The 57,671-nt window shown below is 39.2% G+C and carries 51 protein-coding genes and 1 other annotated feature (1 of these 52 running past the window's edge); of the genes, 37 read left to right on the top strand and 14 right to left on the bottom strand.

Annotation, left to right across the window (positions count from 1 at the left end; all coding sequences use genetic code 11):
• The first annotated feature begins 250 nt into the window (after window positions 1-250).
• Window positions 251-2,362, top strand: a complete 2,112-nt coding sequence (locus DDE80_RS03885; RefSeq protein ID WP_108306374.1) for an MMPL family transporter — start codon at window positions 251-253, stop codon at window positions 2,360-2,362.
• A 571-nt stretch (window positions 2,363-2,933) separates the two neighbouring features.
• The gene (locus DDE80_RS03890) at window positions 2,934-4,214 is read left to right on the top strand and encodes an L-lactate MFS transporter (RefSeq protein WP_108306375.1); all 1,281 of its coding nucleotides are present in this window, start codon (window positions 2,934-2,936) and stop codon (window positions 4,212-4,214) included.
• 154 nt (window positions 4,215-4,368) lie between these two features.
• On the opposite strand, the gene DDE80_RS03895 is transcribed toward DDE80_RS03890, so the two are convergent.
• Complete coding sequence (locus tag DDE80_RS03895) at window positions 4,369-5,616, bottom strand: BaiN/RdsA family NAD(P)/FAD-dependent oxidoreductase (RefSeq protein WP_108306376.1); 1,248 nt, start codon at window positions 5,614-5,616, stop codon at window positions 4,369-4,371.
• 149 nt (window positions 5,617-5,765) lie between these two features.
• Between DDE80_RS03895 and DDE80_RS03900 the strand changes: the two genes are divergently transcribed.
• Together DDE80_RS03900 and DDE80_RS03905 are read left to right on the top strand one after the other, a co-directional pair.
• Window positions 5,766-7,385, top strand: a complete 1,620-nt coding sequence (locus DDE80_RS03900; protein ID WP_108306377.1) for a putative polysaccharide biosynthesis protein — start codon at window positions 5,766-5,768, stop codon at window positions 7,383-7,385.
• Between the two features lie 11 nt (window positions 7,386-7,396).
• Window positions 7,397-8,113 (top strand): pseudouridine synthase, encoded by a 717-nt coding sequence (locus DDE80_RS03905; protein ID WP_108306378.1) that lies wholly within the window; start codon window positions 7,397-7,399, stop codon window positions 8,111-8,113.
• Window positions 8,114-8,165: 52 nt separating this feature from the next.
• Here DDE80_RS03905 and DDE80_RS03910 read toward each other — a convergent pair whose 3' ends face one another.
• Window positions 8,166-8,387, bottom strand: coding sequence for a DeoR family transcriptional regulator (locus tag DDE80_RS03910; protein WP_036142527.1), 222 nt, complete (start codon window positions 8,385-8,387; stop codon window positions 8,166-8,168).
• A 350-nt stretch (window positions 8,388-8,737) separates the two neighbouring features.
• Between DDE80_RS03910 and pepV the strand changes: the two genes are divergently transcribed.
• From pepV to DDE80_RS03940, 6 genes are all read left to right on the top strand, one after another.
• Window positions 8,738-10,168, top strand: a complete 1,431-nt coding sequence (gene pepV, locus DDE80_RS03915; RefSeq protein ID WP_108306379.1) for a dipeptidase PepV — start codon at window positions 8,738-8,740, stop codon at window positions 10,166-10,168.
• Window positions 10,165-11,007: a D-amino-acid transaminase gene (gene dat, locus DDE80_RS03920; protein ID WP_108306380.1), complete on the top strand. Its 843-nt coding sequence runs from the start codon at window positions 10,165-10,167 to the stop codon at window positions 11,005-11,007. The genes pepV and dat overlap by 4 nt, the downstream gene beginning before the upstream one ends.
• A gap of 90 nt (window positions 11,008-11,097) precedes the next feature.
• Window positions 11,098-12,084, top strand: coding sequence for an NERD domain-containing protein (locus tag DDE80_RS03925; protein WP_108306381.1), 987 nt, complete (start codon window positions 11,098-11,100; stop codon window positions 12,082-12,084).
• A gap of 189 nt (window positions 12,085-12,273) precedes the next feature.
• On the top strand, window positions 12,274-12,921 hold the full coding sequence (trmB, locus tag DDE80_RS03930; RefSeq protein ID WP_108306382.1) for a tRNA (guanosine(46)-N7)-methyltransferase TrmB: 648 nt from the start codon (window positions 12,274-12,276) through the stop codon (window positions 12,919-12,921).
• Window positions 12,922-12,942: 21 nt separating this feature from the next.
• Complete coding sequence (locus tag DDE80_RS03935) at window positions 12,943-13,812, top strand: YtnP family quorum-quenching lactonase (protein ID WP_108306383.1); 870 nt, start codon at window positions 12,943-12,945, stop codon at window positions 13,810-13,812.
• Window positions 13,813-14,041: 229 nt separating this feature from the next.
• Complete coding sequence (locus tag DDE80_RS03940; RefSeq protein ID WP_108306384.1) at window positions 14,042-14,629, top strand: 3D domain-containing protein; 588 nt, start codon at window positions 14,042-14,044, stop codon at window positions 14,627-14,629.
• Window positions 14,630-14,724: 95 nt separating this feature from the next.
• Here the strand turns inward: DDE80_RS03940 and DDE80_RS03945 are convergent, their stop codons facing one another.
• Window positions 14,725-15,039: a hypothetical protein gene (locus DDE80_RS03945; RefSeq protein ID WP_108306385.1), complete on the bottom strand. Its 315-nt coding sequence runs from the start codon at window positions 15,037-15,039 to the stop codon at window positions 14,725-14,727.
• Window positions 15,040-15,172: 133 nt separating this feature from the next.
• On the opposite strand from DDE80_RS03945, the gene DDE80_RS03950 reads away from it, so the two are divergent.
• The 8 genes from DDE80_RS03950 to DDE80_RS03985 all read left to right on the top strand — a co-directional run bounded on the left by DDE80_RS03950 (window position 15,173) and on the right by DDE80_RS03985 (window position 23,684).
• Window positions 15,173-16,249 (top strand): M42 family metallopeptidase, encoded by a 1,077-nt coding sequence (locus DDE80_RS03950; protein ID WP_108306386.1) that lies wholly within the window; start codon window positions 15,173-15,175, stop codon window positions 16,247-16,249.
• A 49-nt stretch (window positions 16,250-16,298) separates the two neighbouring features.
• Window positions 16,299-16,799, top strand: a complete 501-nt coding sequence (locus DDE80_RS03955) for a DUF84 family protein (RefSeq protein ID WP_108306387.1) — start codon at window positions 16,299-16,301, stop codon at window positions 16,797-16,799.
• 62 nt (window positions 16,800-16,861) lie between these two features.
• Entirely contained in the window at window positions 16,862-17,674 is an 813-nt protein-coding gene (locus DDE80_RS03960; protein WP_108306388.1) for a DUF1444 family protein, read from the top strand.
• Window positions 17,671-18,276, top strand: coding sequence for a YtpR family tRNA-binding protein (ytpR, locus tag DDE80_RS03965; protein ID WP_108306389.1), 606 nt, complete (start codon window positions 17,671-17,673; stop codon window positions 18,274-18,276). Before DDE80_RS03960 ends, ytpR begins: the two co-directional genes overlap by 4 nt.
• A 161-nt stretch (window positions 18,277-18,437) precedes the next feature.
• Window positions 18,438-21,197 carry a DNA translocase FtsK gene (locus DDE80_RS03970; RefSeq protein WP_108306390.1) on the top strand — a complete coding sequence of 920 codons (2,760 nt, stop codon included), beginning with the start codon at window positions 18,438-18,440 and terminating at the stop codon, window positions 21,195-21,197.
• 192 nt (window positions 21,198-21,389) lie between these two features.
• Entirely contained in the window at window positions 21,390-22,694 is a 1,305-nt protein-coding gene (murC, locus tag DDE80_RS03975) for a UDP-N-acetylmuramate--L-alanine ligase (RefSeq protein ID WP_108306391.1), read from the top strand.
• Between the two features lie 77 nt (window positions 22,695-22,771).
• On the top strand, window positions 22,772-23,254 hold the full coding sequence (locus DDE80_RS03980) for a DUF948 domain-containing protein (protein ID WP_108306392.1): 483 nt from the start codon (window positions 22,772-22,774) through the stop codon (window positions 23,252-23,254).
• A gap of 25 nt (window positions 23,255-23,279) precedes the next feature.
• Window positions 23,280-23,684, top strand: coding sequence for a YtxH domain-containing protein (locus DDE80_RS03985; RefSeq protein WP_108306393.1), 405 nt, complete (start codon window positions 23,280-23,282; stop codon window positions 23,682-23,684).
• A 42-nt stretch (window positions 23,685-23,726) separates the two neighbouring features.
• Here DDE80_RS03985 and DDE80_RS03990 read toward each other — a convergent pair whose 3' ends face one another.
• Complete coding sequence (locus DDE80_RS03990) at window positions 23,727-25,862, bottom strand: cell division FtsA domain-containing protein (protein WP_108306394.1); 2,136 nt, start codon at window positions 25,860-25,862, stop codon at window positions 23,727-23,729.
• Between the two features lie 172 nt (window positions 25,863-26,034).
• Between DDE80_RS03990 and DDE80_RS03995 the strand changes: the two genes are divergently transcribed.
• Both DDE80_RS03995 and ccpA read left to right on the top strand, forming a co-directional pair.
• Window positions 26,035-27,120, top strand: coding sequence for a bifunctional 3-deoxy-7-phosphoheptulonate synthase/chorismate mutase (locus DDE80_RS03995; RefSeq protein WP_108306395.1), 1,086 nt, complete (start codon window positions 26,035-26,037; stop codon window positions 27,118-27,120).
• Between the two features lie 154 nt (window positions 27,121-27,274).
• On the top strand, window positions 27,275-28,273 hold the full coding sequence (gene ccpA, locus DDE80_RS04000; RefSeq protein ID WP_108306396.1) for a catabolite control protein A: 999 nt from the start codon (window positions 27,275-27,277) through the stop codon (window positions 28,271-28,273).
• An 83-nt stretch (window positions 28,274-28,356) separates the two neighbouring features.
• Here the strand turns inward: ccpA and DDE80_RS04005 are convergent, their stop codons facing one another.
• The 3 genes from DDE80_RS04005 to DDE80_RS04015 are packed head-to-tail and all read right to left on the bottom strand — an operon-like array spanning window position 28,357 to window position 30,822.
• Complete coding sequence (locus tag DDE80_RS04005; protein ID WP_108306397.1) at window positions 28,357-29,511, bottom strand: acetoin utilization protein AcuC; 1,155 nt, start codon at window positions 29,509-29,511, stop codon at window positions 28,357-28,359.
• The gene (locus tag DDE80_RS04010) at window positions 29,512-30,159 is read right to left on the bottom strand and encodes a CBS and ACT domain-containing protein (protein WP_108306398.1); all 648 of its coding nucleotides are present in this window, start codon (window positions 30,157-30,159) and stop codon (window positions 29,512-29,514) included.
• Window positions 30,160-30,189: 30 nt separating this feature from the next.
• Window positions 30,190-30,822 carry a GNAT family N-acetyltransferase gene (locus tag DDE80_RS04015; protein ID WP_108306399.1) on the bottom strand — a complete coding sequence of 211 codons (633 nt, stop codon included), beginning with the start codon at window positions 30,820-30,822 and terminating at the stop codon, window positions 30,190-30,192.
• A gap of 173 nt (window positions 30,823-30,995) precedes the next feature.
• Between DDE80_RS04015 and acsA the strand changes: the two genes are divergently transcribed.
• The 7 genes from acsA to DDE80_RS04050 all read left to right on the top strand — a co-directional run bounded on the left by acsA (window position 30,996) and on the right by DDE80_RS04050 (window position 38,483).
• Window positions 30,996-32,723: an acetate--CoA ligase gene (gene acsA, locus DDE80_RS04020; protein WP_108306400.1), complete on the top strand. Its 1,728-nt coding sequence runs from the start codon at window positions 30,996-30,998 to the stop codon at window positions 32,721-32,723.
• Between the two features lie 142 nt (window positions 32,724-32,865).
• A complete protein-coding gene (gene argC / locus DDE80_RS04025; RefSeq protein ID WP_201261490.1) occupies window positions 32,866-33,900 on the top strand; it encodes an N-acetyl-gamma-glutamyl-phosphate reductase in 1,035 nt (344 codons plus the stop codon).
• 51 nt (window positions 33,901-33,951) lie between these two features.
• Window positions 33,952-35,163 carry a bifunctional glutamate N-acetyltransferase/amino-acid acetyltransferase ArgJ gene (gene argJ, locus DDE80_RS04030; RefSeq protein ID WP_108306402.1) on the top strand — a complete coding sequence of 404 codons (1,212 nt, stop codon included), beginning with the start codon at window positions 33,952-33,954 and terminating at the stop codon, window positions 35,161-35,163.
• Entirely contained in the window at window positions 35,126-35,896 is a 771-nt protein-coding gene (argB, locus tag DDE80_RS04035) for an acetylglutamate kinase (RefSeq protein ID WP_108306403.1), read from the top strand. Before argJ ends, argB begins: the two co-directional genes overlap by 38 nt.
• On the top strand, window positions 35,897-37,018 hold the full coding sequence (argD, locus tag DDE80_RS04040) for an acetylornithine transaminase (RefSeq protein ID WP_108306404.1): 1,122 nt from the start codon (window positions 35,897-35,899) through the stop codon (window positions 37,016-37,018).
• Window positions 37,019-37,092: 74 nt separating this feature from the next.
• On the top strand, window positions 37,093-37,620 hold the full coding sequence (locus tag DDE80_RS04045) for a helix-turn-helix domain-containing protein (RefSeq protein ID WP_108306405.1): 528 nt from the start codon (window positions 37,093-37,095) through the stop codon (window positions 37,618-37,620).
• Window positions 37,617-38,483 (top strand): IS3 family transposase, encoded by an 867-nt coding sequence (locus DDE80_RS04050; protein WP_235612271.1) that lies wholly within the window; start codon window positions 37,617-37,619, stop codon window positions 38,481-38,483. Before DDE80_RS04045 ends, DDE80_RS04050 begins: the two co-directional genes overlap by 4 nt.
• Window positions 38,484-38,604: 121 nt before the next feature.
• Here the strand turns inward: DDE80_RS04050 and DDE80_RS04055 are convergent, their stop codons facing one another.
• The gene (locus DDE80_RS04055; protein ID WP_108306407.1) at window positions 38,605-41,487 is read right to left on the bottom strand and encodes a transglycosylase domain-containing protein; all 2,883 of its coding nucleotides are present in this window, start codon (window positions 41,485-41,487) and stop codon (window positions 38,605-38,607) included.
• A gap of 110 nt (window positions 41,488-41,597) precedes the next feature.
• Window positions 41,598-41,793: a binding site (T-box leader), on the top strand.
• A 62-nt stretch (window positions 41,794-41,855) separates the two neighbouring features.
• On the opposite strand from DDE80_RS04055, the gene tyrS reads away from it, so the two are divergent.
• On the top strand, window positions 41,856-43,127 hold the full coding sequence (gene tyrS, locus DDE80_RS04060) for a tyrosine--tRNA ligase (RefSeq protein ID WP_108306408.1): 1,272 nt from the start codon (window positions 41,856-41,858) through the stop codon (window positions 43,125-43,127).
• Window positions 43,128-43,255: 128 nt separating this feature from the next.
• On the opposite strand, the gene rpsD is transcribed toward tyrS, so the two are convergent.
• A complete protein-coding gene (gene rpsD, locus DDE80_RS04065) occupies window positions 43,256-43,858 on the bottom strand; it encodes a 30S ribosomal protein S4 (protein WP_108306409.1) in 603 nt (200 codons plus the stop codon).
• A gap of 421 nt (window positions 43,859-44,279) precedes the next feature.
• On the opposite strand from rpsD, the gene DDE80_RS04070 reads away from it, so the two are divergent.
• Complete coding sequence (locus DDE80_RS04070) at window positions 44,280-46,139, top strand: sensor domain-containing diguanylate cyclase (RefSeq protein ID WP_108306410.1); 1,860 nt, start codon at window positions 44,280-44,282, stop codon at window positions 46,137-46,139.
• A gap of 50 nt (window positions 46,140-46,189) precedes the next feature.
• Here DDE80_RS04070 and DDE80_RS04075 read toward each other — a convergent pair whose 3' ends face one another.
• A complete protein-coding gene (locus DDE80_RS04075; protein ID WP_108306411.1) occupies window positions 46,190-46,669 on the bottom strand; it encodes a GAF domain-containing protein in 480 nt (159 codons plus the stop codon).
• Window positions 46,669-47,469 carry a histidinol-phosphatase HisJ gene (gene hisJ / locus DDE80_RS04080; protein WP_108306412.1) on the bottom strand — a complete coding sequence of 267 codons (801 nt, stop codon included), beginning with the start codon at window positions 47,467-47,469 and terminating at the stop codon, window positions 46,669-46,671. The genes DDE80_RS04075 and hisJ overlap by 1 nt, the downstream gene beginning before the upstream one ends.
• 155 nt (window positions 47,470-47,624) lie before the next feature.
• Here hisJ and DDE80_RS04085 point away from each other — a divergent pair, with 155 nt between their 5' ends.
• The 7 genes from DDE80_RS04085 to DDE80_RS04115 all read left to right on the top strand — a co-directional run bounded on the left by DDE80_RS04085 (window position 47,625) and on the right by DDE80_RS04115 (window position 54,842).
• Complete coding sequence (locus DDE80_RS04085) at window positions 47,625-49,325, top strand: septation ring formation regulator EzrA (protein ID WP_108306413.1); 1,701 nt, start codon at window positions 47,625-47,627, stop codon at window positions 49,323-49,325.
• Window positions 49,326-49,419: 94 nt separating this feature from the next.
• A complete protein-coding gene (locus tag DDE80_RS04090; RefSeq protein WP_108306414.1) occupies window positions 49,420-50,562 on the top strand; it encodes a cysteine desulfurase family protein in 1,143 nt (380 codons plus the stop codon).
• The gene (thiI, locus tag DDE80_RS04095; protein ID WP_108306415.1) at window positions 50,559-51,767 is read left to right on the top strand and encodes a tRNA uracil 4-sulfurtransferase ThiI; all 1,209 of its coding nucleotides are present in this window, start codon (window positions 50,559-50,561) and stop codon (window positions 51,765-51,767) included. Before DDE80_RS04090 ends, thiI begins: the two co-directional genes overlap by 4 nt.
• 12 nt (window positions 51,768-51,779) lie before the next feature.
• On the top strand, window positions 51,780-52,787 hold the full coding sequence (gene sppA, locus DDE80_RS04100) for a signal peptide peptidase SppA (protein WP_108306416.1): 1,008 nt from the start codon (window positions 51,780-51,782) through the stop codon (window positions 52,785-52,787).
• Window positions 52,788-52,800: 13 nt separating this feature from the next.
• On the top strand, window positions 52,801-53,289 hold the full coding sequence (locus tag DDE80_RS04105) for an RDD family protein (protein WP_108306417.1): 489 nt from the start codon (window positions 52,801-52,803) through the stop codon (window positions 53,287-53,289).
• Window positions 53,290-53,362: 73 nt separating this feature from the next.
• Complete coding sequence (gene tpx, locus DDE80_RS04110) at window positions 53,363-53,866, top strand: thiol peroxidase (RefSeq protein ID WP_108306418.1); 504 nt, start codon at window positions 53,363-53,365, stop codon at window positions 53,864-53,866.
• Window positions 53,867-53,927: 61 nt separating this feature from the next.
• Entirely contained in the window at window positions 53,928-54,842 is a 915-nt protein-coding gene (locus tag DDE80_RS04115; RefSeq protein WP_108306419.1) for a class I SAM-dependent methyltransferase, read from the top strand.
• 33 nt (window positions 54,843-54,875) lie between these two features.
• Here the strand turns inward: DDE80_RS04115 and DDE80_RS04120 are convergent, their stop codons facing one another.
• The gene (locus DDE80_RS04120; RefSeq protein WP_108306420.1) at window positions 54,876-55,325 is read right to left on the bottom strand and encodes a universal stress protein; all 450 of its coding nucleotides are present in this window, start codon (window positions 55,323-55,325) and stop codon (window positions 54,876-54,878) included.
• Window positions 55,326-55,448: 123 nt separating this feature from the next.
• Window positions 55,449-55,871, bottom strand: a complete 423-nt coding sequence (locus DDE80_RS04125; protein ID WP_108306421.1) for a universal stress protein — start codon at window positions 55,869-55,871, stop codon at window positions 55,449-55,451.
• 157 nt (window positions 55,872-56,028) lie between these two features.
• Between DDE80_RS04125 and ald the strand changes: the two genes are divergently transcribed.
• On the top strand, window positions 56,029-57,147 hold the full coding sequence (ald, locus tag DDE80_RS04130) for an alanine dehydrogenase (protein WP_108306422.1): 1,119 nt from the start codon (window positions 56,029-56,031) through the stop codon (window positions 57,145-57,147).
• A gap of 124 nt (window positions 57,148-57,271) precedes the next feature.
• Here ald and DDE80_RS04135 read toward each other — a convergent pair whose 3' ends face one another.
• A protein-coding gene (locus DDE80_RS04135; protein ID WP_108306423.1) for a M24 family metallopeptidase crosses the window boundary here: on the bottom strand, window positions 57,272-57,671 show its 3' portion. It continues 677 nt past the right edge of the window; 400 of the gene's 1,077 nt are visible here — the last part of the coding sequence; its start codon lies beyond the right edge, outside the window; it ends in the stop codon at window positions 57,272-57,274.

Consider the following 57,671-nt stretch of genomic DNA (forward strand, 5'->3'; position numbering starts at 1 on the left):
TTTACACGCCTGTTTCTTTGGCATGCGCTCGATCAACAATGGCAAACGTATGTGGAAGAAACTCTGACCTCAGCTCGATTCATTTATCAAGAAAATGATACGTGAATTTCGCTAATCAACACGTGTGTGAAAGAACAGAAGTTGCGTCTATGCGACTTCTGTTTTTTTTTGTTGTTAAGTAATGTTCATTTAAAGTTCATGTAGCTCTTTTACACTTAATATAACATCACATAAGTAAGGAGTAGACAACATGAAAATACTACGAGAAAAGAAAAAGTGGCTAGCTATTGTTGCAGCATGGTTACTTGTTATGGTGACCTTAACGATGGTTGCCCCTACAGCAAAAGAAGTCACAACACCAGCTAAAAATGCTGGCTTACCAGATGAGGCACTTTCAATAGAAGCTAAGCAGATGATTAAAACATACTTTCCTTCTTCAGACGGTACCCCTTTATTTATAGTTATGCATCATGACGCAGGGTTTGATACGGCTACGTATGAACAAGCCATTCATACTGTAGAAGGTTTAGTAGAAGATACGACGTTAGAGGCATCTGTTTTACCACTTTCAAAGATGCCGGAGCAAGCATGGGAAGGTTTTACATCAGAAGACGGTAAAACATTTTTTATACCTGTAACATTTACAGGTGAACTTGAAGGTAAAGAAGTTAAAGCAGAATTAGATACAATGAAAGAGCAAGTAGCTAGCGCATTACCACAGACAGACGTTTTCTTCACAGGGCCTGTAGGTATTGTGGCAGATGCATACGAAATGTTTACAAAAGCTGACGTTGTCTTAATGTTAAGTACAATCGTTGTCATTTTAGTTTTACTTATTGTTATTTACCGCTCACCACTGCTCGCATTTATTCCGTTAATTGGAGCGGGAATTGTATACATGGTAGTAGATCGAGTAATTGGTCTTGTGGGTGGTGCAGGTATTATTGCGATTGATGGACAAGCATTATCAATTATGTTGATTTTATTATTCGCAGTAATTACAGACTATTCATTGTTAATTTTCTCTCGTTTCCGTGAAGAATTAGAGAAAGGCTTACCGACTAATGAAGCGATGAAAAATGCTGTTAAGCATGTACGTGAGCCAATCGTATTTAGCGGTAGCACAGTAATGCTAGGCATGCTCACATTATTCTTTGCAGTATTTGAAATTTACCGTGTATTTGCACCGGTGTTTGCTATCGCTGTCGCTTTTATTTTCTTAGCAGGATTGACATTATTGCCAGCTTTATTTGCTATCGCTGGCGCAAAAGCCTTCTGGCCATTTAATCCTCGTAAAGTGGCAAATAAGCCGAAAAAAGAAGGTATGTGGCATCGTATTGCACGATTTGTAACAGATAAACCGCTAGTATCTATGATTCCTGTAATTGTAGTACTTCTTGTCTTTACATTAGCGGGCAACTCAATGAAATACACATTTAACTTGCTGGATTCTTTCCCAGAAGAAATGTCATCGATTCAAGGATATCATCAATTAGAAACAGCATTTTCAAAAGGTGATATTGCTCCTACAACGATGGTTATCCAAGCAAATGAAACATTGACCGAAGAGAAATTGCAAGATGTAGCTACTGTAATGGAAAAGCAAGAGGGAATTCATGCAGTCACTATACAAGGTGGAGGCAATGCGATTTCAAAAGAGGATGACAAGGTAGCTAAATTAAACGTTATTTTAGAAGAAAATCCGTATGATGAAAAAGCTTTCGATCAAATCGAAGCCATTCGCAGTAAAGCGGATGACTTGTTACAACAAGCACAACTTAAAGATGCTCATTTATATATTGCTGGTGAAACTGCAGAGCAAGCTGATATTCGTGCAACGAGTAAAAGTGATATGATTCGCGTAGGTGTAATCATGTCGATATTAATTGCGATTATGTTAGGCATTCAAACACGCTCACTTATTGCGCCAATCTATATGATGGCAACGATTATTTTATCATTTGGCGCTGCATTAGGGATTACCGTATTTGTCTTCCAAAATGTTTTAGATTACGAGGGTGTGAGTTATCGTACGCCTGTCTATGCTTTCGTCTTTTTAGTAGCGCTAGGCGTAGACTATAGTATTATGCTTATGGCACGTATTCGTGAAGAAGTAAAACATCTCCCGTTAAAAGAAGCTGTCGTTGAAGGTGTTGGTAAAACAGGTGGGGTAATTTCATCAGCAGGTGTAATCTTAGCTGCAACATTTGCTGTATTGATGACACAACCTGTCCTTGATTTACGTGTGTTTGGCTTCTCTGTTTTCATCGGTGTATTAATCGATACATTTTTAGTACGAACAATCGTAATTCCAGCAATTATTGTATTGTTAGGTAAGTGGAGCTTTTGGCCAAAAAAATAAAAAATAAAAACACGTTAGCGTAAAAAGTTAACGTGTTTTTTTGCCGTTGTATAACAGATTATAAATTCATAATGTAGAAATAATCCTACATAAACGAAAAAGATTGTGATGTTTTGCACAAATAAAGAAAATTTTTTATTAATAATGAAAAAAAACGAAGTAGCTTCTATGATAAAAAAGCTGACACTCGAATTAATTAAATATATCTATAAAATGATTCGATTTTCTGCTTTAAGTATATAAAAATAGTTTATGCCAGTATGTGAATAATTACACAACTACATATATAAAAATAACAATATATTATTAAGATTTCAAAATAAAGATATTTTGAAAGCGCTTTTACAATGAGACGAAGTCAGTATGGTAGAGTCTTTACACTTTTAAATAACTATATTTTTTTCTGCTTAATGTGATGTATTTCTTTTGTTATATAATAATCTCTTTTTGAGTGAAATAATAAAAAAAGAAAAAAATAACTTGCCAAGATATAAATATCAATGGTATCTTGTTTAACATAGCCGTTCATAAAGTATTCACAAATAGCAAGAAGGGGGATTAGTGAGAAGATATGAATAAAAACAGATGGTTAATTGCATTATCTGCAATAGCAATCCACTTATCAATTGGTGCGGCATACGCATACAGCGTGTATAAAATGCCAATCGCCGAACAGATGGGATGGAGCGACTCAAAAATAACAATTGCTTTTACGATTATGATGGGGTTAGCTGGTTTTGCAGCTGCACTCTTTGGTAACTTTGTAGAGAAACAAGGGCCAAGACGCTCAGCAATGTTAGCAGCAGTATTATTTGGTTTAGGACAAGCGGGGGCAGGTGTCGCGATTTTAGTAGACTCTGTCGTTTTATATTGGTTAACATACGGTTTATTAAGTGGTTTAGGGATGGGGATCGGCTATATCGCACCTGTTTCTACACTTGTTAAATGGTTCCCAGATCGCCGAGGGTTAGCAACAGGTATGGCAGTATTAGGATTCGGTGCAGGTTCATTAATTACAGCACCAGTAGCTGTAAGTTTAATGAGTGCTGTAGGTATTTCAAATACGTACTTTATTTTAGGCGCAAGTTACTTTACATTCATGATGCTAGGCGCGCTTTACATTGCACCACCGCCACGTGATTATACAGTAGCTGGTATGGAAGCTGTCGTAGCAAAAGGCAGCAAAAAAACAACTGCGGATTTAGCACAGTTGTCTGCAAGAGAGGCTGTTAAAACGAAACGTTTTTGGATGCTTTGGACAATGCATTTAGTTAGCGTTACAGCCGGTATTATGATGATCTCTGTTGCTTCACCGATGGCACAAGAAATTGCTGGTCTTTCGGTAGCTGGTGCAGCGACAATGGTTGGTATCATGGGTCTATTTAACGGTGGTGGCCGTTTAATATGGGCAGCAGCATCAGATTATTTAGGACGCGCCAACGTCTTTATTTTATTCTTTGCTGCAGAAGTTGTGATCTTCTTCTTATTACCAATGACAACAAACACAATTATCTTCCAGTTATTTATCTTCCTCGTAGTTAGTTTCTACGGTGGCGGATTCTCGAATTTACCAGCATTTGCAGGTGATATGTTTGGCACAAAGCAACTAGGAGCCATTCACGGATATTTATTAACGACATGGTCACTTGGCGGTATTTTTGGCCCAATGATTGTGACGTTTGTTAAGGGAGCTACAGGTAGCTATATTCCTGTATTTTATATCTTTACAGTATTAGCAGCACTCGCTTTACTTGTAGCAGTAGCATTGCGTATTGATGTAACACGAGAACGTCGTGGCATTGCGCAAAAAGAAGCTCAGCAACAAGAAACAGATGCTGTGTCACATGCCTAATAATGTATAGCGTGCGTTTAAGCACGCTATTTTTTTAGTATCGTTGTTGTATAACACAATCTTATTATTACTCATACAATATAACAGCTGTGAAGCAGTGTCAATATAAATGAATAAACTAATCAGAATAGTTCTTAATCTACAAAAATAGTGATTAATATAGAGCGGCACACATGCCTGCGATACGACCTGTTACTAAGGCAGCTGTAATGTTATAACCTCCTGTATAACCGTGAACATCTAAAATTTCTCCACAGAAATACAAGCCTTGTTTTTTTCGCGAAGCCATTGTTTTAGGTTCGATTTCTTTAGTAGAAACGCCACCACCTGTAACGAATGCTTTTTCCATCGGTTGTGTGCCTGAAACTTGCATTGTAAATTGGGCAAGTTGCTCGGCTAATGCGCGTAACTCTGCTTGAGAGACATCGGCACCTGTTTTATTAGGATCTAACTTAGCTTGTTCAAATAAAAATAATAACCAACGCTCTACGGCAAGTGCTTTAAATGTATTTTTTAAGGCCTTTTTAGGTTCAGCTTTTGCGAGTTTTTGTAAGTGCAACGTAAGGTTATGTGCATTTTCTTCTATCGTTTGGATTTGCAAGGTGACGGGTTGATTGCCATTTTTCATTTGTTCTTTAACGACAAATTGGCTACAACGCAAAATTGCAGGGCCACTTAAACCAAAGTGTGTAAAGAGCATGTCCATTTTATGTGTCACTACTACTTTACCTTTAGCATTTAACACGCTAACCGCCGTATCGCGTAGTGCCAAGCCTTGTAACGTCTTATCTTTAATAAAATTTTCTTGTGAAAGTAAAGGTACTTCGGTAGGAAAGAGTGGAGTAATCGTATGACCAGCGCGTTCAGCCCAAGCGTAGCCATCACCCGTAGAGCCGGTATGTGGCACTGCCTTACCACCAACAGCTACAATGACAGCGCGTGCTGTGAATTCTTCTGTTGCAGTACGAATGCCGAATACGCGGGTGTCATCCATTAAGAGTTTTTCTACCGCTGTAGCGCGTAAAATCGTAACGTTTAGACGCTCGAGCTCATGTAATAATACGTCAACAATATCGCGTGCACGATTTGATACAGGAAACATTCTCCCGTGGTCTTCTTCTTTTAGCGCGACACCTCGCGTTTCAAAGAAATGAATAATATCTTCATTATTATAAATGCTAAAAGGGCCATATAAAAAACGTCCATTGCCTGGAATGTTTTTAATAATCTCCTCAATCGGAAGACGATTGGTAACGTTGCAACGGCCGCCACCTGAAATAGCGAGTTTTGTGCCAAGCTTCGTGCCCTTTTCTACAAGTAATACTTTTTTATGTTGTTCTGCCGCGGCTACTGCAGCCATCAAGCCTGCTGTGCCACCGCCGATTACAATTACATCATACATCGTGTAACGTCCTTTCATTTTGACGGGCAACTCGCCCTAATAATTTTGCGTTTCTATAATAAAAGCATTTGAGTAAATGCTGTTTCAAGGTTAAACTATACTTTAGGTTTAATGCAATGTTTGATTTTTAATAGAATGGTGGCTGTTTAATGTCCTCGAATAGTTTAATGAAAGGCGCTGCGATTTTAACAATCGGGTTATTTTTATCAAAGGCGCTTGGTTTAATTTATATCTTTCCTTTTTACGCCATTATTGGCGAGAGTAATGTAGCCCTGTATTCCTATGCATACATACCTTATTCTATTATGTTAACTTTTGCGATTTCAGGGGCTCCTAATGCTGTAGCAAAATTTGTTTCAAAATATAATACCTTAGGCGATTATGATACAGGTCGTAGGCTTATGCGCTCCGGGCTATTCGTAATGCTTGGCACAGGGGTACTATCTTTTATTTTACTATTTAGCTTAGCAACACCGATTGCTGAGATGGTAATTAAAAGTGATGAGCAAGTGTTTTCTGTTGAACAAATTGCAAGTGTTATTCGCTGGTTAAGTTTAGCGCTACTTGTTGTACCATTTATGAGTTTATGGCGTGGTTTTTTCCAAGGGTATGGCATTATGACACCAACAGCTGTTTCGCAACTAGTAGAGCAAATTGTGCGTGTCGCATTTTTATTAACCGCATCATTTTTAGTGATGATCGTATTTAGCGGAAAAGTGGAGACAGCGATTTCGATGGCTGTATTTGCAGCATTTGTTGGTGCGGTAGCATCGATGTTTGTTTTACTGTATTACTGGCGTAAATATGTACCAGAATTTGACCGTCTACGTGCGACAAGTGTTGCAAGTGGTGAAGATGTATCAATGGTAACGATGTACAAAGAAATTTTAACATACTCGATACCATTTGCATTTGTCGGTATGGCCGACCCTTTGTTTCAACTTGTAGATATGCTTACCTTTAATGATGCAATGACATCAATTGGCTTAGCTAAAGTAACTGATGATTATTTCGGTATGATTAACTTTTTAACGAATAAGATTGTTATGATTCCTGTCATGTTAGCATCAGGTCTTTCGATGGCATTAATTCCGGTAATTACACGTTATTATACACAAGGTGCGCAAACCTCACTTCGTTATACGGTCGATAAAACGTTTCAAATTATTTTATTCGTTATGCTACCTGCTACAGTAGGTATTATGACGTTATCATATGAAATTTATTATACGTTTTATTCTAAAAGTGAGGCGGGTGCTACAATCCTTATGCATTACGCACCAATTGCCATATTATTTGCCTTATTTGCAGTAACTGCAGCGTTAATGCAAGGTATTAACTATCAAAAGTGGGTAGTATTTAGCTTATTAACAGGGATTTTTATGAAGCTGGCGCTCAATATTCCGCTCATTCGTATTTTTGAAGCAGATGGTTCCATTATTGCTACAGGTATCGGTTATACCACAGCGATTACGATAAACATTGCTGTTATTGTAATTGTGTTAAATTACCGATCTACCATTGTGTTACGCAGAGCGTTGTTAATTGCGATTGTGACAGCATTAATGGCAGCTGTTGTATTTATTGCTAAATGGTTACTCGGTTTAGTAGTAGGTCCACCAGAAACAAAATGGATAGCTATCCTATATGTAATAGTATGTGCACCGCTAGGAGCAATTGCTTACGCCGCAATTACATTAAAAATCGGCTTAGCACAAAAAGTTTTAGGGGAACGAATTACACGCCTTACAAATAAATTAGGTTTATAAGGAGTTTGATTATGCGTTTAGATAAATTACTTGCGAATATGGGTTACGGCTCGCGCAAGGAAGTAAAGCAATTAGTGAAAGATAAAGTAGTGATGATTGATGGCGTGCTAGCAAAAAGTACATCACAACACGTTGATCCTATCGCACAGCAAATTACAGTATATGGTGAAGTTGTAGCGTATCGTGAATTTATTTACGTTATGTTACACAAGCCACCAGGTGTGATTTCAGCTACGGAGGATTTACGCGATACTACAGTGATTGATTTATTAGATCCTACGTTACAACATTTCGCACCGTTTCCTGTAGGGCGTTTGGACAAAGATACGGAAGGGCTATTATTGATTACTAATGATGGTCAGCTGACGCATAATTTATTGTCACCTAAAAAGCATGTGCCTAAAGTATATTATGCGCGCATTGAAGGTGAGGTAACGGAAGCGGACGGTGAGGCGTTTGCGAAAGGCGTTATTTTAGACGACGGCTACGAAACGAAGCCAGCAAGTTTGAAAATTATAGCGTCAGGCGAGCAATCTGAGATAGAGCTAACCATTCAAGAAGGTAAGTTCCATCAAGTTAAGCGCATGTTTGAGGCAGTTGGTAAGAAGGTTGTTTACTTAAAGCGCTTCTCAATGGGGTCGCTTCAATTAGATGACAATCTAGCGCTCGGTGAATATCGTGAGCTAACAATTCAAGAGTTAACACAATTAAAAAGAGCAGGCGAGTAGCCTGCTAAACAGTAAAGAAATGACCCCGACGAAAGGTCATTTCTTTTTTGGGTTAAGATGGAATTTTTACTTTTTTGCTCGTCGTTGTCCATTTGCCACGACTTGGACTTTGTACCAAATCGTTAAATGCTAGTACGTTCAAATCTCTCTGAACAGTACGTGGAGTCATGCTAAACTCGTCGACTAAATCTTGTGTAGTAACTGTACCTCTATCTAAGATAAATAAATACACACTTTTAATACGATTAAGCATTCGGTCAGTAGTAGGTTTCATAAGTGAACCACTCCTTCATCTCAATTCTCTTGGCAAAGACTAGCGGACGACATGAATGTTTGTGCGGAGTGCACTAAGGCTTAAATTTAATTGCCTGAGACATCCCCTTTAAGTTGTAATTGTCAGTCGAATCTGACAACTTCATTATACAAAAAAAGTATAAAAAATACTAGGGTATGCACAGATTTTTAACATGCAATGTACGTATGATTTACAATAGCCGCTAACACTCAGTGTACTTGATACCCGCGTTCAAACTTAAAAAAACATCACTACACAATAATAATTTATTGAATTTTCACCGATTAAGAGTAGAATAGCTGTAACAACGATAGAAGGGGGCAAATGAATTGGATTGGTTACAATTAGCCACAGCTAGAAAAGAAGAATTACTAACAGAATTACAGCAGTTAATTGCTATTAAAAGCGTTTTAAATGAACAAGAGGCATCTGAGGCAACACCCTTCGGTAGAGGACCACTGAAAGCGTTAGAATGGTTACTAACAAAAGGCGAAGAACAGGGCATGTTAACGAAAAATGTTGATCATATGGCAGGGCATATTGAGATGGGGCAAGGCGATGAATTACTCGGTATATTATGTCATGTTGACGTAGTACCTGCAGGTAATGAAGCGAATTGGATGTACCCACCTTTTGAAGGCACGATAGCAGACGGTAAGTTATATGGTCGCGGTGCGATTGATGATAAAGGCCCTACAATGGCTGCTTGGCTTGCGATGAAGCTAGTTAAGGATGCAGGAGTACCTTTAACGAAGCGCGTGCGTATGATTATTGGAACAGACGAAGAAACAGGTTTTCGCTGTGTAGATCGCTATTTCGAAAAAGAGGAAATGCCAACAATGGGCTTTGCGCCTGATGCGGACTTTCCCCTTATTAATGCGGAAAAAGGTATTGCTGATTTATTAATTCAACAAAGGTTTGCTAATGAAAATGAGCAAATTGTAAGCTTCACAGCTGGACATCGATTAAATATGGTACCTGATTTAGCAACTGTACAATTACAAGGAATGACGGTAGAAGTAGGGCAAGCTTTTGAAGCGTTTTTAGCGGAAAATCAATTTGAAGGAACAGCAGAAGTGCGTGATGAGTACTTATTGCTGACGTTAAAAGGACGCTCTGCTCATGCGATGGAGCCATTTAAAGGATTAAATGCAGGCGTGATGCTTTGTGCATTTTTAGCGGATGTTGTCACAACCCCAGCGAGTAAAAACTTTGTTACCTTTGTAAAAGACGCTTTTGCTACGAGTTGTACAGGTGAGGTTTTAACATTAGCCTATCGTGATGAAATTTCCGGTGATACTACATTGAATCCTGGTATTTTTAACGTCACAGCAGGCGTAGCAGAAATTAAAATTAGTATGCGTTACGCTGTCACTTTCCCATTTGAGCAAAAGATTACAAGCGCACAGTTAGCTTTGCAAAACTATGGCTTTACGCTTGATGTTATCGATAACTCACCGCCGCATCATGTGTCAGCAGACGATCCTTTAGTGCAAGTGCTTGAAAGTGTCTATCGCAAGTATTCTGGCGATATGACAACACCTTTATTAGCGACAGGTGGCGGCACGTATGCGAGAGCAATGGCTGAAAAAGGAGATGCCACTTGTGTCGCATTTGGTATGTTATTTCCTGGAGAGCCGGATGTTGCACACCGAGCAGATGAATTTGTCGTAATCGAAAATTTACTAAAAGCGGCTGCTATTTATGCGGAAGCCATCGTAAAATTAGCAGGCCAAACAGAAAAGGAAGATGTTAAATGAACTACGTTTTATATAATGACCAAATTGTAACACGCGATGAAGTTGTAATTTCTCAAGAGGACCGAGGCTATCAATTGGGCGATGGGGTTTATGAAGTTGTAAAAGTGTATGATGGTAAATTTTTCACAGCTAAAGAGCATATCGATCGTTTGTATGCAAGCGCAGATAAAATTGATTTAGTCATTCCTTATACGAAAGATGTATTGCACAAATTATTGCATGATTTAGTAGAAAAAAATGAGTTAGGCACGGGTCACGTATATTTTCAAGTAACACGTGGTGTTGCACCGCGTAATCATATTTATCCAGAGCCATCAGTAGAAGCGGTATTAACGGCTAATGTGACAGAAAACCCACGCCCGATGGCTAATTTTGAAAATGGTGTGCGTGTCATTGTACAGGAAGATATTCGTTGGCTACGTTGCGATATTAAATCAATTAGCTTACTCGGTGCAGCGATGTTAAAGCAAAAGGCACATCAAGCCGGTTGTTATGAAGCAATTTTACATCGTGACGGTGTTGTAACAGAGTGTTCTTCTTCTAACGTATTAGCGATTAAAGACGGTGTACTTTACACGCATCCTGCAACTAACCTTATTTTAAATGGTATTACACGCCAAGTGATTTTAGCATGCGCAGATGAGATTGGTTTGCCAGTAAAAGAAGAAGCTTTCCGCGTAGAAGATATTGCAACGATGGATGAGCTCATCGTTTCCTCTACAACATCTGAAGTAACGCCAATTGTTGAAGTAGATGGTGTAGCGGTAAACGGTGGTACTGTAGGACCGTGGACGCGTAAATTGCAACAAGCTTTCAATGCAAAAGTAGAAGCATTATAAAATGAAGAGCTACCTGTTTAGTGCAGGTAGCTTTTAATGTGTGAAAAAAGGTAGAATAGACGTAACATATCAGATAGAAAGGTGATACATATGGCACAACTTGTAAAGTTACAAGATTATACATCGCGTTACCAAATTGACTTAGCACGCTACCCTACACAATTTGTTCGTTTGAAAAAGAATCAATGGGACCGAGTTAAGCGCCAATGGGAACAAGGTGATGAAGTCGATGATTGGGAGCATATTGAAGAAGAGGAAGAAATGAAGCCACGCTTTTCTTTTATGCGTAAGTGGTTTGTCAAAAAAGAACCAGAAGAGACAGAGGAAGTAGTAGGCGAGCAAGAATTGTTAGCGACTGAAGATGAGATACCGGATGAAGAAACAACGTTAACATTCAATCCTAAAATTGTCTATGCACCGCAAAGCTTGAAAGAGTTACGTCAAATGTTTATGAATCAGTTTTTTCACTTTCAATTAAAATGGGCGAGCTCGACATTACGAGAAAAATCTTACGTAGATCCAAAATTTATGCGCGATTCTTTTTTACGAACTGCACTACTTAGCTTGCCTGATACGTATCTCGTATTTTACTATCCTATTATTAAAATTAAAAAAGCACCTGTAGAATTAGCGATTATTATCATTACGCCAACGGAGTGTTTATGTATTAATAAATTAGAACAGGAAGACCAAGCAGTATACGTAGCAGATGGCGACCGCTTTTGGACAAAGAAAGTGGGGAAAAAAGATAGTAAAGTACTCAATCCGTTTATTAGCTTAAACCGTACAGAGGCTGTACTTGAACAATTATTTGACAGTGAAAATATTACGATGCCCATTCGTAAAGTATTATTGTCCCGCAATGGCTATTTTGATTATCCAGGCACCGCATTTAATACGCGCTTAATTGATAAGCGTAATTATCAAGAGTGGTTTGAACAAATTAAACGTTCGGCTTCTCCTATGAAGCATATGCAAATTAAAGCAGCGCAAACATTACTTAATCAAGCACAAATCACATCATTTAATCGAAATATTTGGCAAAACGATGAAGAAGCGACAGACGATGAAGCATAAAACTACAAAATACTCCGTGACCGTCTCTGCTAAAAGACGTACAATATAAAAGGATATACGCTATTTGAAAAAAGCTGAATAAGGTATAATGTCGTAATATGACGTAAAATCGTAATAAAATTTTGCAATAACGATATTTTTGCTTAAAAATAGTGTACAATTTAATGAGTTAGAAAAGAGGAAATAGTATTGAGATTACGAAATAAACCTTGGGCAAGTGAATTTATTGCCGATCATCCGGAAGTTATTATTCCAGACCCAGAACAACATAAAGGACAGTGGCAACAAGTTTTCGGTAACACCAACCCACTACACATTGAAGTAGGTACAGGTAAAGGGCAATTTATTACCGGTATGGCGCTTCAAAATCCAAACATTAATTATATCGGCATTGAGCTTTATGATAGCGTTATCGTTTGTGCGCTTGAAAATGCCATCGAGGCTAAATCTCCTGCTAATTTACGCTTGCTAAAAGTAAATGGCGCGGATTTAAATAAATACTTTGCGAAAAATGATGTGTCTCGCGTTTATTTAAACTTCTCAGATCCATGGCCAAAAGTGCGTCATGCTAAACGTCGTTTAACGCATGAAGGTTTTTTAAAAACTTATGAAGACGTGTTAGTAGATGAAGGTGAGATTCACTTTAAAACAGATAATCGTGGGCTATTTGAATACTCACTAACTAGTATTTCTGCATATGGTATGTTGTTAACGTATGTATCACTCGACTTACATGCGAACATGCCAGAGGATAATATTATGACAGAGTATGAAGAGAAGTTCTCAGCTAAGGGGCAACCAATTTATCGCTTAGAAGCAAAGTTTCAATTGAAGTAAAGAGATAAAGGGGGAAGTGTAATGGATAAATTTCAATTTCACGACATGACATTAACATGGTTAAATGGGGGCGTGACATGTTTAGATGGGGGTGCAATGTTTGGGGTTGTACCGAAACCACTATGGTCACGAAAATATCCAGTTAATGAAAAAAATCAAATCGAATTACCGACAGAGCCGATTTTAATTCAGTATCAAGGTAAAAATATGCTGTTAGATACAGGTGTAGGCTTTAATAAATTAAATGAAAAGCAACTTCGCAATTACGGTGTGACACAAGAATCATCGTTAAAGAGCAGTCTAGAAGCGCTAGGTTTAACGGCTAATGATATTGACTATGTGTTAATGTCACATTTACATTTTGATCATGCAGGAGGCTTAACGGAATGGCAAGACGATGTATTAGTACCTGCCTTTCCAAAAGCAAAAGTGTATGTATCACAAATTGAATGGGATGAGATGCGTGCACCTAACATTCGTTCACGCAATACGTATTGGAAAGAAAACTGGGAGCCGATTGTTGATCAAGTCGTCACGTATGAAGATCAGATCGAAGTATTGCCAGGTATCGAAATGATTCACACAGGTGGTCACAGTGAAGGGCACGCTATTTTGAAGTTTACCCAAAACGGCGAAACTATTTTGCACATGGGTGATATTATGCCAACCCATGCCCACCAAAATCCGCTATGGGTACTTGCGTATGATGATTATCCTATGACGTCGGTATTTGCTAAAGAACGTTTAATGAAAGAAGCTTTAGCAAACGGCTACTGGTTTAGTTTTTACCATGATGCTTATTATCGTATGATTAAGTGGGATGCAACAGGTAAAGAAGTCATTGATTGCCTAAAGCGCAGCAATGAAGCGACAATTCAATTTGACAAGTAAGGGATAAACACAGCAGGCGAGACAATTTGCCTGCTGTGTTTTTTGTTTGTAATAAAGAGTGATACAAGTTGGTGCTAAAGTAATGTAAGGGTTTTCAAAGTAGGTTGAGACACGTTATATAGTAATACTTTGTTAAGGAGTTAATACATGTTTGTAATATGTTTGTAATAAAACTTCTGTAAAGTAAGCCTCAGTGAGTTACAAAACACACCATTTGGAGGAAATAAAATTGAAAAACAAAATCGTTGCTCTTATTGGAGCATTACTATTTAGCGCAGGTATTTATGCATCATCAGCAAGTGCAGCAGAAGCACCAACACATATCGTACAACCTGGTGAAACATTATGGTCAATTTCTAAAGTTTACGGCACAACCATTGAAGAGTTACAAAAAATGAATAATTTACAATACAATTTAGTATACCCAACACAAAAATTAGTTGTAGGTGAAGCACCAAAAGAACCAGTAGTACAAGCGCCAGCACCAGTTAAACCATCAGTAGAAACAATTAACGGTAAAGAAGTAGCGCGTACACTGCGCGTTTCAGCAACAGCTTACACAGCATATTGCTACGGTTGTTCAGGTATTACAGCAACAGGCATTAATTTACGTGCTAATCCTAACTTAAAAGTAATCGCAGTGGATCCACGTGTTATTCCACTAGGTTCACGCGTTTGGGTTGAAGGTTATGGAGAAGCAATCGCAGGTGATACAGGCGGTGCAATTAAAGGGAACCGCATCGATGTATTTATTAATAACACAAACCGTGCTTATGCGTGGGGACGTAAAATGGTAACAATAAAAGTATTAAAATAATAGAGCTATCTTGGGCTCTCTATGGCGTCAGCTTCGGCTGGCGCTTTTTTTGTACAAAAAAATCACTGCCCAGTAAAGAGCAGTGATTTAAACGTTTATACTTGTTGTAAATCTACTACGACACCAGTACGTGCGTCCGCTGCGAATTCAAATGTTTCGGTAGCACCGTCATTTACGCGAGAAATACCACCGCGGTAAACAGGAATTGTTGATACACCGTTTGAGAATTCTTCAGTTTTCATGAAAATCCAAGAACCGTCAATTGGCGCTACTTCTTTGAATTCATTTTTAATGTTTTCAAGTACTTTGTTTGCTGGTTTATACGGAGCAACTTGCTCGCTTGTTTCTTTAATGATGACAGCGACAGCTAAGCCTGTAGCTACGCCAATTAAAAAGTCACGTAATTTCATTATAGAAAACCTCCTATTAGATAATAACTTTATTTTACCATAGCTTAGTTATATAATGCACCCTAACTGGTATGTTACAATAAAATAAAAGCTAGCATGCTAGCAAATGCATATCATAAAGGGAGAGTCAACAATGAATGAAGCAACATTAGCGATGTTTAAAACATTAACGGAACTTCCAGGTGCACCTGGTGACGAAGGAGCCGTACGCCAATACATGCGTAGCGAATTACAAAAAACAACGGATGACATTATTCAAGATAAATTAGGTAGTATTTTTGGTATACGTAAAAGTAAAAATGCTGATGCACCAACGATTATGGTTGCAGGGCATATGGATGAAGTTGCTTTTATGGTGACGTCAATTACAGATAACGGCATGATTCGCTTTCAACCATTAGGTGGTTGGTGGAATCAAGTAATGTTAGCACAACGCGTAGATGTGTTTGCAAAGAATGGTAAGATACCAGGTGTAATTGCATCTATCCCGCCTCATTTACTAACAGATGCTGAGCGTAGTAAGCCAATGGACATTAAAAATATGCTAATTGATATAGGTGCGGATAGCAAAGAGCATGCACAGCAATTAGGTATTCGTCCAGGTCAATCGATTATCCCAGTATGCCCATTTACGCCAATGGCCAACCCTAAAAAAATTATGGCTAAAGCATGGGACAATCGCTACGGTTGTGGTTTAGCGTTAGATCTTGCTAAGGCACTTCATGGACAAGAAGTTAGCAATCATTTATACGTAGGTGCTACGGTGCAAGAAGAAGTAGGGTTACGCGGCGCACAAACTGCGGCTAATATGATTAAGCCAGATCTATTTTTCGCACTCGATGCTTCGCCAGCAAATGATGCAAATGGTGATAAAACACAGTTTGGTCAGCTAGGACAAGGACCATTACTACGTATTGTAGACCGTACGATGGTAACGCATCGGGGTATGCGCGAATATATTTTAGATACAGCTGAGAGCAATAACATTCCGTATCAATACTTTGCCTCACAAGGTGGTACAGATGCAGGTCGTGTGCACCAATCACAAGAAGGTGTGCCAAGTGCAGTAATTGGGATTTGCTCACGTTATATTCATACGGCAGCTTCTGTTATGCATGTGGATGATTATGCTGCAGCAAAGGAATTATTAATTAAATTAGTACAAGGCGTAGACCGTTCAACGGTTGATGCCATTCGTGCTAACGTATAATTTGACAAAGAGCTCCTTAGAGGGCTCTTTTTGTAAGGAGAGAATCGTTATGAAAATTATAATAGGCACGAAAAATAAAGCGAAAGTGCAAGCGGTTCAAACTATAGTATCTCAGTTTTACGACGCAGAATTTGTCTCATTAGCAGTGCCGTCAGGGGTTAGTGAACAACCAATGAGCAGTGAGGAGACGCGACAAGGTGCTATTCATCGGGCACGACATGCTTTTGTTGAAGGTGCTACAATGGCGTTTGGGTTAGAAGGCGGTGTGACATTAGTTGATGGCCAACTGTATATTTGTAATTGGGCAGCACTTGTTACCAAAACAGCTACATATACGGCAGCAGGTGCACAAATTCCACTTCCTTTAACGGTTGCTCAAGCTGTGCAAAATGGCGAAGAGTTAGGTCCAGTAATGGAGCGTTATACAAAGCAACAAGATGTAAGGCAAGGTTTAGGTGCAGTGGGCATTTTTACTGATGGTCTCGTTACACGCCAACAAATGTTTGAACACATTTTATTATTGCTTCTTGGACAATACCGCTATCGATAAGCGCAAAATTTGCAAGTTCATATAAATTTTTCTACACTTGTTAAGATTAGAGGAGGCGTAAAATGAAAGAACAACAAATGGTTGAAGCGATTAAAGCACGTTTAGGTAATGATCAATTTACGTATACATTTGATACAGAAACAAATCGTTTACGTTTACAACATAATAAAACAGAGCGTGGAATGGAAATCGCCATTTCACAAGTAGTAGCAAAATACCAAGAAAAACAACAAGCTGCTATTGATGAAGTGGTTTATACGGTGCAGCAAACGTTTGCTGCGATGACACAAGAAGCAGTAGAAGGTTTTGTTGGTAAAAATACGATTTACCCTGTTGTGCGTTCTACGTCTTTTCCGCAAAAATCTAAAGAAGGCAATACTTTTTTAACGACTGAACATACGGCAGAGACGCGTATTTTTTATGCGCTTGATTTAGGTAATACGTATCGCCTTATTGATGAAAGCATGTTGCCTGAACTTGCGCTAAGCGCTCAGCAAGTAAAAGAGGCTGCACGCTTTGCTTTAGGTGGACTAGGCACAGACGTTAAGCGTGACGAAGTAGCGGGGAGTATTTTTTATTTTGTAAATTATAATGATGGTTACGATGCCAGTCGTATTTTAAATGAGAAATTTTTACAACAGATGAGAGAAAAAATACAAGGCGATATGACCTTGTCAGTTCCGCATCAAGATGTTTTAATTATTGGAGACATTCGCGATGAAGTAGGCTATGACGTATTAGCTCAGCTAACGATGCATTATTTCTCGGTTGGTATGGTACCGATTACATCATTATCCTTTGTTTATGACAATGGTGAGCTAGAGCCAATCTTTATTTTAGCGAAAAATAAAAATACTAAAGGAGCAAAAGAATGAATATCGCATATAACCGCACGCACGTAGGCGACGTATTACTCGTACAATTAGCAGATGAGGCGATTGTAAAAACGAAAGTAGAAAAAAAGGGAGATGTTGCTTTATTAAAAGAAGCATCTACCGGGGAAGTAAAGGCACTGAATTTATTCAATGCGAGTAACTACTTAACGATTGCTACAGAAGGTATTGTAGAGGTGACGAAGGAAGTAGTTGAAGCATTAACACAAGCACTAGCAAAAAATGACGTGACAGTAGATTTAGACGTAGATTTTTCGCCTAAGTTTGTTGTAGGGCATGTAGAGACAAAAGAAAAACACCCAAATGCTGATAAATTAAACATCTGTACAGTAAATGTTGGTGAAGAGACATTACAAATTGTATGTGGTGCCCCAAATGTTGAAGCGGGTCAAAAAGTTGTTGTCGCTAAAATTGGAGCCGTTATGCCTTCGGGAATGTTAATAAAAGAAGGGAATTTACGTGGGGTGGACTCATTTGGTATGATTTGTTCAGCGCGTGAATTAGCAATTCCGAATGCGCCATCTGAAAAAGGAATTATGGTTTTAGCAGAAGATGCAAAAATCGGTGAACCTTTCGAAGCATAAATAACTTACAATCGCGGTATTTTTTATGCCGCGATTTTTTTATGCAACTTATCGCGTAGTGACGCGCTTTTCAAAAGAAATTAAGCGGGAAATATGGTATTCTTGGATAAAGCAACTGTGAGAAATCATGCAGTAAAATGTTTAGGAAGTGAGTGAATGCGATGAATTGGTTTAAAAAACAAATCAATAAATTATTTGCAGTCGACGAAGAAGTAGTAGAGCAACCACAACAGCCACAATCCGTTACGCCACCGCAACCACAGCCTAGGCCACAAAAACAAAGGGACTTTACATTTCCATTAATTCCTGATGAACAACAAACTGTACAACCAACTGTGGAAGAAAATGCAACAGTTGATGTGGATATATATGAAATCGAACAGCCTAAAATTAGTGAAATTTTAGCTGAGCGTTCAACAAAAAAGAAAGTGTACCGTATGAAGCGAGCACCCCTTAGTACTGAGCCTACGATTAGAGATGTTATTAATGCTAAGCGAGCAACCGATTTGCCAAAAGCGCCTACAGTAAAGCCACAATCACCGGTTGTAATACAACCTAAAGAAGCAACAACACCAATTAAGTCAACGCGAAAAACACCGTTTAAAGCCACAGATGTTCCTTCACCTGTACATGGCTTTATGAAACCATCTGGCTTAAGTAAAAAGTTAGAGGAAGCGCGCCAGCAATCTAAGCAGTCGCCACAACCGAAGCCTGTTCGTAAATTGCACGTCGTAGCACCTGTTGCAAAAGAAGGAATTCGTGATACTTCGTCAGTAGTAACACAAGATCTAACGCACACAGCGACGAAGAGCCCAGAGGTAAAGGTAGAAAAGACGAGTAATCAATTAGGTAAAGTAGCACCAATAGTTGAAGTACAAACTGTAGTAACTAAGCCACCACAAGCGGTAGTAGATGGAGCAAGAGACTCCCTCACACGAGGCGCATTAGAGAATAGAGCAGTTCAATCAGAAGCTACAGATGTAGTAGAAGCATCAGTACCTGCATTAGAAAATGAGACGGTTCAACCAGAAGCTACAGATGCCGTAGAAACAGTAACACCTGCGTTAGAAAGTGAAATGGTTCAATCAGAAGCTACAGATGTAGTAGAAGCATCAGCGCCTGCATTAGAAAATGAAATGGTTCAATCAGAAGCTACAGATGCCGTAGAAACAGTAGCACCTGCGTTAGAAAGTGAAATGGTTCAATCAGAAGCTACAGATGTAGTAGAAGCATCAGCGTCTGCGTTAGAAAATGAAGCGGTTGAATCAGAAGCTACAGATGTAGTAGAAGCATCAGTACCTGCGTTAGAAAATGAGACGGTTCAATCAGAAGCCACAGAAGCAATAGTAGAGACAGCACAACAAATACCTACTGAACATGCTACTGTACAGGAAGAAAAAGTTTTACCGTTTAATGTCATTATGTTGAATAGTGATAAGCAGAAATTAGCGCAAAAAAAAAGCCCTCAATTAGCTAAAGGTGAAGAGGTTCAACCACAACCTGCAAAACGACAATATGTTAAGCCAGCGGGTTCACTTCTCATTGCGCCTGAAGAAAATTTAGAGGATTATGCATGGATGGATGCACAAAGTGAACAACTCGTAGAAGCGCTATCTCACTTTCAAGTAGAAGCTGAAGTGGTAGATATTGTGCAAGGACCGGCTGTTACGCGTTTTGAAATTACGATTGGTCAAGGTACGAAAGTAAATAAAATACGCAATCTATCAGATGATTTAAAGTTAGCATTAGCAGCTAAAGATATACGAATTGAAGCACCTATCCCTGGAAAAAGCTCGATTGGTATTGAAATACCAAATCGCGTAAGTCGTCCTGTACGTTTAGCCGAAGTTATTCAAAGTGAATCTTTCGAAGCGGCAAACTCTCCGATGCAGGCGGCGTTAGGGCTTGACTTAACCGGGCAGCCAATTAGCGTAGATTTACGTAAAATGCCACATGGCTTAATTGCCGGGGCTACGGGTTCAGGAAAGTCGGTATGCATTAACTCTTTACTCGTAAGTTTACTTTATAAAGCTGCGCCTGATGAGCTCCGCTTGTTACTCATCGATCCAAAATATGTGGAGTTGGCTTCTTATAATGATATTCCTCATTTAGTGACACCTGTTATTACAGACCCTAAAATTGCGACGAATGCGCTAAAATGGGCAGTGAGTGAGATGGAAAACCGTTATAAATTATTATCAGCAGCGAAAGTACGAAGCATTGAAAAATATAATCAATTAGTCGAAGCGCATGATAACATACAAAATAAAATGCCTTATATGTTAATCGTAATTGATGAATTAGCTGACTTAATGCAAACGACAGCTAATGAAGTAGAAGAGGCGATTAACCGTTTAGCACAGAAGGCTCGCGCTTGCGGCATTCATATTATCGTAGCAACACAACGCCCTTCTGTGGATGTGATTACAGGTGTTATTAAAGCTAATATTCCAACACGTATGGCTTTTTCTGTGTCCTCACAAATTGATTCACGCACCATTTTAGATGAGCAAGGTGCCGAGCGTTTATTAGGGCGTGGCGATATGCTTTATAGGGGAAGCGGCATGTCAGCGCCCATTCGTTTACAAGGTACATTTGTGACAGATGAAGAAATTGAAGCAGTTGTCGCTCATGTGAAAAGCCAAGGCCGTCCGCATTACTTATTAGAAGAGGAAGCATTAGCGACGAAAAATGTAGATATTGCGGAACAAGATGAACTTTATGAAGCCGCGTGTCATTTTATTTATAAAACAGAGCGTGCTTCTGCATCGGCGTTACAACGTCAGTTTTCAATAGGCTATAATCGTGCTGCACGTATTATCGATCGTTTAGAAGAGCAAGATTTAATATCTAAAGCAGTAGGTAGCAAACCACGTGATGTATATATTACACAAGATTACTTAGACGAGATGTTTGGGTAAGCGCTGTTTAAACGTGTTGAAAATGGTATACTATTATGGAAAAATGATTGATGAATGACCATAATGGGTATAGTATGAAACTATTCGTGCAATAAACAAGCAGCGGAACAGGCTTGTCAAAAAAAGTGCAATATTACTTGCACAGTTTACTTCGTTTATTAAGGGATGTAGTTATCCCAGGGGGTTTAAATAATGACACTTTTTCACTTTACAGGAATTAAAGGTTCTGGCATGAGTTCACTCGCGCAAATTTTACATGATGCAGGGGAACAAGTGCAGGGATCTGATATTGAAAAATACTTTTTTACAGAGGCACCGTTACATGAACGTAATATTACGGTCCTGCCATTTAATGAGGATAATATTAAAGCGGGTATGACAATTATTGCGGGTAATGCATTCCCAGACGATCACCCAGAGCTGGTACGTGCTAAAGAGTTAGGCGTAGAAGTAATCCGTTATCATAAATTTTTAGGTGAGTATATTAATCGCTATGTTTCTGTTGCTGTAACAGGTGCACATGGTAAAACATCAACGACAGGACTACTGTCACATGTTTTAGGAGGCTATAAGCCAACATCTTATTTAATTGGAGATGGTACTGGCGTAGGTCATAGCGATGCATCTTTCTTTGTGCTAGAAGCATGTGAATATCGCCGTCACTTTTTAGCGTATCATTCAGATTATGCGATTATGACAAATATTGATTTTGATCACCCTGATTATTTCGCAGACATTGATGATGTATTTGATGCATTTCAATCATTAGCCCATCAAGTAAGCAAAGCGATTATTGCTTGTGGCGATGACGAGCAATTACAAAAAATTCAAGCGAACGTGCCTGTAGTGTATTATGGCTTTAGTGAATCGAATGATTTCCAAGCGCGTAATATTAAAAAGACTACTGATGGTACAACTTTTGATGTGTACTTACGCAATGACTTTTATTATACGTTCCATATTCCGCTGTACGGTGATCACACCGTTCTCAACACGTTAGCGGTCATTTCGTTATGCCACTATGAAAATATTCCAGCTGAGATTGTACAAGCCCGTTTATCAACTTACGGCGGTGTTAAACGACGTTTTACACAAACGACAATCGGGCATACTATTCTTATAGATGATTATGCTCATCACCCAACAGAAATTAATGCGACGCTTCAATCAGCCCGACAAAAATTCCCGGATAAAGAAGTGATTGCTGTATTTCAACCACATACATTTACACGTACGCAAAAGTTTTTACAGCAATTTGCGGATAGTTTAGCACAGGCTGACAAAGCTTATTTATGTGATATTTTTGGCTCTGCTCGTGAGCAACAAGGTGAGTTAACAATCTCTGATTTAATTAATTTAATTGAAGGTGCTGAGTCATTGTCGGTAGAACATATCGATGTACTCGCTAAACATCAAGATGCCGTATTTTTATTTATGGGTGCTGGTGACGTTAATAAGTTCCAAAAAGCATTTGAACAATTATTGCAAAATAATTAAAGGGATTTCTTTGCGCGTGTCGAATTTAAGTACATATGCGTAAATCTAAATAAAACTACTAGTAGGAGGTTATTCGTATGGAAATCGTATTATATGTTGCAGCATTAGTTGCAGCCGTTGCTTTTCTAATCTTATGTGTTAGTTTAGGCATGACATTATTTACTGTTAAAGATACGGTAAAAGAGTTAACAAAAGTATTAGGTGATATTGAAGGTCAAATGCAAGGTATCACACGTGAGACAACATTCTTATTAGAAAAAACAAATTCACTTGCTGAAGATATCCAAGACAAATCACAACAACTTAACACTGTAGTCGGTGCTGTTAAGGGCATTGGTGAGTCAGTAAATGGTTTAAACAATTCGGTACAGCGCATTACATCGTCTGTAGCATCTAGCGTGGAAACAAATAAAGATCAAATTGCTCAAGTTGTACAATGGAGCAATGTAGCAATGGGTATTGCAGATAAATGGAAAGAGCGTAAAGCGGATGAAGTCCAAATTACGACAGTTAAAGCAGAAGGAACGCCGAAAAAGCGTTTTTGGAAGCGCAAGAAGTAACTAACACACAAAGGGGTGTAGTTGTATGACTGAACAAAAGCCAAATTATAATGTAGTAAAAAAAGATTTACCACAAGTTTACAAAGAGGAACAAGTGATTTATGAATCATGTAGCACGATGAAAGAATTTGTCGTTGGTGCTGTAGTCGGTGGTGTTATTGGCGCAGCTATTGGTTTACTTGTAGCGCCTAAAGCAGGCAGTGAATTACGCGACGATGTTGCTACGCAAGCTCTTAGCTTAAAAGATAAAAGCCTTGCCTTGTCTACTTCTGCAAAAGATAAGACGACACAACTTTCTCAACAGTTGCAAGAACAAACTACGCAGCTCGTGGATAAAGTAAAAACATTAAAGGCCGATAAGCTACCGTCAGATGACGGCACTGTATCCGTCGAAGGCGAAGAGCCACTTGATGATTTACCACAAGCATAACTAATAAAAATGCCCAAAGTGCACGCGCACTTTGGGCATTTTTTATTCAAAAGTAATCGTTAATGTATCGCCGCCGAAAATTAAACTATCAAAACCAACCTCTTCATTATTCCGTAGTACTTTAAAGCTAGTAGCTGTAGCAGGTAACTGCCAATCAGAAAAGCGAAAAACGTCTTGGAAAATAAAAGGTGATGTTTCTCGTGGGATAAATGTTAATTGAGAGCCGTTCGTCACGACTGTTTCAGGTGTGCTAACAACACCATTCATATGAGCTTCGTTTTCAATTTTTTCTAAGGTAATTAATTGCCCTTGAAATGTTACGGTAATGCTCTCTACTAAGCGTGTACCGATTTCGTCGGCAATCATCGCAATGCTTGGCATCGTTTCTTGACGTAAAGAAATCGTATCCCCATCTTTAATAGGATAGCTTAATTTCGCGGGTTTATCATTTACCCGCAACTCTGCAGAGAAAGTAGGGAAGTGCATCGGTTTATGATCAATGAATAGAGAGAAACTACGTAACCGCTCGCGCAAATGTGTTTGCTCACTATAAAGCAGTGCATCCTCCACTGTTTGTGCGACGCTATACTGTATCGTATCACGGTCTTGTAAACGCGTTTGTAACGGCACAACTTTTTCGTTTACGGTAATGCGTGGTTGCAATGTATAGGTCTTGTTTTCAATTGTAATCGTAATAGGTGTAATATCATCTAGCATATCACGCAATGTTGCGGTTGCAGATTTGCCGTCTTTACCATCAATAATAGTAATTTCATCGTGAGAAGTGATGCGTGTTTTTGTGGAAGCAACTTCTCCGTTTAGTAAAATTGTAGCGGGTTGACCGTGTTCACCTGGAATGAAAATGTCTTGACCATTAACGGTTACTGCTAATGCTGCACCAGGTTTGCCGAACAGTTGTTTAGCTTTAATATTTGCGGCAAGCATGGCGTCACCAACGGTCATTTCTTTCACTTCAAATAAGCGCACAATTTGGCCATTCACTGTGAGTGACATGTATTGAATTGGCATTTTTTTAGCCGCAATTGCGATACCAATAGGTGTGACAAGTTCAGGGGTAGCTTCGATATGAGCTTCACGAGTAATTGTAGGGATTGCGTCAATACTCCGCACAGCAATGCGATTAGCAGGCAGTGCTAATGCTTCACTTAAGAGCGTAGGGAGCTCTGGCGTCAAACTACCGCCGCCTACTAGCATAATTGCTTTAGGCGGTACATTATTATTAAGCTGTAAAATTTCTTGACCAATTGCCTCGGCTAGTTGTTGCACAGTAGGCAATACAGTTTGTAAAATTTCTTCTTTCGTATACTGTTGATCAAAGCCTAAAATATCTTGCATAACGATAATGTCTTCTGTAGCGAGTTGTCTTTTGATATGCTCTGCGACAGGAAAGTCCAGTAAGTAGTTATCGCTTAGTGCTTCTGTAATTTCATCACCGGCTGTGGGTACCATGCCATAAGCAACAACTGTATTTTGATCCGTAATCGCAATATCTGATGTCCCTGCGCCAATATCAACGAGCGCGACATTTAACCTGCGCATCGTTTGCGGAATGAGCACGTTAATCGCAGCGATAGGCTCGAGTGTGAGAGCATCCATTTCTAAGTCGGCACGTTTTAAGGCGGCGATTAAAGATTCTACTACTACCCGTGGCAAAAATGTAGCGATAACTTCTACGGTAGCTTCTTCACCTTGTTGATCAAGCAAGCTACCAATTGTTTCATTATCTAAACGATAATGCAAAACGGAGTAACCTACACAGTAATAGTGTGAGGTCTTTGTATCTTCACGTTGTTGAACGAGCTGTTGCTGAGCTTGTTGAACAGCTTGTAGTTCTAAGCGGTTAATATCTTCTTCAGTAAAAATAGCGCGGTTACGAATATTGACGCTTATTGTAGCTGTCTCTGTTTTAAGTGATCGCCCTGCAGCTGCTACACTTACTTTTGTAAGAGGGCCGTGCTTTTCTTCGAGTGTTTGTTTAATTTCGGCAATTAATGATGCAACATAAATAACATTATGAATTTGCCCATCCACCATTGCGCGCTCTTTATGTTCTTTTACAATAATATCTGCAACATGATATGTGTCATTCGCTTCTTCTAAAATAATACCGACAACGGAGCGTGTACCGATGTCGAGTGCGAATAATTTTGTAGACAAATGAAACCGCTTCCTTTCTATAACTTACGAATAACACTTTAGTGGTTTAAACTGCTAAAATGTTTTGCGTGACATTCTGTGCTATATTGATTATAATAAATGTATTCAATAAAATGTAACATAGTTTTCAGACTTCTGAAAGAGTCTGACAGTTGGAGAGAGGGGAAAGAATATGAGTCAACAAGATTTAGATGGTTTACGCGGTCAAATTGATGACCTAAACCTAGAGATTTTACGCTTAATTAATGAGCGCGCTGCAGTAGTAAATGAGATTGGCAAAATTAAAGAAAAGCAGGGCGTACATCGTTATGACCCACTACGCGAGCGCCATATGCTAGATTTAATTAAAGAGCATAATAATGGTCCATTAAACCAAATGACGGTTGATTATATTTTTAAACAAATCTTCAAGACAGCATTAAAGCAATTAGAAGCTGAAAAGAAAAAAGAACTATTAGTATCACGTAAACAAAAGCCAGTCGATACAATCATTGATGTAAACGGTGAGAAAATTGGTGACGGTAAACCTTCATTCATTTTCGGTCCGTGTGCCGTAGAGTCTTACGAACAAGTAGCAGCCGTAGCACAGTCTATAAAAGCTAAAGGTGAGAAATTAATTCGCGGTGGCGCATACAAGCCACGTACATCTCCGTATGACTTCCAAGGGCTTGGCCTTGAAGGTCTGAAAATTTTGAAACGTGTATCAGATGAATATGATTTAGGCGTAATTGCTGAGATTGTAACGCCTGCGCATTTAGACGAAGCATTAGATTACATTGACGTTATTCAAATTGGTGCGCGTAATATGCAAAACTTTGAATTATTAAAGGCGGCAGGTGCAACAAATAAACCTGTATTACTTAAGCGTGGTCTTGCTGCAACAATTGATGAGTTTATTCATGCGGCAGAATACATTATGTCTAAAGGGAATGAAAACATCATTTTATGTGAGCGTGGTATTCGTACTTATGAAAAAGCGACGCGTAACACATTAGATATTTCGGCAGTTCCTATTTTAAAACAAGAAACACATTTACCAGTATTTGTAGACGTAACACATTCAACAGGACGTCGTGATTTATTATTACCGTGTGCTAAGGCAGCGATTGCTATTGGTGCTGACGGTGTTATGGCTGAAGTGCATCCTGATCCATCAATCGCACTATCAGATTCGCAGCAGCAAATGGATATACCAACATTTGATGCCTTCTACAAATCCATTAATCAATTTATGAAAACGCACGAAGTAAACGCGTAAGCAGATAAAATAAATTGACGATATAACAGGGGGAGAAGTCGCTTTATTGCGGTTTCTCTTTTTTTACTGAAGTGCAGTGAAAATTTAGCTTCAATGTTGAAAAAAAGATTTACTATAGCGTATGATTAAGAGAAGAATTGGAGGGCGTTAAACAATGACAGTCACAATTTATGATGTCGCAAGAGAAGCTAGCGTATCAATGGCAACGGTGTCGCGCGTAGTAAATGGCAATCCTAATGTTAAACCAGCTACACGCAAGCGCGTATTAGAAGTAATTGAGCGCCTAGGTTATCGACCAAATGCAGTTGCTAGAGGACTTGCTAGTAAAAAAACGACTACTGTAGGGGTAATTATACCGGATATTTCAAACAGTATTTATGCAGAACTTGTCCGAGGCATTGAAGATATTGCAACAATGTATAATTATAATATCTTTTTGGCTAATACAGACCAAAAAGAAGCGACACTCTTACGTGTAATTGACACGATGTTAGGCAAGCAAGTTGATGGCATCGTATTAATGACAGATGAGGTTACAAAAGCGGTTAAACAAGCGATGGAAGCTTCGCCTGTACCTATTGTACTTGCGGGTTCTGTAGACGAAACAGAAACGATACCTTCCGTAAATATTAATTATTTTGATGCGGTGTATGAAGCGACTTCGTTATTATTACAGAATAACGAAAATGTAGCCTTAATCGTTGGGCCAGAGACGTATACAATCAATCGTATTTACAAAGTAGAAGCATACCAAAAAGCTTTAGCTGATGCAGGTAGACCTTATCATGAACAGCTCGTTACGTCAGTTACTACAGGCTATGAGGGCGCGATTACAGCTGTCGAAAAGATGGTGCAACAAACAATCGAACCTACAGCGTATTTAGCAGGAAGCGATGAAATCGCCTTAGGTATTATTCACGGTTTACAAGATAATAATAGACATGTACCAAATGAAGTAGAAGTTATGAGCTGTGAAGACACAAAGCTTGCACAGATGGTTCGCCCTAAATTAACAAGTATTGTACTGCCGCTCTATGATATAGGTGCTGTGGCTATGCGTCTATTAACAAAGTTTATGAACAAGGAAGAAATCGAAGAGCAAACGGTTATCTTACCTTACCGTATTGAATGGCGAGACTCAACAAAAAAATAAAGAGGTGATGCGGCAAAGTCTTTGAATGTTAAAATAAAAGGCGCATAGCTTCCTGATGAATAGTAGGATGCCATGCGCTTTTATTATTTTGTGCTACGAATAATATGTAGTGCTTTATCGAGCATCATAGCGTTTTTTTCTTCGATTTCAGCTTTGCGCGGAATCGCCTCATAAAGTGGTGATGGATCTTCCCATGTAGGGATGAGTGGTACAGGAGATTCTGGTTGCCAGCGATCCAACCAAGCTTGTGGTAAGGAACCAGTCGGCATCGGCTGATCGGTCATTTCGGTCCAAATAAGTGACCACGCGCGAGGTACTACGCGCCAAATATCATAACCACCGCCACCTACCGCAATCCATTTACCATCGCAGTATTCATGCGCTAGTTTGTGAGCGAGCTTTGGAATCTCTTGATAAATATTCATTGTCCCATATAGGTGGGTTAATGGATCAAAGAAGTGAGCATCTGCTCCATTTTGTGTTAGTACAACATCAGGTTTGAAAAATTCAAATACTTCACGCATTGCCTGTTCATAAATAGTAAGGAAGCTCTCATCTTCGGTAAAGGCATCAATTGGAAAATTAAAGGATGTACCATAGCCCGCTCCACTTCCACGTTCTGTAATATTGCCTGTCCCAGGAAATAAATATCTTCCTGTTTCATGAATCGATAATGTACAAACGTTAGGATCGTCATAAAAACTCCATTGTACACCATCACCGTGATGAGCATCAGTGTCTACATAGAGCACGCGTGCTCCGTACTTTTCTTGTAAGTATTTGATGGCAACCGTACTATCATTGTAAATACAAAAGCCGGATGCGCGTCCTTGAAAGCCGTGATGTAGCCCACCACCTAGGTTTAATGCATGTTCTGCCATACCCGTCATGACAGCGTCTACAGCTGTTAAAGTACCACCTACTAACTGTGCACTTGCTTCATGCATATTTTCAAAAATAGGCGTGTCTTCTGTGCCAATGCCATAAGGCTCGCCTTGATTTTCTAGCAACTCCCCATGTCCAGCTTTTTTAACAATTTCGATGTATTTTGCTTCATGTGCAAGAAGCAATTCTTCATCTGTTGCTACGCGTGCAGGAATGATTGCAGCGTCATCTAAGGCATTACTATTTTTTAATAAATCCATCGTTAACGTAAGTCTTTTATGATTGAAAGGATGTGTATCTGAAAATTTATAGCCTAATTGTTCAGGTGAGTAAACAAAAACTGCTTTTTTCATTTAAAATTCCACACCAGGATATTGAGGGCCGAGTACATCAAAGCCCTCTTTTAGTAATGCTTCAATCAATTCAATAGGATTTACGGTTTGTACACGAATGGATAATACACGATGGTTTTCACTTTTCTCATCAGGATAAACGAGTACGCTTTGCACATTAGTATTAGTACTCGCCATAATTTGTGTAATATGCGCTAATGTACCAGGCACGTCCTCGATACGAATTTCGATTTTGGAGCCTGGTTGATGAGCGCCTGTTAATTCTACATACGTATAGAGTAAGTCGGTAGTCGTTACAATGCCTACAAGCTCACCGTTTGAAATGACAGGTAAGCAGCCGACTTTAGTGTCATAAAAAGTTAAGGCCAAATCTTCTACGGTGTCGAGAGGGTGCGCCATAATAGGATTTTTAATCATAAACTGATCTACGGTAACATCTAGCAAGTGTTCACGTTCATTTGGCTCTAAAGAAGAAGGTAGTGCCTCTTTTAAATCGCGTTGTGTTACTACCCCAATAACTTCACGCTGCGCTGTAATAATAGGAATATGACGAATTTTTTTCTCGCGCATTAATTTCATAGCATCTCGTATCGTATGTTCTTTTGTTAACGTATACGGCGCGCTATTCATAATTTGTTCGACTAACATGTTAACATCTCCCTTTGTATAATCGTACTGCTAATACATAAAGCGACTCGCAAAGCGTAATTTATCGAAGCGCTCTAATGTATCTTGTTCTACACGTTTCCCCACACGTGCCATTAAGCAGTTGGCAGGATGCGAAGTAATTTCAGGATCGTCTGTTGCATAATATTCAAATCCTTGCGTACTCATCATCCTTTCCATCATTTTACGGTAATCCCATACATTTAATCCAGTACCTTTTAAATCCCAGTGCCAATAATACTCAGTCGTCATCACTAAATAGTCTTCCATTTCGTCTCCCATAAACGAAACTTCAAGCAACGCTTTACCTGCGCCAGTGCCGCGGTATTCTTTAATTACTTCGATGGCACCTAGTTCAATCATATTAGGAATAGGATCTTCAGCCCAACGCTCTTGTGGGTCAGGATATAAATATGTGACATAGCCGACAATGATATCTTTATTACGCATAATAATAATGCGTCCTTCTTCTAATTTTGCAATACCAATAATGGCTTCATGTTGTTGCTTTGGTAATCGAAAAGCGACAAGGCCTTCATGAAAAGTATAGGTAGCTAAATCTTCTGGGCTGACAGGACCTTCTACAATAACAGTACCATGTTTTGTTTCTTTTTCGATTGAGTAAAATGTTTTTTTATGCTCCATTATCAAACACCACCTGAATTTTATAAACTCATTATAACGGATATTATGCGAAAATACGCTATTTTTTGCGAAATATACATAAAGTTTTTAAAAAGTGTAAATTTTAAGATAATTGAAAGGTGGTAATGATAGAATAGTAAATATTCTGTTATATAACAAAGGGGGAAATACAAATGCAAGCAACAGAAGTGGAGAAATTAAAAGCAAAAGCAGGGGATTATTTATTACCAGACTATGAAGCTGTAGCACAGACTCATAATTGGGAAGATACCGAAAAGCAATTTAGCTGGTATACGACAGGCCAACTTAATATGGCGCATGAAGCTATTGACCGTCATACCTCGACTTATCGCAAAAATAAAGTTGCACTTTATTTTGATGACGGCAAACGACGAGAAGCTTATACGTTTAATGATATGAAGATGAAAACAAATCAAGTGGCAAATGTATTGCGACAAATGACAACACTTGATAAGGGTGACCGTTTATTTATTTACATGCCACGTTCGCCAGAGCTTTATTTTACACTGCTTGGTGCATTGAAACTAGGTGTTATTGTAGGTCCTTTATTCGAAGCTTTTATGGAAGCTGCCGTCTATGACCGCCTCGATGACAGTGACGCAAAAGTTTTAGTGACAACAAAAGAATTATTGCAGCGCGTACCACTAGATAAATTACCACAAATTGAAAAGGTTTTTCTTGTAGGGGATGACATTGAAGAATCTGAAAAAATTGTGGATTTAACAAAGCAAATGACAACAGCAAGTAAGCATTTTGATGTCGTATGGGTAGACTGCGAAGATGGCATGATTTTGCATTATACTTCTGGCTCGACAGGTACACCTAAGGGCGTACTTCATGTGCATAATGCAATGTTACAACAATACCAATCGTCTCAATGGGTACTCGACCTACGCGATGATGACATTTATTGGTGTACAGCGGACCCTGGTTGGGTAACGGGTACCTCTTATGGCATCTTTGGTCCTTGGCTAAATGGTGTCACAATGCTCGTGGTGGGCGGGAGATTCTCACCTGAAGCTTGGTATGGTGCGTTAGACCGTTATAACGTAACGGTATGGTATAGCGCACCAACGGCATTCCGTATGCTAATGGGAGCAGGGCAAGGTTTGCTCGAACGCTATGATTTAAGTGCGCTACGCCATGTGTTATCTGTTGGAGAGCCCCTTAATCCCGAAGTTATTCGTTGGGGAATTAATGAGCTAGGTCACCGCATTCATGATACGTGGTGGATGACCGAAACAGGTGCACATATGATTTGTAACTACCCGTCAATGGCAATCAAGCCTGGTTCGATGGGAAAACCATTACCAGGTGTGTATGCGACAATTGTTGATGACCAAGGCGAAGAAGTTAAGCCTTATACGATGGGTAACTTAGCTATTCGCCGTGGATGGCCTGCTATGATGCGTGAGATTTGGGGTAACCAAGAGCGTTATGATTCTTACTTCTTAAAAGGTGAGTGGTATGTGTCAGGGGACTCTGCTTATATGGATGGGGATGGTTACTTCTGGTTCCAGGGACGCGTAGATGATGTCATTATGACAGCTGGTGAACGTGTAGGACCTTTCGAAGTAGAAAGTAAACTACTTGAACATCCGGATGTATTAGAGGCAGGGGTAATTGGTAAGCCGGACCCTGTGCGTGGCGAAATTATTAAAGCGTTTATTGCGTTGCGCGAAGGTGTAGAACCAAGTGAAGCTTTAATAGAAGATATTCGCACATTTGTAAAAACAGGTTTAGCTGCCCATGCGGCACCACGTGAGATTGAATTCAAGGATAAGTTACCGAAGACGCGAAGTGGTAAAATTATGCGTCGTGTGTTAAAAGCTTGGGAACTCGACCTTCCAACAGGCGACTTATCTACTATGGAAGATTAAACATACAGCTTACTTGCATGAATATGCGAGTAAGCTTTTTTTGTTAAACGATAAAGAATTGTATAAAAATAAATAAAAATGCGGTTGACTTAATATTTATACAGACTTATACTAGGTTTAACACATTTCAGAGGTGAAGAAAATGAAAGTTGGAATTATTGGAGCTACAGGATACGGTGGTTTAGAACTTATCCGTTTCTTGCACAATCATAAAGAGATGGCAGAATTACACTTATTTACTTCATCCGAAGAAGGCGTGTCATTCTCACAAAAATTTGGTCACTTAACACATATTGTTGACCATACTTTGCAAAAAATAGACAATGATGTACTAGCTGAGTTGGATGTTGTATTTACGAGTACACCAGCAGGCGTTGCAAGTAAACTTATGCCTTCGTTAATCGGAAAAGGTCCGAAGCTGATTGATTTATCGGGTGACTTCCGGCTGAAGGATAGCGCATTATATGAAAAGTGGTATAACAAACCAGCTGCTGACGCTAAAGCGGTAGCGCAAAGTGTTTATGGTTTAACTGAATGGAATGCAACAGCAGTAAAAGACGCTGCATTAATTGCTAACCCTGGTTGTTACCCAACGGCTACTTTGCTTTCTGTTTTACCATTAATTAAACATAAACTAATCGATCCAAGCTACCTTATTGTAGATGCTAAAAGCGGGATTTCTGGGGCTGGTAATAAGCCTTCGCAAGGGACGCATTTTAGTGAAGCTAATGAAGGGTTCTCGATATATAAAACGAATGAACATCAGCATATTCCTGAAATTGAACAAGCGATTAAAATGTTTGCAGGAGCAGATGCAACGATTACATTTAATACGCATCTCGTACCGATGACACGTGGTATTTTAACGACAGCTTATGCGCCGGTTATGCCAAATGTTAGCGAACAGCAACTGTATGAGTGTTTACAAGCTACTTATAAAAATCACCCATTTGTACGTGTAGTACAAGATGCAAATGCTATTAGTACAGGACGCGTGAAAGGTTCAAACTATTGCGACATGTTTGTTAAAGTTGATCCTCGTACAAACCGTGCGACGATTGTAAGCGTAATTGACAATTTAGTAAAAGGCGCTGCTGGTCAAGCGATTCAAAATATGAATGTGCAATTTGGTTTCAATCAAATGACTGGTTTAGATGTTGTGCCGCTATTTATTTAACTAAGCGCCTCGCTTTATGCGAGGTGCTTACCTATTCTAGGAGGGAATATTATGATAATGACAAAACTATCAACGAAGAATCTCGTATCACCAAAAGGTTTTAAAGCGGCAGGCTTACACTGTGGGCTTAAACATAAGAAAAAAGACTTAGCAATGTTAGTAAGTGAAGTGCCTGCCAGTGTAGCGGGTGTATTTACAACGAATGCGATTCAAGCAGCACCACTAGGCGTTACAAAAAAGGTAGTATATGAAACAAAACAGATGCAAGCATTAATCGTTAACTCTGGTAATGCGAATGCTTGCACGGGGAAACAAGGTAAGGTTGATGCAGAAGAAATGCAACAGCTTACTGCTGATAAACTAGCTATTGATGCTAATTTAGTCGGTGTTTTTTCTACAGGTGTCATCGGTGAAATTATGAATATGGCGCCTGTACGTCAAGGTGTAGCTAAATTAGATTTACAAGATTCACTCGAGAGTGCTATTGATTTTGCCCAAGCGATTTTAACGACTGATACGGTAATGAAAAATACTGCCTATTCTACAATTGTAGATGGAAAGGAAGTAATTATCGCTGGCACAGCTAAAGGTTCTGGTATGATTGAACCAAATATGGCAACAATGCTTGGCTTTATTACAACCGATGCAAATATTTCTTCTGAAGTATTGCAACAAACACTCTCTTCATTAACAGATGTAACATTTAATGCAATCACAGTAGATGGCGATACATCGACGAATGACTCAGTCGTTATTATGGCAAACGGTTTAGCAGGAAATGAACCTTTAACACCAACACATCCAGACTGGGCAAACTTTTATAAAACGCTACAAGTGGTAGCAGAGGATTTAGCTAAAATGATTGCTAAAGATGGAGAAGGTGCCACAAAGCTAATCGAAGTCAATGTCGTGCAAGCGTTAACGGATGAAGAAGCGCGCAAAGTTGCGAAAACAGTAGTAGGCTCTCCTCTCGTAAAAACAGCTGTCTTTGGTGCAGATGCTAACTGGGGACGCGTTATCGCTGCTGTAGGTTATAGCGGGGCAAGCGTAGACCCGGATAAGATTGCGATTAAAATTGGTGGTAAGCTTTTAGTAGAAGACGGCGAGCCAGTGCCATTTTCGGAAGAAGAGCTTATGCAAATTTTAAAACAACATGAAGTGAAAATTGACGTTTCTTTAGGCCAAGGTGAAGGAAGCGGCTTAGCATGGGGGTGCGACTTAACTTATGACTACGTTCAAATCAACGCCTCATACCGTTCGTGAGCGAATGGTAATTAAGCTAGGGGGAAGTACTCTTGAAGGCTTAACAGAGGAATTTTTTAAAAATTTTAAAAAGCTACAACAACAATATGATTTAATTATTACGCATGGTGGTGGACCAGCCATTAATCGTACGCTAGAGGCGCAAAATATCACTTCTTATACAGTAGAAGGTATTCGTGTGACGAGTGAAGCGGCCATTGATGTTGTGCAATCAACATTAATCGGTATTGTTAACCCGAGTCTTGTCCATGAACTTACACAAGCAGGTATTACGGCTGTTGGTTTAAATGGCTTTGATAGTCAGCTTTTACTCGCTGATTATTTAGATGAAGCAACATACGGTTTTGTTGGTGAAGTGAAACAAATTAATACAAACTTACTAGATCGTTTAATTGAAGCAGGTATTGTGCCGGTTATTGCTTGCGTAGCAACAACGACAGAAGGTCAAGCGCTTAATATTAATGGTGATACAGTAGCGAGTGAAGTCGCCTTAGCTGTTAATGCTAAAAGCTTACTGTTAGTAACGGATGTTGACGGTATTCGTATTCAAGAACAATACCAAGATGAGGTAACACCACAGATGATTAATGCATGGATTGCATCTGAAGATATTTACGGAGGAATGATACCGAAAGTGCAAGGCGCACTAACTTGCTTACAAGCAGGCATTCCGACTGTACAAATTGTAGGTGCAGCTTTAACTGGCACCATTATTAAAAGTGAGGGAAAATAAATGACAGTATTATTTAATAACTACGGTCGTCGCCCCGTACATCTCGTAAAAGGGCAAGGGACAGAAGTGTGGGATGATACAGGGAAACGTTATTTAGATTTTACAAGCGGTATTGCAGTACTAACGCTAGGACATGCTAATCCATTGCTCGTAAAAGCATTGCAACAACAAAGTGAGAAGCTTTGGCATGTGTCTAATTTATTTGCAAGCCCAGAACAAGAAAAATTAGGTGCTTCGCTAGTTAAAGATACACATCTTGCACATGCACTATTTTGTAATAGCGGTGCTGAAGCAAATGAAGCGGCAATTAAGCTTGCACGAAAGCATTCTGGTAAACATCATATTATTACATTTGAAAAGTCGTTCCACGGTCGTACGTATGCAACAATGGCGGCAACAGGGCAAGATAAAGTAAAACAAGGTTTTGGCCCACTTGTAGATAAATTTACGACGATTCCATTTAACGACGTTGCAGCCTTAAAGCAAGCGGCAGATGACACAGTCGGAGCCATTATGTTAGAAGTTATTCAAGGTGAAGGCGGCGTTAACGTAGCGACAGAAGAATTTATTGCTGCAATCAATGAAGTGAGTAAAGAACATGGTATTTTAGTTATTGTTGACGAAGTGCAAACAGGGATTGCGCGTACAGGTAAGCGCTATGCGTTTGAATATACTGCACTAAAGCCCGATATTGTCTCTTTAGCAAAAGGATTAGGTGGCGGTTTCCCAATTGGCGCTATTTTAGCTAAAGCAGAGATGTATGATACGTTAGGTCCTGGTTCACACGGTACAACATTTGGTGGTAATCCACTCGCTGTAGCAGTAGCTCAAACTGTTATTGATACGGTGTTTACTGAAACGTTTTTACAAAGTGTAGCTGAGTTATCCGCGTATGCTAAGCAACAAATTACAGAAAAATTATCACAGTTTACAGTAGTAGGTGAAGGGTTATTGCTAGGGCTTGTCTGCCCAAATGGTGATGCGGCAGCCTATGTGGCAAAAGCAGAGCAACAAGGGCTATTAGTTGTCCAAGCGGGTCCAGGTGTCATTCGCTTAGTGCCACCACTTACAGTAACAAAAGAAGAAATTGACGAAGCGATTGCTATTCTTCAAACACTCTAAAAAATAAAACCACCTTGTTGGGTGCTGCACCCCAAAAGTTAGAGTAAAAACTAACTTTTTGGGGTGATTTTTTTATGGCTAAATATAGTGAAGAATTTAAATGGAGCGTTGTGCAAGAGTATTTAGAAGGTTCATTAGGAATGAAATTAGTTTCGAAAAAATACGGACTTTCTGATCATTCTATAGTCAGACGTTGGGTACGTGCTTACAAAGCGTTTGGACGTAAAGGATTAGCTGTTAAGAAAAAGAAGACGATTTATTCTGTTCAATTCAAAGTGGATGTATTACACTTTATGAAACAAACAGGTGCTTCTTATCAAGAGACGGCGATTCAATTTAAGCTGAATAACCCGAGTGTAATTGCCAATTGGAACAGTAAATTTCTTAAAGAAGGGATAGAGGGCCTGCAAGAAAAAGCAAAGGGGCGCCCATCTATGTCTAAAAAAACAAAAACAACATCAATAAAAAAAGAAAAAGAAATGTCACGTGAGGAGCAATTGGAGCGTGAAAATGAACTACTTCGATTGGAGGTCGCCTATTTAAAAAAGTTGAAAGCTTTTCGAGAGAACCCGGATACCTTCCTCGAAAAGCACAAGCAGTGATTGCCTTTGAACTCAAAGGAGAAGGATTCCGATTAAAAGATGTATTGAAGCGTGTCGATTTACCAGAAGCAACGTATCATTATCACATGAAACAAATGGCGAAAGCAGATCCAGATCAAGCTTTGAAAACGTTGATAATAGAGCTGTTTGAGGAACATGAAAGTCGTTATGGCTATCGTCGAATTCACTCACAGCTAAAGGCGAAAGGTTATACGATTAATCACAAGAAAGTGCAAAGAATTATGCGGGATTTGAATTTGAAATGCGAGAAATTTGGACGTAAATCACGTTATAAATCTTATAAAGGCACTGTTGGAAAAATCGCAAAAAACCGATTAAACCGACGTTTCTATACGCCATACGCCCTTCAAAAACTAGTGACTGACGTAACTGAATTTAAATGTACAAATGGTGAGAAACTTTATTTGAGTCCCCTAATGGATTTATATAATGGAGAAATTATCGGTTTCAGTATGTCCAAGAGGCCGACGCTTGAATTCGTCATGAAATCACTGGAACAAGCGCTACCAATCATTCAAGAACGAGCTGAATATCGTACAACAATTCACTCAGATCAAGGCTGGCATTATCAACATAAATCATGGGTCAAAACCTTAAAGCAGAACAAGATTTTCCAAAGCATGTCTCGTAAAGCAACGTGTGCAGACAATGCCGCAATGGAGAACTTCTTTGGCTTATTAAAACAGGAAATGTATTACGGGGAAGAATTAGTCTCCTACGAAGTGTTACAAAAGAGAATTGAGCAATATATCGATTACTACAACAATGATCGAATTAAACAAAAACTGGCCGGCATGAGCCTGATAAAATATCGGACACATGCCAGCCAATTAGCTGCATAATAAAAACTCTAACTTTAAGGGGTCACTACCTTGAGGGTATCACAAGGTGGTTTTATTTCACTATAGGTGACATAGAACTATAAAAATGGTAGATCGCATCGTTTTGCGATCTACCATTTTTTTATGATTCAGCCGGTGGTGTAGACTCCGCTGGCTTTTCTGGTTCAGTTTTTGGTGGGGTAGTTTCCTCTGGTTTTTCTGGTTCAGTTGGCTCTGTCGTTGGTGGTTGTTCTTCCTTATTTTCTTCTTCTACTTCCTCTTTTGGCTCTGGTATTGAAGTAGCTGTATTAGAAGCACCTGAAGACATACCTTCAATGTTAACCGCGACAACGATGTATGAACCACCTGCCCCAACTGTCATACTGTATGGTCCGGACTCAGGAATAGATGCAATTAATGATTGACCACCGCCAGATACATTATAGACGCGGTAACCTACCACATCATTTGAACTTGAACGTGACCAACTGAGCGTACTACCGTTCATAGAGACGGAAGGCGGTGCAGGTGCAAAGCCGTTAACTGGGAAACTCACGGCTGCTCCACCGCTTGCGAGCGTAGAGCCTTTTGGCACTAGACGACTCGGGTCTCCACCTAAAGGTCCGAGCATACGTTTTACGAACGCTGGATTTAAGCCACCACCGCTTTTTTTAATAAATTCAGCAGGGGTATTCGGTAGCGCTGTATAGTACTTACCATTAATCATCACAACAGAGGCACTAGCCATACTGTCATCTGTCTTAGAAGGTAAGAACACTTTAGCGTTAAATAAATCAGATCTTACTAAGCCAGCTTGGGCACAGGCATTTGATGGTGCCATGCCTGACATGCCACAAAACGAAGCATATACGACATTTTGTGGTTTAACAAAGCCATCCTTTGGTGCTGCCCAATCAGGGTGTGTATCGTATACACCGTTCATTAAACGTGCCCATAATAAATTAATACGTTTGCTTGGCTCCATATACGTATTATTGAAAGTATAAAGAGAACGAGGTTGGTCATAACCCATCCAAACGCCTAAAGTTACAGTAGGGTTATATCCAACAAACCATACGTCTTTATATTCCTCAGAAGTACCTGTCTTGCCTGAGAATTGATAACCAAATTTTAAGTTTTGCTTAGCGCTTAGTCCTGTACCGTTGTTAAATACATCACGCATCATATCTGTCATGATATATGCTGTTTCAGGGCTAAATACAGGTGTTCCTGCTGACTCATGTTGATAAACAATGTTACCAGTAGGGTCTTCGATTTTTTCAATGATATACGACTCCACGTATTGGCCACCATTTGCAAAAGTAGCAAATGCATTGGTATTTTCCTCAATCGTCGTACCGTATTGTAAGCCACCGATACCTGTTGCTAAGTTCTCTCTATCTTCAGCGGTGATTTTAGAGAAGCCCATTTTTTCTAAAAACGATGCAGGGCGTTGGTCTAAAATACTGTAATACAAACGTAAAGCTGATAAGTTTAATGATTGTGCTAACGCTTCACGCGCTGGTACTAAACCAGCTTCATAGCTCGATGTATAGTTGCCTGGTTGGTAGCCACGTAAATTGAATTTAACATCGACAAGTGGGCTACCTGCACCGATTTTACCGTATTCAATTGCAGGACCGTATACGAGTAGCGGTTTCATCGTAGAGCCGTTTGAGCGGTAGGCTTGTGTAGCGTGATTTAACTCTTCAATTTCAAAGTCACGACCACCTACGAAGCTTAAAATACGGCCCGTTTTATTTTCGATAAGTATGCTACCTGTTTGCACGGGTTGCTGAATTTCGACATCTTCACCGGACTGTGGGTCCTTAACGACTTGTGTATAAGTTTGGCCATAGTATTGATAGTCTTTAGCAATCTTTTGCATTGCATCGTACATATCCTTTTTGACAGTCGAATGGATACGGTAGCCTTTTGAACGAATTTCACGATCAGCGAGCATTAAATATTTATCTCGTAAATTTTCTTCTTCTTTTAAGCGCGCAGGGTCTATTTGGTCTTGCTCAGCTAATAAATTAGCAACTACTTCTTTGGCACGTCGCTCAATTTCGTAAGTTAACCACGGATAAACATCTTCAGGACGCTGTGTTGGCTTAGTGAAGTCTTGCGTAATATCATAAGCCATTGCTTTTTTATGTTCTTCTTTAGTAATATAGCCTGTTTCTAGCATACGGTTTAATACCGTCTTCATGCGCGCTAAGCCGTCTGCTAAATAATCTTCACTTTTTACCGTACCTAAATTAGTAAAAGGCGTATACGTGAACGGGTTTTGCGGAATACCAGATAAGAACGCAGCTTGTTCTAGTGTTAGGTCAGCAGCACTGACGCCAAATACACCTTGAGCCGCTGTTTCGATTCCGGCGATATTACGGCCAGAAGCGTTACGTCCATAAGGAATGACGTTTAAATAAGCTTCTAAAATTTCTTCTTTTGTCATAAAGTGTTCAAGTCGCATAGCTAGTAAGATTTCCTTCGCCTTACGCTCATACGATACTTCATTCGTTAAAATTTGGTTTTTAACGAGTTGCTGTGTTAATGTTGAGCCACCAGTTTGGTTAGCAGAGTTTAATACGTCTTGTAGCACGCCACGTATTAAAGCTTTAGGTACAATCCCCTCGTGTTCTCTAAAATACTCATCCTCTGTAGCAAGTACAGCATTGACAACGAAAGGTGATACTTTATCAATCGAAGTTTCGCGGCGGTCTAAATCGGTACGAATATTGCCGATATAGATGTTATCTGCGAAGTACATTTCACTCGTTTCTTCATAATTGAAGACAAGATCGCGCATCTCTTTTTCCGTACGGAGTGGCTCTTTACTTACAAGGGATGCAAAATAGCCAGCGCCTACAGAAAATGCAAACACGCCACCTAATATTGCCATAACGAGTAATAATAAAGCGAGATTCCAAGTAATTGCACTTGAAATACGAACTTTAGCCATCCATGGTTTTTCAAAAAGTTGTTCGATGCGATTGTTGACTTTAGCAATCCAATCTTTCACTTCATCGACCTCCTATAAATCTTGTCCATTATAGCATAATAAAATATTTACGAATATATTTATTGACAATGAAATAAAAAACGGTAAAATAGCTAGTATAGTTTTATAACATTTTTGCAAAGATTGATTTGCAGTAGTTTTTATACTCCCTGTTTGAGAGAGTTAGCGGTCGCTGTGAGCTAACCATAGTATAAAAATGAATTACGTATCAGGAGCAAAAACGTGCCACGCCGCGTTATGGTGAATGAAGTGGAAGAGTAATCTTCAAGTTGGGTGGTACCGCGTTTATACATAGACGTCCCTGCATGCATAAATTTATGCGTGCAGGGCTTTTTTTATCTGCACGTAAACTTTAGGAGGAAATCATAATGACAAATGAATTAATTCAAGATTTAGAATGGCGTGGGCTGTTATACCAACAAACAGATGCTGAAGGTATGGCTAAGCTGTTAAGCGAAGAAAAAATTTCATTATACTGTGGTGTAGATCCAACAGCAGATTCTATGCATATTGGTCATATTGTACCTTTATTAACATTACGCCGCTTCCAAATGCACGGACATAAACCTGTATTACTAGTAGGTGGAGCAACAGGTATGGTTGGTGACCCATCAGGCCGTTCGGAGGAGCGTCAATTGCAAACGACGGAGCAGGTGGATCAAAACGTTCAAGGCATTAAAAAGCAATTAGAAATGATTTTCGATTTTGACGCAGCAAGTGATAATGCAGCAAAATTAGTGAACAATAAAGATTGGATTGGCAAATTAACATTAATCGACTTCTTACGTGATTACGGTAAATTATTAAGCGTTAACTACATGTTAGCAAAAGATAATGTAGCTTCACGTCTAGATCAAGGGATTTCATATACAGAGTTCTCATACATGTTAATGCAAGCGGCAGACTTCGTGCATTTATATGATAATCACGGTGTACGTATGCAAATTGGTGGCTCTGATCAATGGGGTAACATCACAACAGGTTTAGAAGTATTACGTCGCACGCATGACGAAGAAACAAAAGCTTACGGCTTCACAATTCCACTTGTGACAAAAGCAGATGGTACAAAATTCGGTAAAACAGCTGGCGGTGCAGTTTGGTTAGATGCGAAGAAAACATCACCATACGAGTTCTACCAATTTTGGATTAATGCGGCGGATAGCGATGTTGTCAAATACTTAAAAATCTTTACTTTCCTAAGCCGTGAAGAAATCGAAGCATTAGCTGTTTCTGTTGAGGAAGAGCCGCATTTACGTAAAGCACAAAAAGCTTTAGCGCGAGCTATGACAAGCTTAGTGCACGGCGACGCAGCACTTGAGCAAGCAGAGCGTATTACACAAGCTTTATTCTCAGGTGATTTAAAAGCACTTTCAGTAGAAGAAATGCGCGATGCATTTAAAGGTGTACCGACAGCTGAAATGCCAAAAGAAGATAAAAACATCGTAGACTTTATCGTAGAAGCGGGTATTTCTTCTTCAAAACGTCAAGCACGTGAAGATGTGACGAACGGAGCGATTTCTATTAATGGTGACCGTGTACAAGATTTAGACTTTGTAGTAGATGCATCTGTACGTTTAGATGATGCCTTTACGATTGTACGTCGTGGTAAAAAGAAATACACAATGGTGACATTTAAATAAAGTAATATAAGCAAGTGGCGAAAAACAATCGTATTTCGCCACTTTTTTATTTTGGTGCTCAATATAAAAAACCTCCAACCATAAAAGGTAGGAGGTTTTTAATTGTTGCGCTATGCAACGAAGTTTTATTAACGAGAGTAGAACTCTACGATGTAAGCTTCGTTGATTTGGCCGTCTAGCTCAGAACGTTCTGGCATGCGGTTGAAAGTACCAACTTTGTTATCAGCATCGAAAGTGATGTATTCTGGTACGAAGTTGTTTACTTCTAAAGCCTCGTTAACAGCTGTAAGGTTTTGTGATTTTTCACGTAGAGAAATCGTTTGGCCTACTTTAACGCTGTATGAAGGGATGTCTAGGCGTTTGCCATCAACAAGGATATGACCGTGGTTAACTAATTGACGAGCACCACGACGAGTACGAGCGAAGCCCATACGGTATACTAGGTTGTCAAGGCGAGTTTCAAGAAGAATCATGAAGTTTTCACCGTGTTTACCTTGCATTTTGCCAGCTTTGTTGAAAACTGTGCGGAATTGACGTTCGTTTACACCGTACATGTGGCGTAATTTTTGTTTTTCTTGTAATTGTAAAGCGTACTCAGATAATTTCTTACGTTGCGTTGGGCCGTGTTGACCTGGAGCGTAAGGACGCTTTTCGATTTCTTTACCAGTGCCGCTTAGTGAAATACCAAGACGACGAGATAGTTTCCATGATGGACCTGTATAACGAGACATAATTGTGTCTCCTCCTTTAAAGTTGGTTTTTGTTGTAAAACAAACCAGATGTATCTAGAGTACTAATTATTTTGTTTTCATGCATCTTCACCCATGCAGCCGACGTAAAGGTTACGCGATACACCATCTATCATGTATAATAGAGGAACAAAATAAAAAAAGTACACATACAACTGCTGCACTATTTTACACATAGGCTATCTTAACGCTATTGATGTAGGAAGTCAACTGAAAATAATAGTGTGCTATTTAGCTCACTAGGACTAATTAACGAAATGAATAAAAAAATACATTGAAATATCATATATTTACGGTAGAATTGTGTATAAAGATATAATAAGTAATAGTCAAAATGTCACTATTGGGCTATACTATTACGTAATGAAGTGAAAATCGAAGGATTGGAAATAAAGGTGATACGATGTCAAATCATGAACAACAACTTAAAGATATTAAATCAGATATGCTCGGTTTAATTACAAATGCTGAATTAGAATTTAATGACTTTAACAAATATGTATGCGTCTTAGATCCCTGTCTCAAAAAGCACTTCGATATCACGAGTAGTATTTTTTTGAAGTGTGAGTCGGAAATTTTATTACCTATAAAGAAAGACCCGCATGATCATATTATACAGGATGCGATATCTTGGGCGATGATTGAGCCGTACTTTTTTCAAAATAAAGTAGTAAAAAAGCCTGTTTTATTAGAGGGGTATACACAGTATACAACGATGACAGATGCTATTTTATTACAACGTAAAAATGAAAAACCTGTGGGAGTCTTACTCATTCAAGCTACACCTACATGGTATGAATTTACACAATCAGCAAGCTTTAATGAATTTTTACGTATTTTAACGGATGTTTTATATAAGGTAGAAAGAATTGCAAACGAAAAAACAAATGAAGAGCATTATCGTAAATTATTTAAAATTACAGACTTATTTCATTCAACGATGGACGTTGATATCATTCTAGAAAATATGTTAGTGACATTAGAAAAGCAAATCCCTCATCTTAATGTCGATTTAATTTTATCGAATGATCAAGATCGCGAGCTGACGTTAAACGTCAAACTATTTGACTATGCTGCAGAGCGACCTTCAACAATTGAGGCTTTTGTATCAGGAGAGTTAACATTTGAGCAAGCAGTTGACTTAAAATGTCGTATCTTAAATGCGCCTATTAAAGGCCGCCAAGCCATTTATGGTATTTTACAAATTTCAGGGCCAGAAGGTTATGTATTTTCCGGAAAAGAAAAAGATTTCATTCGTATGTTAGCAGACGCATGTGGCAATGCTTTAGAGAATGCGAAGTTGCATCGACAATCAAATCGATTAATTAGTGACCTTCAACTCATTAATGAAACGTCACACCGCCTTAATATGAAAATGGACATTGATGAAATGTTCGTTTACTTAAAGTCGCAACTTGAAAAATCATTTCAGCCGCAAGAAATTTGCTTTATGTTTAGAGAGCAGGGGAAATTAACATTAAAAGAAGCTTCTCCCTTCTTTAGTGAGTCAGTTGCCAAGTTGTATACAACCTATGTAGAGGACCGTTTTGAAACTAGCAAAGATCCGATATTTATTGCTGATTTTAGCCGTCAAGTCAATCAATCAGTGGCCTATAACTCTATGATGGCGATCCCCATTCTGATTGAAGAAAAAACACACGGCTATTGCATGGTATTACATAAAGATTCGTATTTTTTCCCGTTTGATAGTTTTAAACTCATGCAATCTTTAATTCATCATTCATCTTTAGCGATGGCCAACACTATTTTACAAAACCAGTTGCAAGAGATGGTTGACCGTGATCATTTAACGAAGCTATATGCGCGAAGCTATCTAGACAAATATGTAGAACAAGCGCTGGCGCAACATGCACGTGGCATGTTCTTTTTAATTGATATTGATAATTTTAAACGTGTAAATGATACGTACGGTCACCAAATCGGTGATGAAGTGCTTGTACAAATTTCTAAACAGCTGAAAGCAATGGTCGGAAATAAAGGCATTTGTGCGCGTTGGGGTGGCGAAGAATTAGCGGTATGTATTCCAGATGTAACAGCTGCCCGTGCAAAAGAAATTGCAGCCAAGTTTGTAGAAGTCATGCCAACCGTCACCAAGCCCAAAGTAACCATATCGGCTGGTTTAATTACATGGAATACAGATGAACAACCTATTTTTAAATCAATTTTTTCTCAAGCTGATGATGCTTTATATCAAGCAAAAAATAGTGGTAAAAACCGATTCGTCGTTTATGGTGAGTCTTAAACATAAAAAGCATTATTCCTACATTAAACGGAAATAATGCTTTTTATTTGTTATAGATACTTTTGAATTGTTTTTACAATGTTTTCTAAACCTGCGCGGTCCAAATCACTAAAGCGAGCAGTAACAGGGCTATCGATATCTAATACGCCAATCACTTCATTATTTTTACGGAGAGGAATCACAATTTCAGAGCGTGAAGCTGCATCACAAGCGATATGACCTGCAAATTGATGAACATCATCGACGACAATCGTCGTGTTCGTTGCCGCACTTTCACCACACACACCACGTCCTAATGGAATGCGCACGCAAGCAGGTAACCCTTGAAACGGTCCTAGCACGAGCTCGTCTTGTTCCTTTAAATAAAAACCTACCCAGTTGATAGTATGTAAAAATTGGTTAAGTAAAGCGGATGTATTGCTTAAATTAGCGATAAGGTTAGGCTCATCCGCAATTAAAGCTTCTACTTGTTGCTGTAAAGTGGCGTATTGTTGCATAAGATCACCTTGATAGGCTACTTTTTCAAACATTATAATTTCTCCTTTATACGTTCAAAATTTTGATGTAACCCTTTTACTGTGTGCGCGTCTGACCCGAACACAAGGGGGACACCGAGTGATTTAGCGAATGTAATCATTTCATAGGGCGGATAGGGTTCTAAACAATCAGGTTTTGAAAGACCGGCGCTATTAACATCGAGCTCCCACTCATGGGTCTTCATTAAGCGTAAAATATGTTCAATTTGTTTAGTGTCATCAATGGTCTCCTCAAATGAAAGCTGAAATTTATGAACGAGTGTAGGATGGCCAATGCGCTTAGGGCGATAGGGTCCTAAATCAGTTAAAATTGATTTTTCAACAGTAGCGTAATATAGGTCGTATACCGCTTGGTAGCTACCAACTTCAAGCGCGAATTGTGAAAATACTTCTGCCGAAAAATCAATGCAAGTATAGGTGTTTTTATGACGCAAAAAATGTACAGATAGTATAGCATCATCGAGTTGGCTACCATACGTTGTTAAAAAGTCTTTTGTTTGTTGTTCAAAACCTTCAATGAAGTCGACTTCTAAACCGCATAGGATAGTAATATCATTTTGATATTGATGTTTTATGGTTGAGATAGCGTGGAAATAGTCTTCTAATAATTCAAGTTTCATTCCGCTATCCTGTTCAGGCGTAGGGTCAACAAAGCCTGGTGGGAGGGGGGCGTGTTCAGTAAATGAAATTTCGGTAAAGCCGGATTTAATCGCTTTTTCTACATAGTCTTGTAACGCATCTTGAGATCCATGAGGGCAAAATGGCGTATGAATATGTTTATCTTGCTTTAGCATAACGACACAACCTTTCATTGAATTAGACGTTTTATTTAAAAAAGCCTACAAATTAACGTGCGTTAGTATATAATGTATACTAAACTTATTGTATAGTAAAAATTTGAAGTATAAAACCTAAAATGAAGAACAGGAATTAGATTAGGAGGCTTACGATGCAGTATATCATCATTCCCATTGTCATACTACTCGTTATCATATTCGTACTATTACAGCAGCAACGCAAACATCGCAGAATTTTACAAGTATTAGAGTTGCAAAAAGAAGAAATGCAACATAAACCGATTAACGAGGAGTTAACAAAAGTAAAAGCATTAAATATGCATGGCCAAACAGAAGAAATGTTTGACCGCTGGCGCCAAATGAATGATGAGATTAAAGTAAATTATGTAAAAGATATTAATGAATTACTTTATGACATTGAAGACCATATTCGTGCTTTTAAATTTAAAAAAGCAACGGCTCTCGAAGAAGAGATTAAAGAGTATTTAAAGCGCGCAACAGAAAGCCAAAATAAAATTGTAGAAGAGCTTAACGATTTAATTGGTAGTGAAGAGAAAAACCGCGTTGAAATAGAAGTGTTAAATGAAAAGTACAAAGGGGCGCGCAAAACATTACTAGCGCATCAACATGCGTTTGGCGATGCGCTACCTGCACTAGAAGAGCGCTTAGAAGAATTTACACCTAAAAGTGAACGCTTTGCTGAATTAACTGAGCAAGGTAATTATTTAGAAGCACGTGAACTTGTAGAACAGCTACACGTTGAGAGTGAAGACTTTTTAAAGCTTTTGCAAGATATTCCTACATTAATTACAGACGTACAAACGAATATTCCGACGGCGCTCACAGAAATTCGTGCAGGATATGCGGAGATGGAAGGGCAAGGGTATTACTTACGCCACCTTGAGCTGTTAGAAGCATTTGAACAAGTAGAAGAAGAAATTATAACGATTAAAAAAGATATGAAAAACTTAGAGCTCGACACGATTCGTCAGCGTATAGAAGACTTAAATGAAACGATTGATTACTTTTATGATGTGCTAGAAAATGAAGTAATGGCAAAGCAATATTTAGATCAACATTGCGACGGGATGTTTGGCAAAATTACGAAGCTACAACAAGGATTACGTCATACGATTGAAGAAGCGGAGTATGTGCAACAAAGCTATCATCTCTCAGAAGAAGAGGCGGATATTCCTCGTGAATGTTTACGTCAACTTGATTTATTGCAAAAGCGCTATGATTTAGTAGCGATGCAAGTAAGGGAAGGCAAGTCCGCTTACTCTAGTTTACGTGAAGAGTTGCAAACGATTGAGCTTGCGGTAGGTAAAACAATGAATGTACACGAAACGTTTTCAAAGCGCATGAAAAATTTACGTGTAGATGAAGAGCAAGCGCGTCAACGCTTAGAAGTTATTGAACGCAATTTACAAGAAACAGAACGCATGTTACATAAGGCTAATATGCCTGGTATACCTGTACAACTTCAAACATCATTAGAAGAAGTAGCAGAGCGTATTTATGTCGTGCATGAAGGATTGCGTCAAGTACCTTTAAATATGACAGACGTCTTAGAAAAAGTAACGACTGCTGAAACGTATATGCAACAAGTTCGACAAACAGCAGAGCAACTTATTAAGGATGTATTAATGATTGAGCGCACGATTCAATATGGCAATCGTTACCGCGCTACACATAGCACACTTGATGAGCGTCTCACTGAGGCTGAACAAGCATTTGTTAAAGCGGAATATACGAAAGCACTTGACGAAGCAAGTGCTGCGGTAGAAGAAGCTGAACCTGGGGCAAGTGAAAAAGTACAACAGCTCGTAATGCGAGACTTACAAAATATTTAACGGTGTACGCTGACCATAAAAAGCGTTATAATGGTTGAGGCTATCCAAATCGGGTAGCCTTTTTCATGTTAAATTTTATTAAGGAATGATATGGATGATTTACTTTGATAATAGTGCAACAACTCAACCGCTCCCTGATGTGTTACAAGCATTTGTAACAATCAATGAGCGTTACTATGCTAACCCCTCCTCCATCCATGAGAGAGGTGTAGAAGCCAACGCTTTACTAACACGAGCGCGTGAACAGATTGCTACGCTTATCCAAACTGAAGCGTCTCGCGTTATTTTTACGTCAGGTGGTACAGAATCTAATAACTTGGCGATTTTTGGTGTAACAGCGAGTACACAACATATCGGTAAACATGTGATTACGACAGCTATTGAGCACCCGTCTGTAGGCGAGGCAATGAAACGCTTAGAAAAAGAAGGGTATGATATTACGTATTTACCTGTAGATGCACAAGGTGTGGTAGCGCTTAACGATGTAAAGCAAGCGTTACGTAAAGATACAGTACTCGTTAGCATTATGCATGTAAACAATGAGATGGGCGCGGTACAGCCGATTGAAGCTTTCGCTCGCTTGATTCATGAAGAAAGCCGTGCACACTTTCATGTCGACGCTGTGCAAAGTTATGGCAAGTTACCCGTGCATTTTAATGGAGATGCAGGTCCTGATAGTATCGCTATTTCAGCGCATAAGATTCATGCGTTAAAAGGAACGGGGCTAATCGCCTTTCGAAAACAACCTATGTTGACAGCGCAAATCGTAGGAGGGGGACAAGAGTTTGGTAAGCGTAGTGGTACAGTAGCTGTCGCGCAAAATGTAGTATTTGCTAAGGCGATGCGCATTGCCTTCGATGAACGCGAGCAACATTTTGCAAACTATCTTAAATGGCGTCACCATATCGTAGCGACGTTACTCCAACTACCAGACGTTAAAGTAATTTCTACTAAGCAAGGCGCCCCGCATATCATTACCTTTAGTGTAGCGCATTTACGCGGCGAAATTTTAGTTAATGCTTTGCAAGATAAGGGTTTAATTGTTTCTACTTCAAGCGCTTGTTCTTCAAAACAACAACAGACAAGCCATGTTATTACAGCATTAGCCATTGAGCCTGCTTACCGAGAAGGTGTCGTGCGTATGAGTTTAGGCGCATTGACAACAGAGCAACAAGTAATGGAAGCAACTGCTATTTTACGCGCAGTTATTACAACAATAAAAGGAGCATCACTATGATTTGGAAAGAGATTTTAATTCGCTACGGTGAACTATCAACAAAAGGAAAAAACAAAATGGACTTTATTCGCCGCTTGCGCGAAAATATTCGTTATTCTACCGCTGATTTAGGCCACTTGACGATTCGTACAGAACATGATCGCATGTTTATTGCACTAGATAATGAGGAAATGAAAGATGCGCTCGTAGAACGTTTACAACACGTATTTGGCATCCAGTCGTTTAGCCCCGTAGCAGCATGTGGCAAAGATATTGAAGAAATGAAACAATTAGCAAAAGACGTGATGAAGCAGTATGAAGACCAAACGTATACCTTTAAAGTAGAAGTGAAGCGTACGGACAAAAAATTTCCGCTTGAGTCACATGCTTTACAGCGTGTAATTGGTGCAACTGTGCTGAGCACGTACCCTAATTTAAAAGCGCAGATGCGTAAGCCGCAAATTGAAATGCGTGTGGAAGTACGCATGGATGCTGTCTATATTATGGCGCAAGTCATTCAAGGTGCTGGTGGTATGCCAATCGGTTCTAATGGCCGCTCGGTACTTATGCTGTCAGGTGGTATCGATAGCCCGGTAGCGGGTTACCTTATGATGAAGCGCGGTGTACGCCTAGATGCTGTACATTTCTTTAGCCCACCTTATACGAGCGATAATTCGCTAGAAAAAGTAAAAGACTTAGCAAAAGAGCTAACGAAATTTGGTGCTAATGTACGTCTGCATGTTATTCTTTTTACAGAAATTCAATTGCAAATAAAGGAAGATGTACCGGAGAATATGTCAATGACAGCTACGCGTCGTATGATGTTACGTGCTGTTGATAAAGTACGTGAAGATATTAATGCGTTAGCGATTGTTACCGGTGAGAGTTTAGGGCAAGTAGCGAGTCAAACGTTAGATAGTTTAACGGCGATTAATGATGTAACGACAACGCCAATCCTACGTCCGCTCATTGCTTATGATAAACTAGATATTATTGATATCGCACAACAGATTGGCACGTATGAAACATCAATTCGTCCTTATGAAGATTGCTGCACCATCTTTACGCCGGCCAACCCTAAAACAAAACCAAAGGTAGAGAAGGTTGCGCATTATGAAGAACGTAGTGATTATGAAGTTTTACTAGACCGTGCTGTTAAAAACCGCGAAATCTATGTTTACCCTGAGAAAAAGAAAGTTGAAGACAAATTTGCTGACTTATTATAAGGAGGAGATAGGATGAACCCGAAAAGATGGACGGCACTCATTATTGCATTAGTACTTTTTGTTGTATCTATTGGTGTCAATACCGTAATATTTGCATTAAAAACGACGATTTCAGCTAATGCTGATGCGATTATTGAAGAGCAATCACAAAAAGCACCTACTAAAGTTATGCTAGCGGGCGATGCTAGTAAGAAAATTGCTTATCTAAAAGTTGATGGCACAATTCAAAATGTAGAAACAGGCGCTTTTGCCATAGGTTATAATCATAAAAACTTTTTAGCGCAACTTGAAGCTGTTAAAAATGATGACACTATTAAAGGTGTAGTATTGTACGTTAATTCACCAGGTGGTGGCGTTATTGAATCGGCTGAAATTCGTAAAAAAATTATTGAGATGAAAGAAGCGCGTGACATTCCGGTTTATGTAACGATGGGAGCAATGGCCGCATCAGGTGGCTACTATATTTCTGCACCTGCAGATAAAATTTTTGCTATGCAAGAAACGATTACAGGTTCAATCGGTGTCATTATGCAAACAATTAATTATCAAGAACTAGCGAAAAAGATTGGCGTACGCTATGAAAACTTCCAGTCAGGTGAACATAAAGATATGTTAAGCCCAATGCGTCAAGTTACGCCAGAAGAACGCGCTATGATGCAAGAGATGATTAATGAATCATATGAGACATTCGTTGATATTATTGAAGAAGGTCGTGGCATGAAAGAAGCAGACGTGAAGAAAGTAGCCGATGGTCGTATTATGAGCGGTACACAAGCGATTAAAGCAGGTTTAGTTGATGAGATTGCAGATAGCGAACAAGTTATAAAAGCGATGCGTACAGATTTTGACTTGCAAGATGCACAAGTTATTGAGTTTACAGATCCCGCAACAAATTGGCGCTCATTATTTGGCATGAAAGCAGCGGAGGTTTTTGGACCGTCGCTAGAAGAGCGATTTATGATGAAAATGTTAACGAACCATAATACACCGCAAATGATGTACTTATACGGGGATAACTAAAGGGGGGAGTACTATGATAAATGAAACAGACTTATCTTATGTTGAGGCACCGATGGTAGCACATGAACAATATGTAGCAAAAGAAGCAGGTTTTTGGATTCGCTTTTTTGCCTTCATCTTTGATAATCTCGTTATTACAGCCTTAATTGGTTTACTCGTAAATCCTGTATTTTATCTGTTAGGCTTATCATTTGATAGTAGTGCTTGGTATGCACCAATCACAGTGTTATCTGCAATAGTATATTACGGTTATTTTGTAGGGATGACATTTGTGTTCCAGCAGACACTTGGTAAAATGGTTTTCGGTTTACGTGTGATCAAATTAGATGAGACGAAGCCTACGCTACTTGATATTTTATTCCGAGAGTGGATTGGCCGTTTCATTAGTAATTTTATACTTTTACTCTATGTATTCGTAGCTATTTTACCTAAACATCAAGGGCTACACGATTATTTTGCAGAGACGTATGTCATACATGAGGGCGTTTATACAAAGCAGTAAGACGATGCTTTGTAAGCGTCAAAGCTTCTATGATGTGATATGATAAAAAAACAGAATGAAGGAGGTCATTATAATGGCGAAAATTACATTTAAAAATAACCCTGTAACACTTTTAGGCAATGAGGTAAAGGTAGGGGAGCAAGCACCTGATTTTACAGTATTAGCGAATGATTTATCTCCAGTGACATTAGCAGATTCACAAGGTAAAGTACGTTTAATTAGTGTAGTACCTTCTTTAGATACAGGCGTTTGTGATGCACAAACACGTAAGTTTAACGAAGCGGCAGCAGAACTTGGTGACAATGTAATCATTTATACAGTATCTGTTGACTTACCATTTGCGCAAAAGCGTTGGTGCGGTGCAGCGGGTATCGATGCTGTACAAACCGTTTCAGATCACCGCGATTTATCATTTGGTAAAGCATATGGTGTAGCAATCGAAGAATTACGTTTATTAGCACGTGCTGTGTTTGTTGTTGATACGCAAGGCAAAGTAACGTATGCCGAATATGTAAAAGAAGCGACAGACCATCCAAATTACGATGCTGCAATTGAAGCAGTGAAAGCTTTAGCATAAAATTTTAGCTGTTTAGCGGCAATAAGCTAAACAGCTTTATTTTTTGAAAGGACGTTGACGCATGGAAACGATGGAACGATTATTTGCTGCGATTAATGATAGAGCGGAGCATTTTACTACGCAAGATATGAGTTATTTAGAAGGTGTGCTAGCGGCGTTAGACGAGGCATTAGAAGGCAAGCAAGCTTTACCGATAGCACAAGCAACGAAGGATGATATTAGAAAAGCTGTGCAGATTGCCGTCTTGAAGGGGATGCGTAAATCAGCGCAACCGAACCATCAAATGACACCTGATACATTAGGCTTTCTCGTTGGTTATTTAGTAGAGCAATTTTTCCCGCAGTCAGAAAAAATTACAGTGCTTGACTTAGCTTTAGGCACAGGGAATTTATTATTTACCATTATGAATATGGTTGATCGCGTAGAAGCTACTGGCATTGAAATAGATGAACTACTCATCCATTTAGCGTCAGCTACGGCAGAACTACTTGAACACCCCGTTACATTGTATCGTCAAGATGCGCTAGAAAAACTGTTAGTAGCTCCTGTAGATGCGGTTGTCTGTGATTTACCTGTTGGTTATTATCCAAATGAAGAAGTAGCGCTTGATTATGAGCTATGTGCACCAGAAGGTATGAGCTATGCCCATCATTTATTTATCGAACAAGCGATGAATTATGTAAAAGAGGGCGGCTATGCGTTCTTTTTAATCCCTGCCACATTATTTGAGTCAGAACAAGCAGCACAGCTGCATAAATATATAAAGTCTCACGCATGGATACAGGCGGTTATTCAGTTGCCTGATGGTATGTTTACGAGCCGTGCACATGAAAAAAGTTTGTTGATTTTACAAAAGCAACATGCAGAGATGCGTGCACCTAAAGAGGTGTTGTTAGCTAAAGTGCCGAGTTTACAAAATAAAAATGCCCTTAGCCTATTCTTCGAAAAAGTGAAGATTTGGCAAGAGCAAAAGTAAAAAGGATGTGCCGCGGCACATCCTTTTTATGTATTACTTTTCAGGCGTACGGATTACAAGTACGTCACATTTCGCAGAGCGAACGATTGCTTCAGATACTGAACCAATTAAAAAGCGTTCAACAGCGTTAAGACCTGTTGCACCACAGATAATTAAATCTGCTTCTACTAAGTTTGAAAGTTCTTTCGTGATGATATTTTTAGGCGCACCATATTCAACGATTAAGTTAACTTGGTCTACACCTTCAGCAGCAGCTTCTTCTTTATAGCCAGCAAGAAGTTTGTCTGAATTTTCTTTTGCACGTTGAGCGATTGAACGGTCATATGCTTCAACTGCTGCAAAAGAACGTGTGTCAATAACGTTAACAAGGTGAATTGTAGAACCTGGGTTACGTTTTGCCACATCGATTGATTTACGGAATGCGTAGTGAGCTTCAGGAGATCCATCAACTGCAACTACAATGTTTTGATAATTATTAGCCATTAAAATTACCTCCTCTATGTTTATACCTTGATTATACCAAATGATTCGTTAAAGGAAATAGTCCTGTCAGAAAATTTTTAAAAAAACACTAATAATGCATCGAAAGTGTCATAACTTTGTTCGTTAATTGCGCACAATGAGAACATCACAAGGAGCATAGCGAACGATTGCCTCTGATACTGACCCGAACCACAGACGTTCTACAGCATTCATTCCTGTAGCGCCACAAATAATTAAGTCTGCTTCAAAAGTTAGTGCTACTTTTTTAGGAATACAATGCTTTGGTGCGCCGTACTCCAAAGCAACAGTAACATTAGATAAGCCTTCATTTACAGCTTTCATTTTATAATCTGCTAAAACGAGTAAGGCTTTTTCTTGGATGTTTTGTAAGTACAGTTCAATCGCCGCATTTTGTTTTGTATCAATGGCATGGACGATGTGTAAAGCAGCATCATTACGTTTAGCGATAGCTACTGCTTTATCTAAAGCGCGATCGGCAGCTGATGAACCGTCAACTGCAACGATAATTTTATGATAACTTTGCATAGGAAGAGCCTCCTTTATATTTACTAGTAGTATAGCAAATTATTGCTTTCAAAAAATGAGGAAGAATTTTCAGAAAAAATTTGCTAAAATAGAGAAGTAGCTTATAACCTCTTGTCACAGTGTGTAGACAAGTATGTTAAGGAAGGGAGAAAAGAAAATGAAAATTGGTGTTCCTAAGGAATTAAAAAATAATGAAAATCGTGTGGCGATGACGCCGGCTGGTGTCGTGACACTTGTATCAAATGGACATGAGGTTTATATCGAAACGAATGCGGGGCTTGGCTCAGGCTTTAAAGATGAGGACTATAAAGAAGCGGGTGCACATATCGTAGCCACAGCTAAAGAAGCATGGGCACACGAAATGATTTTAAAAGTTAAAGAACCAATCGAAAGTGAGTATGACTATTTCTTTGAAGGTCAAATTTTATTCACGTACTTACATTTAGCAGCAGAACCGAAGCTAACGCAAACATTATTAGATAAAAAAGTAGTAGGCATTGCATATGAGACGGTACAATTGCCAAACAATACTTTACCGCTACTTACACCGATGAGCGAGGTTGCAGGTAAAATGGCAACGCAAATTGGCGCACAATTTTTAGAAAATATTCACGGGGGCCGTGGTATTTTATTAGGTGGTGTTTCAGGTGTACAGCGTGGTCGCGTAACGGTTATTGGTGGCGGGATTGCAGGTACAAATGCCGTTAAGACAGCTGTAGGTATGGGTGCGGACGTAACAGTGCTTGATTTAAACCCAGAGCGTTTACGTCAGTTAGAAGACGTATTTGGTCGCGAAGTACAAACGTTAATGTCTAATCCTTACAATATTGCAGAGTCCGTTAAGCGCTCAGATTTAGTAGTTGGCGCCGTACTAATCCCTGGTGCCCGTGCACCAAAATTAGTAACGGAAGCAATGGTTAAGGAAATGCAGGAAGGTTCAGTAGTAATTGATATTGCGATTGACCAAGGTGGTATTTTTGAAACATCAGACCGCGTAACAACACATGATGAGCCAACGTATGTCAAACATGGTGTTGTACACTACGCAGTAGCTAATATGCCTGGCGCAGTGCCACGTACATCAACTGTAGCTTTAACAAACAATACGGTAATGTATGCACTTCAAATTGCAAACAAGGGCTTTAAAAAGGCTTGCTTGGACAATGAAGCGTTACGTAAAGGGATTAATACATTAGCGGGGCATGTTGTGTTTAAGGGTGTAGCTGATGCGTTTGAATTACCGTGTGCAGACGTGATGACATTATTAAATGATTGATGGAAAGAAGCATAGCTATAACTAGTTTAGCGTCGAAAAAGAGAACTTGAGCGCGCTCAAGTTCTCTTTTGTCATGTATAAAATTAATATCTTTTTAAGTTAATGATAGTTCATTTACTGCTTGTTAGACGATTGTAAGTTGTTTAGGGAATTTTGTTAATACTTCTACACCTGTTGCAGTAACTACGACGTCATCTTCAATACGAACGCCTGTCACATCCCCTTTATAAATACCTGGTTCAATAGTAAAGACCATATTTTCTTCCAATTGCATCGTATTCGAACCGCTAATATCAGGGAACTCATGGACAGAAATACCAAGACCATGGCCTAGACGGTGAGGGAAGAAATCGCCATAACCTGCATTAGCAATAATAGTGCGTGCTGTTTGATCAAGGTGAGCTGCAGTTACGCCAGGCTTAATTTCAGCGATGGCTTTTTCGTTAGCCGCAAGTACCGTCGCATAAATATCTTTTTGCGCTTCATTTGGCTCGCCAAAAGCGACAGTACGTGTAATATCTGAA

The sequence above is a fragment of the Metalysinibacillus jejuensis genome, assembly GCF_003057615.1.
Taxonomy (GTDB): domain Bacteria; phylum Bacillota; class Bacilli; order Bacillales_A; family Planococcaceae; genus Metalysinibacillus; species Metalysinibacillus jejuensis.

Coding starts and splice junctions, on each gene's coding strand:
- DDE80_RS03885 (WP_108306374.1), top strand. CDS start 251: ATGAAAATACTACGAGAAAAGAAAAAGTGGCTAGCTATTGTTGCAGCA.
- DDE80_RS03890 (WP_108306375.1), top strand. CDS start 2,934: ATGAATAAAAACAGATGGTTAATTGCATTATCTGCAATAGCAATCCAC.
- DDE80_RS03895 (WP_108306376.1), bottom strand. CDS start 5,616: ATGTATGATGTAATTGTAATCGGCGGTGGCACAGCAGGCTTGATGGCT.
- DDE80_RS03900 (WP_108306377.1), top strand. CDS start 5,766: ATGTCCTCGAATAGTTTAATGAAAGGCGCTGCGATTTTAACAATCGGG.
- DDE80_RS03905 (WP_108306378.1), top strand. CDS start 7,397: ATGCGTTTAGATAAATTACTTGCGAATATGGGTTACGGCTCGCGCAAG.
- DDE80_RS03910 (WP_036142527.1), bottom strand. CDS start 8,387: ATGAAACCTACTACTGACCGAATGCTTAATCGTATTAAAAGTGTGTAT.
- dat (WP_108306380.1), top strand. CDS start 10,165: ATGAACTACGTTTTATATAATGACCAAATTGTAACACGCGATGAAGTT.
- DDE80_RS03925 (WP_108306381.1), top strand. CDS start 11,098: ATGGCACAACTTGTAAAGTTACAAGATTATACATCGCGTTACCAAATT.
- DDE80_RS03935 (WP_108306383.1), top strand. CDS start 12,943: ATGGATAAATTTCAATTTCACGACATGACATTAACATGGTTAAATGGG.
- DDE80_RS03945 (WP_108306385.1), bottom strand. CDS start 15,039: ATGAAATTACGTGACTTTTTAATTGGCGTAGCTACAGGCTTAGCTGTC.
- DDE80_RS03950 (WP_108306386.1), top strand. CDS start 15,173: ATGAATGAAGCAACATTAGCGATGTTTAAAACATTAACGGAACTTCCA.
- DDE80_RS03955 (WP_108306387.1), top strand. CDS start 16,299: ATGAAAATTATAATAGGCACGAAAAATAAAGCGAAAGTGCAAGCGGTT.
- DDE80_RS03960 (WP_108306388.1), top strand. CDS start 16,862: ATGAAAGAACAACAAATGGTTGAAGCGATTAAAGCACGTTTAGGTAAT.
- ytpR (WP_108306389.1), top strand. CDS start 17,671: ATGAATATCGCATATAACCGCACGCACGTAGGCGACGTATTACTCGTA.
- DDE80_RS03970 (WP_108306390.1), top strand. CDS start 18,438: ATGAATTGGTTTAAAAAACAAATCAATAAATTATTTGCAGTCGACGAA.
- murC (WP_108306391.1), top strand. CDS start 21,390: ATGACACTTTTTCACTTTACAGGAATTAAAGGTTCTGGCATGAGTTCA.
- DDE80_RS03980 (WP_108306392.1), top strand. CDS start 22,772: ATGGAAATCGTATTATATGTTGCAGCATTAGTTGCAGCCGTTGCTTTT.
- DDE80_RS03985 (WP_108306393.1), top strand. CDS start 23,280: ATGACTGAACAAAAGCCAAATTATAATGTAGTAAAAAAAGATTTACCA.
- DDE80_RS03995 (WP_108306395.1), top strand. CDS start 26,035: ATGAGTCAACAAGATTTAGATGGTTTACGCGGTCAAATTGATGACCTA.
- ccpA (WP_108306396.1), top strand. CDS start 27,275: ATGACAGTCACAATTTATGATGTCGCAAGAGAAGCTAGCGTATCAATG.
- DDE80_RS04005 (WP_108306397.1), bottom strand. CDS start 29,511: ATGAAAAAAGCAGTTTTTGTTTACTCACCTGAACAATTAGGCTATAAA.
- DDE80_RS04010 (WP_108306398.1), bottom strand. CDS start 30,159: ATGTTAGTCGAACAAATTATGAATAGCGCGCCGTATACGTTAACAAAA.
- DDE80_RS04015 (WP_108306399.1), bottom strand. CDS start 30,822: ATGGAGCATAAAAAAACATTTTACTCAATCGAAAAAGAAACAAAACAT.
- acsA (WP_108306400.1), top strand. CDS start 30,996: ATGCAAGCAACAGAAGTGGAGAAATTAAAAGCAAAAGCAGGGGATTAT.
- argC (WP_201261490.1), top strand. CDS start 32,866: ATGAAAGTTGGAATTATTGGAGCTACAGGATACGGTGGTTTAGAACTT.
- argJ (WP_108306402.1), top strand. CDS start 33,952: ATGATAATGACAAAACTATCAACGAAGAATCTCGTATCACCAAAAGGT.
- argB (WP_108306403.1), top strand. CDS start 35,126: ATGACTACGTTCAAATCAACGCCTCATACCGTTCGTGAGCGAATGGTA.
- argD (WP_108306404.1), top strand. CDS start 35,897: ATGACAGTATTATTTAATAACTACGGTCGTCGCCCCGTACATCTCGTA.
- DDE80_RS04045 (WP_108306405.1), top strand. CDS start 37,093: ATGGCTAAATATAGTGAAGAATTTAAATGGAGCGTTGTGCAAGAGTAT.
- tyrS (WP_108306408.1), top strand. CDS start 41,856: ATGACAAATGAATTAATTCAAGATTTAGAATGGCGTGGGCTGTTATAC.
- rpsD (WP_108306409.1), bottom strand. CDS start 43,858: ATGTCTCGTTATACAGGTCCATCATGGAAACTATCTCGTCGTCTTGGT.
- DDE80_RS04070 (WP_108306410.1), top strand. CDS start 44,280: ATGTCAAATCATGAACAACAACTTAAAGATATTAAATCAGATATGCTC.
- DDE80_RS04075 (WP_108306411.1), bottom strand. CDS start 46,669: ATGTTTGAAAAAGTAGCCTATCAAGGTGATCTTATGCAACAATACGCC.
- hisJ (WP_108306412.1), bottom strand. CDS start 47,469: ATGCTAAAGCAAGATAAACATATTCATACGCCATTTTGCCCTCATGGA.
- DDE80_RS04085 (WP_108306413.1), top strand. CDS start 47,625: ATGCAGTATATCATCATTCCCATTGTCATACTACTCGTTATCATATTC.
- DDE80_RS04090 (WP_108306414.1), top strand. CDS start 49,420: ATGATTTACTTTGATAATAGTGCAACAACTCAACCGCTCCCTGATGTG.
- thiI (WP_108306415.1), top strand. CDS start 50,559: ATGATTTGGAAAGAGATTTTAATTCGCTACGGTGAACTATCAACAAAA.
- sppA (WP_108306416.1), top strand. CDS start 51,780: ATGAACCCGAAAAGATGGACGGCACTCATTATTGCATTAGTACTTTTT.
- DDE80_RS04105 (WP_108306417.1), top strand. CDS start 52,801: ATGATAAATGAAACAGACTTATCTTATGTTGAGGCACCGATGGTAGCA.
- tpx (WP_108306418.1), top strand. CDS start 53,363: ATGGCGAAAATTACATTTAAAAATAACCCTGTAACACTTTTAGGCAAT.
- DDE80_RS04115 (WP_108306419.1), top strand. CDS start 53,928: ATGGAAACGATGGAACGATTATTTGCTGCGATTAATGATAGAGCGGAG.
- DDE80_RS04120 (WP_108306420.1), bottom strand. CDS start 55,325: ATGGCTAATAATTATCAAAACATTGTAGTTGCAGTTGATGGATCTCCT.
- DDE80_RS04125 (WP_108306421.1), bottom strand. CDS start 55,871: ATGCAAAGTTATCATAAAATTATCGTTGCAGTTGACGGTTCATCAGCT.
- ald (WP_108306422.1), top strand. CDS start 56,029: ATGAAAATTGGTGTTCCTAAGGAATTAAAAAATAATGAAAATCGTGTG.